This is a genomic window from Leptothoe sp. EHU-05/26/07-4, assembly GCF_043421015.1.
Classification (GTDB): Bacteria; Cyanobacteriota; Cyanobacteriia; order Phormidesmidales; family Phormidesmidaceae; genus Leptothoe; species Leptothoe turfae.
Genome location: NZ_JAXSQV010000002.1, coordinates 1,211,104 through 1,268,774 on the forward strand (window position 1 = coordinate 1,211,104; position 57,671 = coordinate 1,268,774).

Annotated in this window: 48 protein-coding genes (1 of these 48 running past the window's edge); 31 read left to right on the forward strand and 17 right to left on the reverse strand. The window is 48.4% G+C overall.

Annotated features, from left to right (window positions below; genetic code table 11):
* Positions 1-49 precede the first annotated feature (49 nt).
* A complete protein-coding gene (locus U2F10_RS06960) occupies positions 50-1,183 on the reverse strand; it encodes a YhaZ family DNA alkylation repair protein (protein WP_163700492.1) in 1,134 nt (377 codons plus the stop codon).
* A gap of 227 nt (positions 1,184-1,410) precedes the next feature.
* Here U2F10_RS06960 and U2F10_RS06965 point away from each other — a divergent pair, with 227 nt between their 5' ends.
* From U2F10_RS06965 to U2F10_RS07015, 11 genes are all read left to right on the forward strand, one after another.
* The gene (locus U2F10_RS06965) at positions 1,411-1,716 is read left to right on the forward strand and encodes a hypothetical protein (protein WP_163671459.1); all 306 of its coding nucleotides are present in this window, start codon (positions 1,411-1,413) and stop codon (positions 1,714-1,716) included.
* 9 nt (positions 1,717-1,725) lie between these two features.
* On the forward strand, positions 1,726-2,037 hold the full coding sequence (locus U2F10_RS06970) for a winged helix-turn-helix transcriptional regulator (RefSeq protein ID WP_499871617.1): 312 nt from the start codon (positions 1,726-1,728) through the stop codon (positions 2,035-2,037).
* A gap of 280 nt (positions 2,038-2,317) precedes the next feature.
* Positions 2,318-2,659, forward strand: coding sequence for an IS66 family transposase (locus tag U2F10_RS06975; RefSeq protein ID WP_499871447.1), 342 nt, complete (start codon positions 2,318-2,320; stop codon positions 2,657-2,659).
* Positions 2,660-2,768: 109 nt separating this feature from the next.
* Complete coding sequence (locus tag U2F10_RS06980) at positions 2,769-3,098, forward strand: DUF433 domain-containing protein (protein WP_163671456.1); 330 nt, start codon at positions 2,769-2,771, stop codon at positions 3,096-3,098.
* An 8-nt stretch (positions 3,099-3,106) separates the two neighbouring features.
* A complete protein-coding gene (locus U2F10_RS06985) occupies positions 3,107-3,457 on the forward strand; it encodes a DUF5615 family PIN-like protein (protein ID WP_163671455.1) in 351 nt (116 codons plus the stop codon).
* A 147-nt stretch (positions 3,458-3,604) separates the two neighbouring features.
* Positions 3,605-4,525, forward strand: coding sequence for an alpha/beta fold hydrolase (locus U2F10_RS06990; RefSeq protein ID WP_499871450.1), 921 nt, complete (start codon positions 3,605-3,607; stop codon positions 4,523-4,525).
* A gap of 198 nt (positions 4,526-4,723) precedes the next feature.
* Positions 4,724-5,371: a GNAT family N-acetyltransferase gene (locus tag U2F10_RS06995; RefSeq protein WP_499871452.1), complete on the forward strand. Its 648-nt coding sequence runs from the start codon at positions 4,724-4,726 to the stop codon at positions 5,369-5,371.
* A 270-nt stretch (positions 5,372-5,641) separates the two neighbouring features.
* The gene (locus U2F10_RS07000; RefSeq protein WP_250565244.1) at positions 5,642-5,881 is read left to right on the forward strand and encodes a hypothetical protein; all 240 of its coding nucleotides are present in this window, start codon (positions 5,642-5,644) and stop codon (positions 5,879-5,881) included.
* Positions 5,878-6,162: a type II toxin-antitoxin system PemK/MazF family toxin gene (locus U2F10_RS07005; RefSeq protein WP_499057460.1), complete on the forward strand. Its 285-nt coding sequence runs from the start codon at positions 5,878-5,880 to the stop codon at positions 6,160-6,162. Before U2F10_RS07000 ends, U2F10_RS07005 begins: the two co-directional genes overlap by 4 nt.
* Positions 6,163-6,288: 126 nt before the next feature.
* A complete protein-coding gene (locus U2F10_RS07010; RefSeq protein ID WP_499865411.1) occupies positions 6,289-6,747 on the forward strand; it encodes a hypothetical protein in 459 nt (152 codons plus the stop codon).
* Positions 6,748-6,912: 165 nt separating this feature from the next.
* Entirely contained in the window at positions 6,913-8,859 is a 1,947-nt protein-coding gene (locus U2F10_RS07015) for a sugar phosphate nucleotidyltransferase (protein ID WP_499871453.1), read from the forward strand.
* On the opposite strand, the gene U2F10_RS07020 is transcribed toward U2F10_RS07015, so the two are convergent.
* On the reverse strand, positions 8,816-10,201 hold the full coding sequence (locus U2F10_RS07020; RefSeq protein ID WP_499871455.1) for a hypothetical protein: 1,386 nt from the start codon (positions 10,199-10,201) through the stop codon (positions 8,816-8,818). The two genes, U2F10_RS07015 and U2F10_RS07020, sit on opposite strands and share 44 nt — an antisense overlap.
* Before the next feature lie 317 nt (positions 10,202-10,518).
* Here U2F10_RS07020 and U2F10_RS07025 point away from each other — a divergent pair, with 317 nt between their 5' ends.
* The 3 genes from U2F10_RS07025 (at position 10,519) to U2F10_RS07035 (ending at position 14,426) form a co-directional block, all read left to right on the forward strand.
* Positions 10,519-11,553, forward strand: a complete 1,035-nt coding sequence (locus U2F10_RS07025) for an alpha/beta fold hydrolase (RefSeq protein WP_499057454.1) — start codon at positions 10,519-10,521, stop codon at positions 11,551-11,553.
* 127 nt (positions 11,554-11,680) lie between these two features.
* On the forward strand, positions 11,681-12,925 hold the full coding sequence (locus tag U2F10_RS07030; RefSeq protein ID WP_499871457.1) for an aminoglycoside phosphotransferase family protein: 1,245 nt from the start codon (positions 11,681-11,683) through the stop codon (positions 12,923-12,925).
* A gap of 442 nt (positions 12,926-13,367) precedes the next feature.
* Positions 13,368-14,426, forward strand: coding sequence for an aldo/keto reductase (locus U2F10_RS07035; RefSeq protein WP_163671447.1), 1,059 nt, complete (start codon positions 13,368-13,370; stop codon positions 14,424-14,426).
* A gap of 6 nt (positions 14,427-14,432) precedes the next feature.
* Here U2F10_RS07035 and U2F10_RS07040 read toward each other — a convergent pair whose 3' ends face one another.
* On the reverse strand, positions 14,433-15,245 hold the full coding sequence (locus U2F10_RS07040; protein ID WP_499871458.1) for a peroxiredoxin-like family protein: 813 nt from the start codon (positions 15,243-15,245) through the stop codon (positions 14,433-14,435).
* A 317-nt stretch (positions 15,246-15,562) separates the two neighbouring features.
* Here U2F10_RS07040 and U2F10_RS07045 point away from each other — a divergent pair, with 317 nt between their 5' ends.
* Positions 15,563-19,591 carry a PAS domain S-box protein gene (locus U2F10_RS07045; RefSeq protein ID WP_499871460.1) on the forward strand — a complete coding sequence of 1,343 codons (4,029 nt, stop codon included), beginning with the start codon at positions 15,563-15,565 and terminating at the stop codon, positions 19,589-19,591.
* A 13-nt stretch (positions 19,592-19,604) separates the two neighbouring features.
* On the opposite strand, the gene U2F10_RS07050 is transcribed toward U2F10_RS07045, so the two are convergent.
* The 4 genes from U2F10_RS07050 to U2F10_RS07065 form a co-directional block, all read right to left on the reverse strand.
* Entirely contained in the window at positions 19,605-20,546 is a 942-nt protein-coding gene (locus U2F10_RS07050) for an aldo/keto reductase (protein ID WP_499871462.1), read from the reverse strand.
* 136 nt (positions 20,547-20,682) lie between these two features.
* On the reverse strand, positions 20,683-21,639 hold the full coding sequence (locus U2F10_RS07055) for an RNA polymerase sigma factor, RpoD/SigA family (RefSeq protein ID WP_499871464.1): 957 nt from the start codon (positions 21,637-21,639) through the stop codon (positions 20,683-20,685).
* 852 nt (positions 21,640-22,491) lie between these two features.
* Entirely contained in the window at positions 22,492-23,277 is a 786-nt protein-coding gene (locus U2F10_RS07060; protein ID WP_499871466.1) for an ABC transporter ATP-binding protein, read from the reverse strand.
* Positions 23,278-23,367: 90 nt separating this feature from the next.
* Positions 23,368-24,237 carry an ABC transporter permease gene (locus U2F10_RS07065; protein ID WP_499871468.1) on the reverse strand — a complete coding sequence of 290 codons (870 nt, stop codon included), beginning with the start codon at positions 24,235-24,237 and terminating at the stop codon, positions 23,368-23,370.
* 90 nt (positions 24,238-24,327) lie between these two features.
* On the opposite strand from U2F10_RS07065, the gene U2F10_RS07070 reads away from it, so the two are divergent.
* Complete coding sequence (locus U2F10_RS07070) at positions 24,328-24,639, forward strand: hypothetical protein (RefSeq protein ID WP_250565243.1); 312 nt, start codon at positions 24,328-24,330, stop codon at positions 24,637-24,639.
* Here U2F10_RS07070 and U2F10_RS07075 read toward each other — a convergent pair.
* Positions 24,608-25,627, reverse strand: a complete 1,020-nt coding sequence (locus tag U2F10_RS07075; protein ID WP_163671440.1) for an ABC transporter substrate-binding protein — start codon at positions 25,625-25,627, stop codon at positions 24,608-24,610. The genes U2F10_RS07070 and U2F10_RS07075 overlap by 32 nt on opposite strands.
* 121 nt (positions 25,628-25,748) lie before the next feature.
* A complete protein-coding gene (gene metG, locus U2F10_RS07080; RefSeq protein ID WP_499871469.1) occupies positions 25,749-27,425 on the reverse strand; it encodes a methionine--tRNA ligase in 1,677 nt (558 codons plus the stop codon).
* A gap of 248 nt (positions 27,426-27,673) precedes the next feature.
* Between metG and U2F10_RS07085 the strand changes: the two genes are divergently transcribed.
* A complete protein-coding gene (locus U2F10_RS07085; protein WP_499871471.1) occupies positions 27,674-28,975 on the forward strand; it encodes a hypothetical protein in 1,302 nt (433 codons plus the stop codon).
* A 128-nt stretch (positions 28,976-29,103) separates the two neighbouring features.
* On the opposite strand, the gene U2F10_RS07090 is transcribed toward U2F10_RS07085, so the two are convergent.
* A complete protein-coding gene (locus tag U2F10_RS07090; RefSeq protein WP_499871472.1) occupies positions 29,104-33,657 on the reverse strand; it encodes a caspase family protein in 4,554 nt (1,517 codons plus the stop codon).
* Positions 33,658-33,858: 201 nt separating this feature from the next.
* On the opposite strand from U2F10_RS07090, the gene blaOXA reads away from it, so the two are divergent.
* Positions 33,859-34,707 (forward strand): class D beta-lactamase, encoded by an 849-nt coding sequence (gene blaOXA, locus U2F10_RS07095; protein WP_499871474.1) that lies wholly within the window; start codon positions 33,859-33,861, stop codon positions 34,705-34,707.
* A gap of 59 nt (positions 34,708-34,766) precedes the next feature.
* On the opposite strand, the gene U2F10_RS07100 is transcribed toward blaOXA, so the two are convergent.
* The 6 genes from U2F10_RS07100 to U2F10_RS07125 all read right to left on the reverse strand — a co-directional run bounded on the left by U2F10_RS07100 (position 34,767) and on the right by U2F10_RS07125 (position 39,375).
* Positions 34,767-35,186, reverse strand: a complete 420-nt coding sequence (locus U2F10_RS07100; RefSeq protein WP_499057434.1) for a nuclear transport factor 2 family protein — start codon at positions 35,184-35,186, stop codon at positions 34,767-34,769.
* 119 nt (positions 35,187-35,305) lie between these two features.
* Positions 35,306-35,704 (reverse strand): hypothetical protein, encoded by a 399-nt coding sequence (locus tag U2F10_RS07105; RefSeq protein ID WP_499057433.1) that lies wholly within the window; start codon positions 35,702-35,704, stop codon positions 35,306-35,308.
* A 98-nt stretch (positions 35,705-35,802) separates the two neighbouring features.
* A complete protein-coding gene (locus U2F10_RS07110; protein WP_163669155.1) occupies positions 35,803-36,054 on the reverse strand; it encodes a hypothetical protein in 252 nt (83 codons plus the stop codon).
* 28 nt (positions 36,055-36,082) lie between these two features.
* The gene (locus tag U2F10_RS07115; RefSeq protein ID WP_163669153.1) at positions 36,083-37,228 is read right to left on the reverse strand and encodes an acyltransferase family protein; all 1,146 of its coding nucleotides are present in this window, start codon (positions 37,226-37,228) and stop codon (positions 36,083-36,085) included.
* 60 nt (positions 37,229-37,288) lie between these two features.
* On the reverse strand, positions 37,289-38,575 hold the full coding sequence (locus tag U2F10_RS07120; RefSeq protein ID WP_499871476.1) for a S41 family peptidase: 1,287 nt from the start codon (positions 38,573-38,575) through the stop codon (positions 37,289-37,291).
* Positions 38,576-38,640: 65 nt separating this feature from the next.
* Positions 38,641-39,375: a DUF5673 domain-containing protein gene (locus U2F10_RS07125; protein ID WP_499871478.1), complete on the reverse strand. Its 735-nt coding sequence runs from the start codon at positions 39,373-39,375 to the stop codon at positions 38,641-38,643.
* A gap of 139 nt (positions 39,376-39,514) precedes the next feature.
* Between U2F10_RS07125 and U2F10_RS07130 the strand changes: the two genes are divergently transcribed.
* Genes U2F10_RS07130 through U2F10_RS07145 form a run of 4 tightly spaced genes read left to right on the forward strand, consistent with a single transcriptional unit; the run spans position 39,515 to position 41,973 of the window.
* Positions 39,515-39,646: a hypothetical protein gene (locus U2F10_RS07130; protein ID WP_499871480.1), complete on the forward strand. Its 132-nt coding sequence runs from the start codon at positions 39,515-39,517 to the stop codon at positions 39,644-39,646.
* 58 nt (positions 39,647-39,704) lie between these two features.
* A complete protein-coding gene (locus U2F10_RS07135; RefSeq protein WP_163669150.1) occupies positions 39,705-40,544 on the forward strand; it encodes an alpha/beta fold hydrolase in 840 nt (279 codons plus the stop codon).
* Between the two features lie 44 nt (positions 40,545-40,588).
* On the forward strand, positions 40,589-41,245 hold the full coding sequence (locus U2F10_RS07140; RefSeq protein ID WP_163669149.1) for a hypothetical protein: 657 nt from the start codon (positions 40,589-40,591) through the stop codon (positions 41,243-41,245).
* Between the two features lie 23 nt (positions 41,246-41,268).
* Complete coding sequence (locus tag U2F10_RS07145; RefSeq protein ID WP_163669148.1) at positions 41,269-41,973, forward strand: carbonic anhydrase; 705 nt, start codon at positions 41,269-41,271, stop codon at positions 41,971-41,973.
* On the opposite strand, the gene U2F10_RS07150 is transcribed toward U2F10_RS07145, so the two are convergent.
* Positions 41,955-43,943: a protein kinase domain-containing protein gene (locus U2F10_RS07150; RefSeq protein ID WP_499057420.1), complete on the reverse strand. Its 1,989-nt coding sequence runs from the start codon at positions 43,941-43,943 to the stop codon at positions 41,955-41,957. The two genes, U2F10_RS07145 and U2F10_RS07150, sit on opposite strands and share 19 nt — an antisense overlap.
* A 297-nt stretch (positions 43,944-44,240) precedes the next feature.
* Here U2F10_RS07150 and U2F10_RS07155 point away from each other — a divergent pair, with 297 nt between their 5' ends.
* The 9 genes from U2F10_RS07155 to U2F10_RS07195 form a co-directional block, all read left to right on the forward strand.
* Positions 44,241-44,840, forward strand: a complete 600-nt coding sequence (locus U2F10_RS07155) for an FHA domain-containing protein (protein WP_163669146.1) — start codon at positions 44,241-44,243, stop codon at positions 44,838-44,840.
* Positions 44,818-46,989, forward strand: coding sequence for a mechanosensitive ion channel domain-containing protein (locus tag U2F10_RS07160; RefSeq protein WP_499871482.1), 2,172 nt, complete (start codon positions 44,818-44,820; stop codon positions 46,987-46,989). The genes U2F10_RS07155 and U2F10_RS07160 overlap by 23 nt, the downstream gene beginning before the upstream one ends.
* A gap of 53 nt (positions 46,990-47,042) precedes the next feature.
* Positions 47,043-48,761, forward strand: a complete 1,719-nt coding sequence (locus U2F10_RS07165) for a protein kinase domain-containing protein (protein WP_499871483.1) — start codon at positions 47,043-47,045, stop codon at positions 48,759-48,761.
* An 87-nt stretch (positions 48,762-48,848) separates the two neighbouring features.
* Positions 48,849-49,376 carry a hypothetical protein gene (locus U2F10_RS07170; RefSeq protein ID WP_163702800.1) on the forward strand — a complete coding sequence of 176 codons (528 nt, stop codon included), beginning with the start codon at positions 48,849-48,851 and terminating at the stop codon, positions 49,374-49,376.
* Positions 49,377-49,558: 182 nt separating this feature from the next.
* Positions 49,559-50,590, forward strand: coding sequence for an endonuclease/exonuclease/phosphatase family protein (locus U2F10_RS07175; RefSeq protein ID WP_499871485.1), 1,032 nt, complete (start codon positions 49,559-49,561; stop codon positions 50,588-50,590).
* 226 nt (positions 50,591-50,816) lie between these two features.
* Positions 50,817-51,791 carry a hypothetical protein gene (locus U2F10_RS07180; RefSeq protein ID WP_499871486.1) on the forward strand — a complete coding sequence of 325 codons (975 nt, stop codon included), beginning with the start codon at positions 50,817-50,819 and terminating at the stop codon, positions 51,789-51,791.
* Positions 51,792-51,855: 64 nt separating this feature from the next.
* Positions 51,856-53,298: a carotenoid oxygenase family protein gene (locus U2F10_RS07185; RefSeq protein ID WP_499871619.1), complete on the forward strand. Its 1,443-nt coding sequence runs from the start codon at positions 51,856-51,858 to the stop codon at positions 53,296-53,298.
* A 356-nt stretch (positions 53,299-53,654) separates the two neighbouring features.
* Positions 53,655-55,853 (forward strand): AAA-like domain-containing protein, encoded by a 2,199-nt coding sequence (locus U2F10_RS07190; protein WP_499871488.1) that lies wholly within the window; start codon positions 53,655-53,657, stop codon positions 55,851-55,853.
* 3 nt (positions 55,854-55,856) lie between these two features.
* Positions 55,857-57,671: the 5' portion of an AAA-like domain-containing protein gene (locus tag U2F10_RS07195; protein WP_499871489.1), read on the forward strand. It continues 2,592 nt past the right edge of the window; only the first 1,815 of its 4,407 coding nucleotides appear in the window; its start codon is at positions 55,857-55,859; the stop codon falls past the right edge of the window.

Below are 57,671 nucleotides of genomic sequence, written 5' to 3' on the forward strand. Positions count from 1 at the left end.
ATATCGTTTGAAGGTCAGTAAATCTCGTGATTTTTGCACTTATGAACGTTTAAGCCTCAATGAGTTCAAATGTCAGCGATCCACAGGCTTGACCATTAACCTGTAAAATAATTTGGTGCTCGCCAAGCATTAAACGTCTTGTCGTCATCAAACGCATAGGATGTTTCTTTTTGAGGGCAACGACCTCACCCTTCTTAAGGTCAACTTGCTTAATCTTAAAAACTTTTTGGGTCCTCTTTTTGCCATCATTGGCAAAGTACATCAAATAATCAACCAAAAGCTTTTGGGACTTATGAGCACGAATATCGAACGAAAATTCAAATGCATCACCGACCTTCACTTGGGGAGTGCTGGTAGAAAAATTGGTAATAGTAATATCTGGTTTACTGCCAAATCCAATGAGCTTTAAGGCATCTTTATGCCCCTGTTTAGTCAATGTCCGCAGAGCATGTTTTGTTATAAAAGAGATCTCTTTCTCTGTTTGTCGTTTGCTTTTTATCCAGCTTTTCAGAAGATCAATCACCAAGTTTGGATCAACCTTACTAATATCATTCAGGTGATTAGCCACTGAACGCGTCACATAGCGAGTCTTATCTGCATAAAGGCTTTCCAAAATAGGTAAAGGCTTTTGGTAATCAATCGTTAGCTTTTGCGCCCAAGGAAGCTTGGGTCTTGTACCTTCACTGGCCCAGCGGCGCACATGATAATTGTCGTCATCCGCACAATCCGATAAAAAACCAAGCGTTTCGTCAGGAAACGCATTAATAAAATAACGGATAGCGTATTCCGCCGAGAATCGTTTCGTAATCTCCTTCAGACCACTTAGGGATACGTCTAAATACTCTGAGCTACAGCCATGGAGGGCAACATACAGAGAGAACGGCGCAAAAATAAAATCACCAAAGTCATCATCTGTTTTAGTAGGATCAAGCTCTGATGGCAGCGACTTTAAGATAATTGCCAACGACTCCCCATAGTCATCTGGCAAATACCTATGCAAGCAGGTTGAAATGTGGGCAATACGCTCCTTTAGTTCCAGCTTAGGAAAGGCTTTAACAACATCCTGATGAAATTTTTCTTGAGCAAAATCAGGAAATGCCTGAACCATCAAAGTCGCTAAATATTCAACCTTATCTGAGTTAAAGAGCTGGTCTTTTAGGGAAAAGGAAGATTTTGCTTTCACGAATACAATTTCTCCTGGCACATCAAGGAAGACGGTTTTCAAGATATCAGTTGTTTTTGTAGGGACACACCGATGTGTACCCTTCGAGATACAGACAAATTACCGATGTCCTGCATTGGGCGCATGGCCATGCGCCCCTACAATGGCATACCTAATTTTGCATAAATTATTCATGATCAGAACTCTCAGACCATACCATTGAAAATAGCCAGTATTGAATAGGTAGCATGACCTTCCTTGTAGCTGTCCCTTGGATATTTTCCTTAATCATAGGCGTTATTGTCGGATGGTTTATCCGCCGCAAATCCATTTATATTCGGTTGCTATGTGCTGGGCTAAATGCCATCGTTCTGGGGGTATTTTCCGCTGCATTTTATGCTCAGTTTGCTGACATCGTTTTTGGCTGTTCGGGTTGGGGCTGCATAGGTGTAGTCCCTATCGCCAGACAGGTAACGATAGTGAGTATGATTCTAGCCGCATTATCTGTCTTAATCGTCAGATGGGTGACACATTTATCGAGAAATCACCCTTAAATCAAGCATATTTCTCTCTCTACACATTGGACGCTGATTATTCTCCGCGATATGTTGAATGGCAAAAATCGTTTTTCAGAGTTTCTGGACTCCCCAGAGCGGATCACAACCAATGTACTCACGGATAGGCTGGTGCTGATGGAAGAGACTGGTCTGGTGAATAAAATCCCCTATCAGCTACGGCCAAAGCGGTTTGAATATGAGCTTACGGAAAAAGGATTAGGACTACTACCTTTACTACAAGAGATGTGTCGTTGGGCCAATCATTTCATGTCAGAAACATGGACAGCACTGTCAAGTTTTATGAATCGTAAAATATAGCAATCAGCCGCAGACAGTGATATGGCACTTAGATAGCAAGCCTGGACCATAAATAAATCTTAAACAGCTCAATTTCCATCTAGGGCGGATGTTTATACTGAAACTTTCAGCCTAATCACCCATATTGGCAGATTAGACTGACATATTTCCACCTAATCATCTATATAGGGATCTTAGGCAGAAATATTTCTACCTAATCCGCCATGTAGGATAGATAGGTGGAAAGTTTCCCTCTAAGTAATTGTTATGTCGCCCCAGCAGGAAAAATTGAGATATTGCCATGAGCGAAATCCCAATTATCACATCTGAAATATTTGTTGCATATTCACAATGTCCCCGAAGAGCTTTGAGTTTGTTTACATTTCTTGAATATGACTCCATCCCATGGCATAACAATACAGCGGAAAGGGCTCTTCGTCATATCGCTATTCAAAGAATGATATCAGGCTATTTTTTTGAAACTGGTGCTAATTCATATCTGACTCTACTTGGAATTATGCAAACTTGTAAGTTTCAAGAGAAATCATTTTTGAAGTTTCTAGTTTCAGGTGAGAAAGATGTTGATGCTTTTAAATCACCCAAGGTAAAGAAAAGAACCCAAACTGCAAAAAGTCATACTTAAATCGATGAGTAATGCTATACCTTAAGGCTATTTTAAGTTTCTTGAAATAGTGATAAGACCTTGAATTTAAGTTACGATCATTATGCAGATGATGAATAGGATTTAACTGATGAGTCTTGTTTTAGAGCGTGAGGCTCCTCCTCTTCACGAGGATGAAACTGGAGCAGTTAGAGTTGGCAATTCAAGAGTCTTGCTGGAAATTGTAATCAGGGCGTTCCAAGATGGGGCATCCCCGGAATCCATTGTCAATCGTTACGATACATTGTCCTTATCTGATGTCTATAACACGATTGGCTATTACCTTAGACATATGGATACTGTCGAAGCCTATTTGAATCGACGAGCAAAGCTGGCTGAGTCCGTACAGCAGCGTTTGTCTGCAATTCAACCTGATCTGAGTCTCATTCGCTCACGTTTGCTGTCTCAACAGAACCCCTAATAGCGAATATGTTGAGTTTATTGAGTGATGAAAACTTTAATGGCGACATTGTTCGAGGCTTACGACTTCGTCAACCTAGCCTTGACTTACTTCGAGTTCAAGATGTTGGTTTGAGGGAAATAGACGATCCAGCAATTTTAGCCTGGGCTGCAGATAATGAACGTATCCTACTCACCCATGATCGTGCGACGATGCCAGATTTTGCTTACGAGCGTCTAGTTCGAAAAGAACCCATGCCAGGGATGTTTGTGATTAATGATCGAATGCCTATTCGTCAGGCGATTGATGAGCTGCTACTGCTGGTAGATTGTAGCGAACAGGCAGAATGGAAAGATGTAGTATTGTATTTGCCCCTGTAAAGGAAAAGTTGACATCAAGCACAACGTACATAACGTTGCCCATGCACACCGACCGCCAAAAATGGGTCGATGTAATGCAAAAGTTATCTGCGGCGGGTGATGGGCAACGTTATGCGTCGAAATCATCCCTCTCATGCATAGAAGCGTATGATTGATCGTCAACTCCCTTACATCGATTTCCAGGCCATCAACACGCAATGCCACACGCTTGCTGATGGGCGAATATTAGCTTTCGCCCGCTATGGAAAAGAAGGCGGAACGCCCATTTATTACTTTCACGGGTGTCCGGGATCCCGATTTGAGGCAGCGCCGATTCACCCATGGGCACTCGCATCCGGTTTTGAGATTTTCGCCCTCGATAGACCGGGTTGCGGTCGCTCCTCTCACGCAATGAACTATCATGTGCTCGACTGGCCGAAAGACGTCATCGACTTTGCTGATTATAGGTCGCACGAACGATTCGGTCTCATCGGCTTGTCTGGGGGTGGCACGTACATCAATGCCTGTGCCTATGCAATCCCTAATCGGCTGCTTTTTGCCTACGATGTGGCGGGCTGGGCACCTGTGGCTCAAGTCGAAGACCTGCGAAGCTCACTGGCACCCCTGGATCTCTTCTTCTTGAGGATCGCGCTAAGCTTCAAATTCTTGTTTCAGATTCCCTTTGCGCTCATAGGGCTGGCTGCCCGACATTTAAGCGACCGAGGCTTCGCAAGCTTGTTACGCTCGTCAATGAGTGACGACGATAAAGCGTTCATTCTTGGTTCCGACAATAATGCGCACTTTTTCCGCAGCATAGTCAAAGAGAGCTTTGCCCAAGGGAGTCGTGGTCCTGCAGACGATGCGACCCGATGTTATCGAGATTGGGGATTTCGCCTAGAGGAGATAAGCTACCCGGTGGAGATCTGGCACGGAACGGATGACTTTTTTGCGAGCTTTTGCTTTGCTCAGTATAAGCATCAGGCCATTAGGGGCAGTGTGCTGCGAGTCTTCAAGGGACGGGGCCATCTTCATCCGGTAACAGAGTATGAGGCTTTGTTTAAAGACATTAGACTTAATCAGAAATTGTAGACCCCCTGCACAGCAAGGGTTTCAAAAAGCACTTGATTTGATAACAACCCAACGTCAAAGATTGTTCAAATTTTGAGAGATAACTTTGCCGCCATCAGGCAGTTTGGAGATAGAGAATCGGAAAGTATTTTAGTGTTGATATAGTATGAAGCCGCCGCATAACGTTAGCTGCAAGCTTTACTCTGAAAAAGGAATACTGTGAATATTAATATTCGTTTAGAAACTAAAGATGATTATTTCAAAGTCGAAGAACTGACACGAGAAGCGTTCTGGAATTTATATACGCCAGGATGTGATGAGCACTATTTGTGTCATATACTGCGCGATCACAAAGACTTTATTAAAGAACTTGATTATGTCGCAGAAATCGATGGAAATGTAATAGCTTCAATCATGTATACAGATTCGTACCTTTTTAGTAATGACCTAGAGAAGGTGCAAATCGTTTCATTTGGCCCTTTCTGTGTTCATCCTGACTATCAGAGGAAAGGCATAGGTACAGCATTAATTGAAAAGACAAAATCGCTAGTAGAAAGAAGGAATATTCCAGCAATTGTTATTTATGGAGATCCTCATAACTACTGTAAGTATGGGTTTAAAAATGGTATTGACTATCAGGTCAGCAATATGGATGGAGAATATCCTTTAGGTTTACTAGTTTTAGAGCTTCAGCCTGGATTCTTTGGAAATAAAGAATGGAAGGCGAAGCAAAGCGATGTATTTGTTTTTGACCATAAGAAAGTCATAGAGTTTGACAAAAAGTTTAAGGAAAAAGAAAAGAAAATCCAATACAGTCAAGAGATATTTAAAATGCAGATTAGGTCTTTCTTGAAAAAAAACAGCTAACAATCATTTCAACCTGACGTTTTTCGCCGCTACGCTCTGAAAAACGCAGGTTAAATGGGCGGTTATGCGTCACTCGGGAGCTGCTAGACATGTGCCTTCAAGATTCTTGGAACCTAACCAGAAGATATCTAGATGCAGCAACGGCATTACTACCTGCTGCCTTAGTACCTGGTGAGGATGTTCGAATCGATTCATACAGTTCCTAATGTTGTACTTAGTACAGGTTATTTATAATAGGTTTGCAACTGAAAACCGATAGATGCCTATATTATGCTGCTAGCCACTAGTGAATCCCTCAAACAGGATATTGAAAAGCTCACTAACGAGCAGCTTCAGCAAGTTGCTGAGTTTATTGCCTTTCTTCAATTTCAAGAAAAACGGCAACGTATAACCCTTGATCCGGTCCTTTTAGCTCCCCTTGCAACTGAGTTTGCAGAGGAAGACCGTGTGCTTGCAGAATCAGGTATGGACGACTACGCGGACATGCTGGCTAAGGAAGACCAATTATGACCCAGCAGTTGAATCGTGGAGAAGTCTGGCTGGCAAATCTCGATCCTACTCAAGGTTCTGAACAAGCAGGTATTCGCCCTGTCATAATCTTCCAAAATGACATGGTTTCAAAGTTTTCTACGACAACAATTACTATTCCTCTTACAACAAATAGTACGTCTGGCCAATCCCAGGCGATCGCACCAGGTCACAGAGGCCAGAGTGTAGCCCAACCGGGGCTCCCATTACCGCCAAGGGCCCCTGTCAAGGTGGGTACGAGCAGCGCAATATCTAAAGGTTAGCCTGTTATTGACGATCTAGTTAACTCTACCTTTAGATTAGGTTGACATGTTGATGCATCAGCTGTGCAAAATAGATAAATAAAAAATCTCCTTTCATAAAAACTCTGGCTATTAAGGAAGCGACCGATGGGCTATTACATGCGCTACATCGTTAATGAAGACAAAGAGATCAGCCTTGGTATGATCGAAACTGCCCTCAGGCGTAAAGACCCAAACTATAGTCTTGCTAATCAGGCTCCTACGCAAGAATATGCAGAACTCTTATTAGGAACAGATGTCTATGGAGCATTAGCAATTAATCGTCGTGGCTCAGAGCTAATGGATGAAGAGCTTGAAGAATTACTTGAGGATATAGATAACGAAGAGGTTGGAGATCGCCAAAGAGTCCAGCATTTGCTACAGAATGCTCATTTCACCGTTATACTACAGGTGCTCTGGCAAGGCAGGGGATTGGAAGCAACCCTTGAGAAAATTGATCCTCTTTGGGAGTGGCTTTTTGAGCAATATCAAGGGCTATTGCAAGCAGATGGTGAAGGCTACTATGACATAAACGGGCAGATTCTCGAAGTAGGAGAAAGTAATTAACACTCTCTATAAAATGACAGGGATAGAGTCTCGATGTCTACCTGGCATGATGGGCACAATACTGCACTTTATAACCAATTTGCCCGTCGGTATAGGCTGTATAGGGATAAAGGAAACAGCCACGGAACTCGGAGCATTGTCAATTAAGTTAATTCACAATCCCTTATGACTTCTTTGTTTGTACCGGGTCGCCTTTGTCTGTTTGGTGAACATAGCGACTGGGCCGGAACGTATCGCACAATTAACCCTGACATTGAAAAAGGTTATGCCTTGGTTGTCGGCACCAATCAAGGCATTTACGCCAGCATCAAACACCATCCTCAAGATTTAATTTTCCAAGCCACCCTCAACGATGGCAGTCAATGCGCACCGATTCGATTACCTATGCAGCCTGATGTACTTTTAGAAGAAGCCAAACAAGGAGGATTCGCCAGCTACATGGCTGGTACCGCTTATCAAATTTTGAGCCGCTACGGGGTCCAGGGCTTGGCAGTCAATAACTATCGGACCGATTTGCCCATCCAAAAAGGATTGTCATCCAGTGCTGCCATCTGTGTGCTGATTGCGCGAGCATTTAATCAGCTGTATGACCTACAGCTGACCATTCAAGACGAAATGGAACTGGCCTACCTGGGCGAAAGAACCACACCAAGCCTATGTGGCCGTATGGATCAGGTTTGTGCCTTTGGCAATAAACCGATCTTGATGACCTTTGATGGCAAGCGGGTAAACCTGGAGGCACTGCCCATACAAAAGACATTATTTTTAGTGATTGTCGATTTGGGCGGCTCTAAACATACCCAAAAAATCCTGAGCGATTTAAATAATTGTTATCCATATCCTAAAAATCAAATTCACCAACAGGTTCAGCAATATCTAGGGACTATCAATGCTAAATTTGTTCAGCAAGCGGCTAGCGCTATCAGGCAAGGAGATGCAAAACGTCTAGGCACTTTAATGACCCAGGTTCAAGCTGACTTTGATCGCCATGTGACACCAGCTTGCCCCGACCAGTTAACGGCTCCCAAGCTCCATTGTTTACTCACCCATCCAGCCTTGCAACCCTTTATCTATGGCGGTAAGGGGGTTGGCTCTCAAGGCGATGGTACAGCTCAGTTAGTGGCCAAAGACCAAGAGAGTCAACTGGGTGCGATCGCAATTATCCAACGAGATTTTCCAGAAATGCAAGCCCTAAGTTCCACCATTGCTCCCCAGTCAACCATCAAGAAAGCCGTTATTCCAGCAGCTGGTTTTGGCACAAGAATGTTTCCTGCCACCAAAGTTGTCAAAAAGGAACTGTTGCCGATTATTGATCACGATGGCCGAGCAAAACCAATTATCCTCAAAATTGTAGAAGAGGCTGTTGCAGCAGGCATTGAAGAAATTGGTATCGTTGTCCAAAAAGGGGATCTGGAAACTTTTCAAGCATTTTTCCAAAATCCACCCAAGCCAGAACTATTGGCCAAACTTTCTCCAGAAAATCAAAAATATAGCCAATATCTCCAGAGCCTGGGTGACCGCATTACGTTTCTCATTCAAGACCAGCAAGAGGGCTTTGGCCATGCGGTGTACTGTGCCAAAACCTGGGTTAATAATGCCCCCTTTCTGCTGTTGTTGGGAGATCACATCTATCAAACCCAAGAACAACGCTCCTGCGCACAACAGGTGTTAGCAGCCTTTACCCAAACCAATAGCAGCGTTGTTGGGGTAACAGTGATGTCTGGAGACATTATCCACAAAGCAGGCTGTGTCACCGGCACCTGGCGAGAGTCAGATACTATTCTAGACATTACCCAACTCTACGAAAAACCTGACCTGGACTATGCTACGACCCATCTCCATGTGCCCGGCATGCCAGAGTCAGACTTTCTAGGAATTTTTGGCATGTATGTGCTCAAGCCAGAAATTTTTGATGCTCTACAAACAGAAATAGAGAATAACCTGCGGTCTAAAGGAGAATTTCAGCTAACCACTTGCCTGGAGCGATTGCGGGCGGAATCTGGCATGGTGGGTTATCTAGTTAAGGGGCAATATTTTGACGTGGGCATGCCTCAGTTTTATCGGCAGACTATGTACGATTACGCGATGTCTCAGACTCCCAAAAATATCTAACGATGAGCCATCCGACTGAGATTAAACCAGCGATGCCCAGGGTTAACCCTGTATAGGGTACTAACATAGCCGCAACAGGTAAAACGGCACCACTCAGCGTAATGGTGAGCACGCCCCAGCGCTTTCTTTGCTGGGCTCCTAGGCCAATGCTGAAGAGCAAGAAGAGGGGGAGTAACAGCCCCCAGGCTACGCGGGCATCAAACAGGCGGCTGGCATAGGTGAGGCTTAATAGACAGGCAAAGAAGATGGCGGCTGCGATCGCAACATCCTGCAACCGCATCGGCACCGTCAAATAAAGCAGCAGCAACCACCACAAAAAGAGACCGGGAGCCAACAATAACAATCGCGGTAATATCCCCGTCTGACGAATGCCCTGCGTTGCCGTAAATACCCCAAACGGATTACGCACCGAAACATTCTCATCAAACTGCCAGGTAAATCTCGTACCCTGGCCTTCTAAACTCGCCTCTGTTGGCACAATGCCGCTGGCAAAGTCAGCATTGGGAAAATCAGCTAGTACCGTTAACCTAAACTGAGAAAGTAGTCGCCCGTAGGCGCTATAGACCCAACGGGGTGCCCCCTGGGCCTGATAAGAAACCGTATACTGGGTGGACTCTCCTGGGGCCAGCTGCAACGGAAACTGATACTCTCCCTGGTTTACAGGTTCTAACCGCTGGCCTTCCCGTTCTATCCGGTAGTCTTGCAATAGACTGTATCCATCTGGTGGAGGCACTTCAAAGAAGAAGTCTTGGGTAACATCCAGGGTATTGGTCACCTGATACTGGCTGGTAAAATCAGATTGATAAATCAAACGCTCGGTGGCGGGGTCTACGACCTGAGTCAGAGTGACCTCAACATTAGAGGCACTGGGCGATAAAAAGCGATCGATCTCCTGTAGCCTTTCAACTTCGGTGGGTTGCCCATCAATGTAAGTGATGGTGGTGTAAGGTTCTTCAATGATATAGCGCACGTAGGGAGCGCGTTGTTCTACCCTGGCCCCAGCGACACTACTGGCAACCTGTTCAATTTTGGCTTGTTCCCAATGATGATACCGATTAGCTAGGGTGGCGCAGAGAAAATAGCCCCCGACGAGTATGGTCACCACAAGTAAGCTATGCAGGGCCACCGTCAGCAAGCGATCATAGCCGAACATGACTGGAGTGAGCCAGCCAGTGCGATCGCTCCGGTGTGCAAATCTTAAAGCCGCCAGTACGATACCAAAACTGGCTAATATCCAGAGCAGCCACCGTCCCACCAGCAACAGTTGTTGACCAAACGCCTGTAACTCTTGGGGGTGGGTAAGATCAGGGATGGTCGGGATGCCATTGATGCTGAGCAACATATTGCTAATAAGGAACGTACCATACATCCATTGCTAGCACACCAAGATTTAAAGAATGCAAATCGGTATATTTTGTTAGAGTTGCCGACTCAACGTTGACCATTCAATAACCTGAACAAGCAATACTCAGCTAACTAAAGCACTGACCACCAACTAGTAGCCGATGGCAGAAAACCTGACAATGTCCCTGAGGTATCATATGCATACTAAAAACTTAGACCACACCATCACGTTTTCTAACTTGTAAGATAGGATAGTTGTTCCAAGCGATGGAATAAAAGATAAGTAGACAAGGCAACTCAGCTCAAAATATTTCTATGATCAAATGGCTAAGACGTCTCACCCTTGTTGTCGCTGCAATACTTTTTCTGACCCTAATAACAGGGTTTGTTTATGAACAATGGTCCCGCCATGCGGTCGCTCAAGCGTTTTCTCCCCCTGGGGAACTTGTGGCAGTCAACGGAAAACTATCCCACCTTTATTGTACGGGTGAAGGCAGCCCCACCATCGTTTTAGAATCTGGCATTAACGAAGGTGGATCACTAGTTTGGGAAGCCGTGCGACCGGCCATTAGCCAGGTGAGTCGTGTGTGCGCATACGACCAGTCTGGAATTATGTGGAGTGAGCGTCGAGAACAGCCAAGAGACGCAGACCATATTGCGGAAGACCTGCATAACTTATTGATGGCCGCCCATGAATCTCCCCCCTATGTGATGGTGGGCCACTCCCTGGGGGGGCTGCTAATCAGAGTCTTTACCGACCATTTCAGTGATGAAGTTGAGGGTCTTATTTTTGTTGACTCATCTCACCCAGAACAAAATCAACGGTTTCCTGAAGATCTCATGGAAATAATGGCCTATCCTCCAACACTGCTGCTCAGAACTATTTCGACACTGGGCATCTTACGTCTACAGTCTCCTCCTGCTCCCAGCGCGCTCCCCAAAGAAGCTGGTAAGGCAATTCATGATTACCTACCAGAGAGCATGACAGGCATTGCTGATGAGATTGCAGCCATGGATAGCATTTTTGCTCAGGCACAATCCACTGGTCCATTTGGAGATATGCCAATGGTTGTGCTTACAGCAGGCCATTTTCCAGATGAGTTACCCTATCAACTTGATGAGGATGGGATGGCTAAACTCCGGAAAACATGGTCCGAAATATGGCCTACCCTACAGACAGAAATTGCAACCTTATCCACTAACTCAGATCATCGCACTATCCCAGAATCATCACACAACATTCCCTATGAGGCTCCGGAGGCTATCGTAGAAGCCATCAAAGATGTTGTTATGGCTCAGCGTGAAGGTAAACCTGTGGATCATGGTACTGGAAATAATGAGGCTCTTTAGAGGTTGGAAGTCTTACATTTATCTCCTACTCATTGATGTTAAAGACTCTAAAGTCTTACTTCAGTCAAATAGAGATAACTATTCCCTACCCTGCATTAAGCTGAATCAAGGCCTCTCATTTGATGATGTGGCATCTGTTAAAAATGCAGTCAATAAAGATTTTGGCATCTCTACTAATGTCTTATACTATGCCAGCTATGAAGTTGATCAAAACAAGCACACTGTTCAAGCCATATATGTATTAGAACAACATCCACCTGGTGAAACAATACAGATCGGTACCTGGTTTGATGTATCAAGCCTGGCAGGGGTTGCGCTTGATCATCCTGAACACAAAACAATGATCGAACAATGTTTGACTGAGCTTACAACAGGTCAAACGCCAACGCTTCGCCCTCCTTGGGCAAAACCTGGTTGCCTACAGCAGGCTAGCAACTGGGTTGATGCGCAACTAGAAGACTTGGGGTATTCATCAATCACAGCCATAGAATGTGTCAGAAACTGGTCAATATCATGGGTTTTAAGCATTAAAACTGCAGAAGGGACTCTATACCTAAAAGCAGCCTCTCCAAACGTGCCGCTATTTTGTGATGAGCCCGTTGTCACTCAAACACTGGCATGTTTATTCCTCGATCAAATACCCACTGTGCTTGCTATTCATCCACAACATCATTGGATGTTGCTAACTGATTTTGGTAAGCCCATCGGCCATCGGATTCCTCTTAGAACAAAGGAACATATTTATCGTTCATTTGCTAATCTTCAAATTCAGGCAACCCAGCATTGCGATCGCATGCTAGCTGCAGGTTGTTTAGATCGAAGGCTACATGTTTTGCATACACAGATTGAGCCCTTCATCAACGACGAAGAGACCCTATCAGCATTATCAGCGGCTGAGGTTGAAATTGAACAGCTCCATGCCGTCGCACCAAAACTCAAAGATTTATGCTCGCAACTAGCTAGCTATAATATCCCTGAAACATTGGTACATGGTGATTTACACCTAAACAACGTCGCCTTCCATCAGGAGCATTATTTGTATTTTGATTGGACAGATGCCTGCATATCCCATCCCTTTTTTGATTTGCTGAAGTTCTCTCTTGCGGATAAACAAATATCTCTACTCAGCGACGTGACAAGGTTATGGCAACAGCGAAGCATGACGCGTCTACGACATGAATATCTAAAACAATGGCAACAATATGAATCACCTGAACGTTTATCAGCGGCCTGGAATATCGCAAAACCTTTATGTATATTGCACCATGCCATCACCTATCAAACTATGATTAAGGCTCTAGAAGCAAGGACAAGGCCTGAGGTTAGCCATGTTCTACCTTACCTTTTACGGGAGCTCATCAGCATGTGCTGATACTCAAGCTAGCGGGTATAAAAGGCATGTATACAAAACATTTTATACTCTCACCATAGTCGCAGGCTATACCAAACGACAACAGGATATTTTTCTTGAACTTAATCTAAATCAAATCAGATACGCAAACGAATAAAAATTCTTTGAATTGAATTTGGGATTTTCCAGATTTTATGGGCCATAGGATACCAAATCTGAATTCATCAAACCCGATGAACAACGGACCATCTTGTAGACGTACTCCTTTGGGGACGTACTCCCTTGGGGACGTACTCCTTTGGGGACGTACTCCCTTGGGGATGTCCTTCGATACGGGGCACTATCAATCACGCTTTCTGTAAGTTCTTTATTTTGTTTATTTAAATTCTCTACTGATTTTTCGGAAAATTCTCTTTAGAGGTGACCAAAACCTGTAGTTTTAAATATCTATTATTGTTTAATTATGCAGGCACTACTCGATAAAGTTAAGACTAAAATTGCAGATAAGCGATATAAGCCTGACCCTTTAGAAATCTCCCGTGAGTCACCGGATATGCCCATGGCATATACCATTCTGGGCAATACCAACTTAAAGGTGAGTGTGGCCGGTTTAGGTGGCGGAGGATACAGCCGCTTAGGTCAAGGCTATAATCGCCCTGTGGATGAGTCTATTGCCATAGTTCATAGGGCTTTAGATTGGGGTATTAACTTATTGGATACAGCAGAATCCTATGGAACAGAGCACATTATAGGTGAGGCCATTGCCTATCGAGGGCGCTCTAATTTAGTGTTATCGACCCAGAAAAAGATTTCTGTCGGTGGTCGTTTTAGGCCAAGAACCTTGATTCGTGCCAATGAACTTGAAGCGGGGTTAAACAATAGTCTTAAAAAGTTAAATACAGATTACATCGATATCTATCATCTGCATGGGGTTCGCCCTAGTGACTATGACTATGTGAAGGCTGAATTTTTACCAGCCCTATTGAAATTTAAAGACGCTGGAAAAGTAAGATTTATTGGCATCACGGAGGGGTTTGCTTCGGATCCTGAGCATAAAATGCTGAGTCGTGCGGTTGAAGATGACTGCTGGGATGTTTTTATGCTTGGGTTTAATATCCTGAATCAATCTGCCCGTGAACGAGTTTTACGGAAAGCATTAGCAAAAAATATCGGCATTCTAAGCATATTTGCAGTTCGGCGCGTCCTCGCCAGCCCAGCAACCTTAAAGCCGTTAATCGATGAGATGATCGAAAAGTCTCTCATTGACCCCCATAAGATAGATCTCAATGAGCCCCTTGGGTTTCTGATGAAAAGTGGAGAAGCTGAAAGTCTTGCTGATGCCTCGTATCGCTTCTGTCGCCATGAACCGGGCGTTCATTCTGTGCTGTTTGGCACCGGCGATGGCCAACATTTAGAAGAGAACATTCGCTCGTTGTTACGGGGGCCGTTATCCCAGGCCAGCAAAGAAATGCTCAACCATGTGTTTGGCCACATCGATCAAATTTCTGGCCAAACGGATTAGAGGGACCTACACTGATGTCGGAAAATTTACGTCCTCTAGAAACGAAAGCGGGTTGCCCATGTTGGTGGCAAAGCCGAGGATATTGCGATCGCAATGTTGATAAATTACCCCACCATCAGCAATTACGTAGGTTGCTCCCCGCTGGGTAATGTGGCTCACATCCGGCACATAGGTAGTCCATTTACCCAGCACCTCTGCCATATTTCGTAACCGCAGGGTAGCCAACTCAAAAGGCCGCTGAAACCCTTTACCGCCAGCCCGTTTAAAAAACTCTCCTTTGATGGGTGGCAGGGGTGTTGCTTGCACCACGTCATCGTCTGCAATCAGCTGGGGGGCGTTGCGATCGCCCAGATAGCCACGAAATACTTCCGATAAGGTGCCAGGGCTGCCAATCCCAGCGCACATCAGCAATAGGTTCAGCCAAGCATTCTGGCGCTGATTAAAGCCGGGAACCGATAATGTTAGCCCTGGGTAAAGGCCTAACTCTTGGTGAAGCGTACCGTCTGGGTCTAGCAGTAGAGACTCTTCGGGGAAACCAGTGTAGGCACAGAATGCCTTGCCTGAGTTGCGATCGCCAATGCCCACCGCCCGGACCACCACTCCTTTTTGGATCAGCTGCTCAGCGCCGCGCCGCAGCCACCAGGCATACTCCAAACTATCAAAGTCGCCTAGCTGGGGCCATACCAACACCAACTGCTTGGTAGCATTTATTAACAATGCAGTGTCTGCACCATCACTGACCCGTTGTCGTCGAGTCTGATGTAAAACCTCATAAACAGCTGCTGGGGTTTTATTGTTTGTAAATGTATCTACAGCCATTGTAATAATTGCTCCAACATCGCTGATCGGTAACGCAACCCATTGAAAAGGAACTCAATACCTGGCTTATAGATTCGGAAACTGAATAAGCGCAGTTTGCCGTTGATGACTTAGAGTATGAATCGATCAACCTCATAAGTTACTAACTTATGACTTGAAAGATAAAACCATACGGAGAAAGATAAAACCATACGGAGAATTAGCAACAACGACGAGTTGAAGTTCAAACTCAATTTTACAATAGGGAAAAATTTATCAGGTGTTACATTTGCCTATTCGCTAACAAGCAAAACGCCCTGCTCCCATTCAAAACACTGATGGATAAAGATCTGGAAACTTATCAGCAACGAATGGCTGAGCTAGAAGCAGCTAACCAAACCCTTCGAGCTCAACTAGCTGCAGAGCACCAGGCACATCAGCACACCACCCAGGAGCTTCAGCAAGTGCGCCATGAGCTGCAAAGTTTGCAGACACAGCCATCGGCACAGGCGCTATATTGGGTCCTGGATAACCTTCCAGCCGCCGCTTTCTGGAAGGATCACAATTCTGTTTATCTTGGTTGTAATCAGCAGTTTAGTAAGGCGGCAGGTTTAGCATCTCCCGCCGAGATTGTTGGCAAAACTGATTTTGATCTGCCCTGGAAGCGGGAAGAAGCTGAATGGTTTCGAGCCTGCGATCGCCAGGTCATGGAGTCAAATACACCTGAGTTGAACCTTATCGAACCTCAACGGCAGGCAGATGGTAATCAATACTGGCTGGAAACCAATAAAATTCCACTGCATGATTCCCAGGGTGTCGTTGTTGGCATTTTAGGAACCTATATGGAAATTACAGCCCGAATTGAGGCTGAAAACCAGCTAAAACAGCTCAATGAAGCATTGGAACAACGGGTTGATGAACGCACCCAGGAGCTCCAAAGTAGTGAAGCCCGCTTGCAAAAGTTGGCGGCCAACCTACCGGGGCTGATTTTTCAATTTCGGCTGGAGGCGGATGGCACCCGGTCATTTCCCTATGTGTCTGAGGGCTGCCGTGATATCCATGAGCTGGAACCGGACGATTTTGTGCGGTGTTTTGATTTAGTGCACAGTTGCGATCGCGATGCCCTAGAACAGGCACTTCAGGTGTCGGCCCTAACGCTTTCTGGTTTTCACCACGAGCATCGGATCATGACTCCCAGTGGCAAACTTAAGTGGGTACAAACCATCGCCCGTCCTGAACAGATGGCAGATGACTCGATTTTGTGGGATGGATTGATCATTGAGGTTAGCGATCGCAAGCGCGCCGAAAAAGAACAACAGCGGCTACTATCCATTCTCGAAGCCACCCCTGATATTGTGGGCATTTGTGACGCCCAGGGTAACCACCTCTACCTGAATCAGGCGGGCCAAACAGCCTTAGAAATTACCGCCGAGGAACTTGGGCAGGTCAAAATCCAGGCCTGTCATCCGCCAGAAATTCTGGAAAAGATCGAAACTGAAGCGATTCCAACCGCAATCCAAACAGGCATGTGGCAAGGAGAATCGTATCTACGTAGTCAGAGTAGACAAGATTTTCCAGTCTCCCAGGTTATCCTGGCCCATCGCGATGAGGATGGCAACCTGGAGTTTTTATCTTCAGTCATGCGAGACATCAGTGCTCTTAAAGCCGCAGAACAGGCTCTAAAGGAAAGTGAAGCCAAATATCAGCAGATTCTCGATTCCATTACCGATATGGTACTGGTGAAGCGTGAGAAATCTCATATTGTCTGGGCCAATCAGGCATTTCGGGATTATTACGGCATGAACAATGACGAACTCCAAGATCTGATTGATGCTGATTTCAACCAGCCTGCTTACACTCAACAGTACATCCGTGACGATACCTATGTGTTTACATCGGGGAAATCCCTTGAAGTAGAAGAACTCGTCACTCGCCATGATGGAGAAGTGCGTCAGTTCAATACGATTAAATCCGCTATTCGGAATTCACAAGGGACGATCATTTTGACCGTAGGCGTATCCCGGGATATCACCGATCGCAAACAGACTGAAGAACGTATACGTCAGAAAGAGGCTCAATATCGTCAAATTTTTGAAACTGTTATCGATGGCCTCGCCATTGTCAATTTGGAAACAGGAGAAATATTAGAGGCTAATCCCGCCTACTATCAAATGCATGGCTATGCCGATCAAGCATCTATCCCCTCACACCCTGGAGCCTATATCCATCCAGATTCCCAACCTATCTACCAAGAATTCCTGACCACCGTACAAGCAGGCCATACCTTTAGCGGCCAAGCAACCAATATTCATCGAGATGGGAGTTTGATTGGGCTTGAGGTTAAAGGCCTCCCCTATAATTATCAAGGACAACCCCATGCCCTATGTGTTCTGCGGGACATTAGTCAGCGTGTCAAGCTGGAAGCCGAACGACAACATCAGGAACAGGCCCTGCGTTGGATTGTAGAAGGAACCGCCACCCAGACAGGTGAAGCCTTCTTCAAAACCTGCGTTAAACATTTAGCGTTAGCCCTCAATATGCAATATGCCTTAATTGCTGAGCTGATTGAGGATGGAGATCAACAGATTGGTAAAACCTTAGCTTTCTGGAATGGTTCAGATTTTGGCGAGAATTTTCAATACAACCTGGCAGGCACCCCTTGCTATAACGTGGCCCACACCCACGCAATCTGTTGCCATGATCACTCTATTCAAGAACAATTTCCTGAAGACAATGTCCTCCTTACCCTCAATGCAGAGAGTTATGTTGGCATTCCAGTTTTAAACCCTGGTGGCAAGTTCTTGGGATACATTTCTGTAATCAATACCGAGCCCATGGAACAAGATGTGGAGCTACAGGTATTTATTTTAGAGATTTTTGCTGCCCGGGTTGGAGCAGAGATGGAACGGATGCAGTTCGAGCAAGCATTACTGGCCTCCACTGAGCAAATTCAACAACAGGCTCAACGAGAACAGCTGCTTAACCAGATTGCCAACCAGATTCGTATATCCCTCAATCTTGATAATATTCTGGACACAGCAGTTCAAGAGATCCAACGGTTTCTTGAGGTAGATCGATGTCACTTTGCATGGTATATCGAGGCTAATCATAACCATGATGGTTACTGGCACATTACGTCTGAAGTGCAGGTGGCGGGACTGTCCAGCTTTATTGGCAAACATGCTGCCAGCAGTTTTGGTGCCCTCACAGACAGATTGTTGCAACAGGAAATTTTACAGTTAGATGACATCTCCACCGTAGACGATGATGAGGTGAAGGCGGTTTTAACGACCTTAGGCAACAAGTCTATGTTAGTGCTGCCTGTGTACGCAGAATCTGGAAAGTTTGGCGTTATCTCCTGTATCCACAGCCAAGCTGTGCGCCCCTGGCAAGATCACGAGGTAGACCTGCTTAAGTCAGTGGTAGCTCAGCTCAAAATTGCCCTAAACCAGGCAGATTTACTGGCCCAAAGTCGTGCCCGTGCCGAGGAACTAGAAACGATCCTGACTCAGCTCCAAAAAACCCAGTCTCAATTGGTACAAAGTGAAAAAATGTCCAGCCTTGGGCAGATGGTGGCTGGCGTCGCCCATGAGATTAATAACCCGGTTAGCTTTATCTATGGCAACCTCACCCATGCCAAGAACTACACTCAAGATTTAGTCACGCTAATCGAAAGCTATCAGCAGCATTATCCCAACGTCCCCCCTGAGATTGTAAACATCATTGATGAAATCGAACTGGATTTTCTCAAAGATGACTTGCCTAAATTATTTCAATCCATGGAAGTGGGTACTGAACGCATCCGCGAAATTATTAAATCTCTGCGCTTATTTTCCCGTCTGGATGAGGCAGAAATTAAGCAAGTGGATTTACACGACGGCATCGATAGTACACTGACTATTTTGCAAACCCGCCTGCGGGCGCAGAGCTGGCGGCCCAAAATTCAAGTCATAAAAGAGTATGACGATTTGCCGCAGATCGAATGCTATGCTGGGCAGCTAAACCAGGTGTTTATGAACCTGTTGAGCAATGCGGTAGACGCCCTGGAAGAACTGGATCAAACACGCACCTGGCAACAGATGGAAAATGAGCCGAGCATCATTCGGATTCAGACCCAATTACTGGGGCAGTTGAAGTATCCGGCGGTTGCGATCGCAATCACCGATAACGGCCCAGGCATCCGCAAAAATGCCATCGAACACCTGTTTAATCCCTTCTTCACCACTAAGCCAGTGGGCAAAGGCACGGGTCTGGGTCTCTCCATCAGCTATCAAATTATTACCGAAACCCATGGCGGTACGATCACCTACAACACTGAACCGGGTCAGGGAACGACCTTTACGATTACATTACCCATCAAGCAGTAAGTAACGCAAAACGCTACAACCACGGTGTAGTCACCGCACTAATCTTTTCCTGCTCTTCGCGCGGCATCGACCACCCCAATGCCCCAGCATTTTGTTCTGCCTGTTTAGCATTCTTGGCCCCTGGAATTGGCACCACATCCCCCTGGCCCATTAGCCAATTAAGAGCAACCTGGGCAGGTGTTTTATCATGGCACTGGCCCACCTCCTTCAAAACAGAAATCACCGGCTCAATTTTACGCAAACCGTTCTGATTAAATCGTGGGTCAATTCGCCGTGCTCCAGTGGGTGGCTGATAGGTCTCCACTCTATACTTGCCAGTCACCAGCCCTTGAGCTAAAGGACTGTAGGCCAAAATTGTCATGCCGAGTTCCTTGGCTGCACTAAGCACACCATTGGACTCAATCTTGCGGTGCAAAAGAGAATATTGCACCTGGTTCACGGCCAGAGGAATGCCGCGCTCGGCTAGATAACTATGGGCCTGATGCATCTGGCTGGCAGAATAATTACTCACCCCAATGGACTGAATGCGTCCTTGTTTAACTTCGTCCGCCAGAGCATTCATAAGAGTTTTTTGACCCATCAAAAAGTCAAAGGGCCAATGGACTTGATAGAGAGCCACCATGGGCAGTTGTAGTCGCTTCAAACTAGCCGTCAACGCATCGGCCACCGCCTGGGCATTAAACCGCCAGGGCAATGGAAAGTACTTGGTTGCTACAACCACGGGAGTAGCTGTCCCCTGGATAAACTGGCCCAACAGCTCCTCTGACTTACCCAAGCCATACACTTCCGCCGTATCAAAGAAGCTCACTCCTGCGGCCAGGGATGCATCAAATGCTTGCTGCACATCACTGGCACCATAGTCTTTGCCATACTGCCAAAACAAAGAATCTCCCCAGGACCAGGTGCCCACTCCTAAAGGGGCAATTTCAGGACCATTGGGAACAAGTTTCACCATTTGATATTTACCGATTGAAACAACGTTGCCACTTTACCCATTCTCGTCTCCATCCTGATCAAAAACAAAGGATGCGCCAACAACGCATCCTCCGATAAATCCCAGATGTACAGACGTTGCACGCAACATCTCCACTTTAGCTAGCCAAATACTCACGCATATCAGCCTGACGCTTCCGCAAACGTGTCAGCGCTTCTCGCTCAATTTGACGTACGCGCTCGCGGCTAATGCTCAACATCTCACCAATCTTGGCCAACGTCATATTCTTACCATCATCCAAGCCAAAGCGCAGATTCAGAACACGCTGTTGTTGGGGGGTTAATTCTGACATTAGGCGATCTAGATCTTTACGCAATAATGACTGAGTCGCATAGTCTTCAGGAGACTGACCAGGGTCCTCAAGCAAATCACCAAGATTAGTATCTTGATTATCGCCAATGCGCAAATCTAGAGATAGCGGAGAGCGAGACTTTTCTAAATAATCCCTGACCTGCTTTGGAGTCAGCTTAACTTCTTCAGCTAACTCAATCACCGTAGCCGCCCGACCCAGCTTCTGAGACAGCTGACGCTGGGCTTTCTTAATCTTATTTAGCTTCTCAGTAATGTGAATTGGTAAACGAATTGTTCGGCTTTTCTCAGCAATTGCACGGGTAATGGCCTGACGAATCCACCAATAGGCATAGGTAGAAAAACGGTATCCCTTGAGCGGGTCAAATTTTTCCACACCACGCTGCATACCAATGGTGCCTTCCTGAATTAAATCCAGTAGGTCCACATTGCGCTTGATATACTTTTTAGCAACGGACACCACCAAGCGGAGATTTGCTTCCACCATACGGCGCTTCGCAAGGTCACCAGCATCGATGGCCTGAGTCAGCGCATCCACTGATATACCGGCAGCCTCAGCCCATTCCAACTTGCTGGGCTCACGATCTAAGCTGGCCTCAAGCTCAGTCCTGTAGGCCTGCAGAGCAACAAAGCGCTGAACCTGTTTTCCATAAACAACTTCTTGCTCATGGGTTAACAGTGGCACTCGCCCAATTTCCTTAAGATATGTGCGAACTAAATCGCTGGATGTTTGAGCAGCTTTCATAAATACGAGAAGTCACGGACTACAGAGAGAAATCAAAGGGCCCTTTCAAGAAGAGCAACGGCAGACATAATTAACAAATGCAACGCAAACAAAGACGTATGGGTAACCAAAATATCTGAGAACTCTTGAAACATCAGTCGTATCGATCCGCAGGATGTTTCGCAGCGAAAAAAACGCTTACAGATATGGATAAAACTACATAGACGACAGTAATAACAACTTAGATTGTTACATTAGGGGTAAAACCATACGTGCTGTTCAACTGAAGTAGTGATGCTGCTTTGTAGTAAGCCTAGGTTAGCATAATTTAAGTAATGTAACTTTTATTAGAAATATTTTTTTATTCCTCTGTTGTAATTTCGACACTTGAACGTCAAGTCTTGCTTAAGTGAGTCCTAAGATAATTGATCTATATGGGCTAGGCTGCATCAATCGTGACAAAAGCGGCATTAAGTCATTGAGCATTTTCTAAGGAATTTCAATGGAATTTGAGGCAGCGCATCAGCCCTATAGACATCCGTCAGATGATTTTGAGCCAACCTATCAGGAAATTAGTCAGCAATGTGTGTTAAGGGCGTTTTAGCTTATGGGCGTTCTGTCGACTGTTTCAATGAGGTTTGAATTTTTAGTTTTGAATAATTGATATAGATAAGGTCAAGGTTAGCTGGTCTTGAAATATGGAGCCTCCGCAAGAATAGGGTTAATGCCCACGGTTTGTGTCTCCTGGGATCAGGTGTTTTTCAGGAATGAGTACTCTGTGGTGTAAGTTTGCTCACTATCAAATGTGGGGGAATGGGGGGATGGGTGAGCGGGGGGATGGGTGAGTGGGTGAAGGCAATAGCTGTTAATGCTTTAGCTTAGCAATAGGCTATCGTCGCTGAGGTCATCACTGGCAAAGCGGTTTAGCAAGTCGTTCACTGATAGGTGAGCTTTCTCAGAGGCACTGGCATCATAGACAACGCGGCCTTCGTGCAACATCAGCAGACGATTGCCTACGGCCAGGGCCTGGCGCATGCTATGGGTCACCATCAGAGTGGTGAGGTTATGTTCAGTGACCAGTTGCTCGGTCAGCGTCATGATGAAGTGGGCTGTTTTGGGATCGAGGGCAGCGGTGTGTTCATCCAGCAACAGGATAGTGGCTGGGGCCAGGGTGGCCATGACCAAACTCAGGGCCTGACGTTGGCCGCCGGAGAGGAGGCCGATGCGATCGCAAAGTCGATTTTCCAATCCCAGGTCTAAACTGGCTAGCCGCGCCCGAAACTGGTCTCGCAGACGATTGTTTAGCGCCGGTCGCATGCCCCGCAGCTTTCCCCGCCGAAAGGCCAATACTAGATTCTCCTCGATGGTTAGCTCAGCACAGGAGCCGACCAGGGGATTCTGAAATACCCGTGATACTAGTGTGGCTCGACGTGCTGTGGACCAAGCTGTCACGTCGTCGGCACCCACGGTAATGCGTCCGCGATCGCAGCTAATGTCACCGCTAATAATATTCAGCAGGGTGGATTTCCCCGCCCCATTACTGCCAATAACCGTAATAAACTCCCCAGCGGCAATATCCAAATTAATCCCCAACAGTGCCGGTTTCGCCAGGGGAGTACCAGGGTTAAAGGTGACGTGGATATCGTTCAGGGAAATCATGGGGCAGGGGGCAGAGGGCAGAGGGCAGAGGGAAGAGGGAAGAGGGCAGAGGGAAGAGGGAAGAGGGAAGGGGGTGGCTCACTAGAAAATCTAGCGCTTAAACTTGGCTAACAGATTTGCCTGAGGCAATACCAGGGCCAACACGACAATTATGGCCGTCACCAGATTAAGGTCCTGGGCTCGTAAACCGAGGAAATCTGCATTGAGCGCCATGGCAATCACCAGGCGATAAATCAGACAACCTAAGATCACCGCCAGCGTTGCCCAGCGTACGGTACGGCTAGGGAAAATTGCCTCACCTAAAATCACTGTGGCTAGGCCGACCACGACCGTGCCCACGCCCAGGGCTACATCCGCAAAGCCATTCACCTGGGCAAACAGGGCACCGGACAGGGCCGCTAACGCATTACTCATGGCCATTCCCAATAAGATCAGCCGGTTGGTATAAATTCCCTGGGCACTGGCCATAATCGGGTTCATGCCAGTGGCCCGCATTGCCAGGCCAATATCTGAGGTCAAGAAAAAGTCGATGGCCAATTTGGTTAACCCTAAACCAATGAGCAAAATTGCCCAGATGGGTAGCACTGTTTCCAGCCCATCAAACAGTGTGGGCTGGTTTAGCAAGGGCACATTGGGTCGCCCCATAACGCGCAGATTAATGGAATACAGCGCAATCATGGTGAGAATACTGGCCAGGAGATTAAGGATGTTGAACCGTACGCTCAGAATGGCAGTGCATAAACCAGCCAAAGCCCCAGCCACCATGGCCACTACTGTCGCGACCCACGGGTTTACTCCCTGGGTAATCAGGGTGGCCACTACGGCAGCTCCCAGGGGAAAACTACCGTCCACCGTCAGGTCTGGAAACTTCAGCACCCGAAAGGAGAGGTATACGCCCAGGCTGAGAAAGCCATAGAGTAAACCCGTTTCAATAGCTCCAAGGAATGCGACAAGGGACATGGAAAGACAATCGGTATAACGTAGATGGGCTGGGGCGTAACATTTTGAACCCCTAGGATAGACTAGATTATCGAAGGATGTCGTAGTCCCATGGCCTACAGTGACTTTACACTACGTAAAGTAAAAACTGATTTTGCGCTCAAGTTAGTTGAGACGGGTTCATGTTTGCGAGGATTTCCGCCGGTACAGCCCAGTGATTACCTGCATCAGACACTGGAGCGCAATCTATCAATGGCCATTGCTGTCGGTACAGAAAAGGCCAGGTCTGAACTGTTGATTAGCCCTATTTTTGTTGGGAATTTTGAAGGATATACGGAGCGTGTAGGGCCATTGTGCCGGGGTACACCATGGTGTACCCCGGCACAATGCGTTATTCAAATACCTGGTTGGCGCTGTCTTTGATGGCGTCAGATACGGTGACACCCATGGCTTCTGCAGCGGCTAGATTTATGGCTAAATCTATGGTGTTGGCCAGCTCGACAGGGATATCGCCAGGACTCTCGCCCCCCAGAATGCGGGCAACCATATCACCGGTTTGGCGACCAACTTCGTAGTAGTCAAAGCTGGCAGTTGCGATCGCCCCCCGCTCCACCGAGTCTGTATCGCCAGCAAACACCGGTAGCTGGTTGTCATTGCCCACCTGAATCACCGATTCCAACGCCGACACCACCGTATTGTCAGTGGGAATATAAATCGCATCCACCTTACCCACCAGGCTTTCTGCTGCGGTCGCCACATCGGCAGAGCTCGATACCGTTGCTGCTTCAACCGTGAACCCCTGCTCATCTGCTTCTGTGTTTAGCACATTCACCAGGCTGACAGAGTTGGATTCTCCCGCGTTATAAATCACACCTACGCTTTTTGCACCGGGCACCATATCGGCAATCAGTGCTAAATGTTCATCAACCGGGGACAAGTCGCTGACGCCAGTTACCGTACCACCGGATGCTTCTAGACTGGGCACCAATTCCGCTGCGACGGGATCGGTTACGGCTGAAAAGACCACGGGAATAGTATCGGTGTTACCCACAACCGCCTGGGCTGAGGGGGTGGCAATGGCCACAATCACATTGGGACTATCGCCTACAAATTTCTGGGCAATCTGGGCTGCATTAGATGCCTGACCCTGGGCACTTTCCCACGCCCACTTAAGAGAACTATCAGCTTCGTCGTAGCCTTCTTCTTTGAGTTTGTCCTGCAGACCATCCCGCACCGCATCAAGGGCCGGGTGTTCCACAATTTGGGTAACAGCGACATAGGGGACATCAGCCGTGGCAACCGGATCGCCGTATTCGTTTTGTTGAACGGTGATGGTGCCGCAGCCGAGCAGTGTCGCTGAAAGCAAGCCAGGGGCGATTAGGGTTTTGGTTAAAAAGCGGGTGCTTGTCATGGTTAATCTGGTCTTTTAAGGAAAAGAATTTTTAAGGATATCCTCCCATTACCAAGGGGAGGTGCCGTAGGCGGAGGGGTCTGCTCTCCCAGGCGGGGATGGATGGTGTGGGGCCTTGTCCCTACTCTCCACCGTATTGGGCCTTAAGCTCAGCTACGCGATCATCATCGAGCTTTTGAAACAGGGGTGCAGGCACATCAAATGGACGGCCAGCGGCCAGAATGGTCAGGTCCACCGCATCGGCCATGGTGCTATGGCGCTCGTCGTCGGTGAGCTGGAGGGCATCGTACAGGGCCTCGGCGGTGTGGGGAATGAAGGGGGCACTTGCGATCGCATACAGCCGAATCAAATTAATACAGGTGCGAATCACCACAGCAGCGTCTGCTTTATCGGTCTTAAACAGCGCCCAGGGTGCACGCACATCAATATACTGATTGCCCGCTGTCCATAGGGCATTTAAGGTTTCGGTAGCACGGCGGAATTCTTGCTTACGCAGATGGCCCCGCAGTTTTTCCACCAGCTCACCACAGGTCTTTTGCAGCTCAGCTTCCGCTTCGCCAGGGGTGCCACCGTCAGGCAATTCTTTACTAAATCGAGACGCCGTGAACTTGAGAATGCGGTTGACAAAGTTGCCCAGGTTATCCGCCAGTTCTTTATTGACACGATTCTGAAACTGCTCCCAAGTAAACGCAGAATCAGACGACTCGGGGGCACTGGCCATCAGCATATAGCGCCAGTAATCAGCCGGGGCAATCTCCAGGGCCTGGTCTAAAAAGACACCACGCTTTGAACTGGTGGAAAATTTGCCACCATAATAATTGAGCCAGTTAAAGCCTTTGATATAGTCCGCCAGCTTCCAAGGCTCACGGCTACCAAGGATAGTTGCGGGCCACATAATGGTGTGGAACGGCAGGTTGTCCTTAGCCATAAACTGGGTGTAGTGGATATCATCGCCACCCTTCCACCAGCTTTCCCAATCGTTGCCAGTGGCATTACCCCAGGCTTTTGTGGCCGACACGTAGCCGATGGGGGCATCAAACCACACATAAAAGACTTTGCCTTCAAAGCCGTCAGCGGGTACGGGCACACCCCAGCTGAGGTCGCGGGTGATGCCTCGACTCTGTAGACCTTCATTAAGCCACTTGAGGGCAATAGATTTAGTTAGCGTGGGCCACTGTTCTTGCTTTTCGACCCAGGCACGCACTTCGTCACTAAGTTTATCCAGCAGCAAAAATAGATGCTTAGAGCTGCGGACTTCCAGATTAGTGCTACCAGAAATGGTGGAGCGGGGGTCAATCAGTTCAGTCGGCGTCAGCACCTTGGTGCAGTTTTCGCACTGATCGCCTCGGGCTTTATCATAGCCGCAGTGGGGGCAGGTACCGGTAACGTAGCGATCGGGTAGAAAGCGTTCGTCGTCTAGGGAGTAAATCTGGCTGATTTCCCGTTCTTCAATAAAGCCGTGTTCGGCCAGCTGACGATAGAAGTGCTGGGTGAGCTCATGATTCTCTGGGGCGGAGGTACGGCCAAAGTAGTCAAAAGATAGGCCAAAGCGTTCGTAGATGTCTTTTTGCTTTTCGTACTGGCGGGTGCAAAATTCGGCTACGTCTAGCTCTGCTTCCAGGGCGGCAATTTCGGCTGGGGTGCCATGTTCATCGGTGGCACATATATATAGGACGTCTTCGCCTTCTTGACGTAGAAATCGAGCATACACATCGGCGGGCAGCATCGATCCCACCAGGTTGCCCAAGTGCTTAATTCCATTGATATAGGGAAGTGCGCTGGTGATCAGGTATCGCATTCTAGGTTTGCTTTATCGTAAGCCGGTGTGCCCTATACACCCTAGCGGTTTAATCGCTTTGGCTCAATAGTAGCGAGCCTTTTTAAGACCGGCCAATCCAGATCTCCCTCTAATGACGATTTCTCAGAAAATTGCGCATGGGTAATGAAAAGTACCCGTCAGGGGCATGACGAAGCTTTATGGCGAATTTCATACTGAAATTATTAATCACTCCATGACAACACCCGCTATATGAGGCAGGAATAACCATGTCAGACAATATTTTTCAAGAAATCTGGGATGCGGACCAGGGTGGAAATGGGGTGCCTGCCCTCAGACCTGGTGAAGCCAGGGATGAAACTCAGGGGTATGTAGTTGTGGATGAACGCGCCACTGAGGTTGATGCTGAGCACCGGGTGCTCAAGGAAGTGGTTATCCCTGCCGATAAGTTGGAAACCTATCAGCTGTGTGAGCGAATTTTTGATAACTATGCCCTTGAGCGCGCCGTCCGTGAACAGGTTAGCACAGCCGAAACCCAGGAAGAACTGGACTTTATTGATGCGATTCTGCCGACTCCACCGATTAAAAAGGCGCAACAGTTTTTAGAATCTTCTCTGGATTTAACCATTTCCCAAAGCTTGATGGCGGCGATGATCAAAGAGACCTGGTTTGACATGGGCACCTCGGGTGATCAACAAGATGCATCAGGCTTTGAGCATGTTTTTGTGGGGGAACAATCCAGTAAAGCGAGTCAAGCTGGCGGGTATCATTTTTGGTATAAGTACCACCTAGATGATGCTGGCCAGAGTGTTATACCTGGCAATGATGGTCAAGATAGAATCCAGTATCTGGGTACTCGATATGAAAAAGCCAAGGAACCTGAAAAGGGAGTGCTGGTTCCTGAGGTTGTTACCTTAGAGTTAACGTGGCATGCTCCACTAGGTGATGGCAGTCACAATACTAAGCGTTTGCATAAGCCCATTGGCGGCTTTTTTGTTGGCTGTAGCCCTGAGGGGTTAATTGCCCTAGGCTTGGTCAGGTGTCGTACCCAGAGTAATAAAATCACCCGAATCAATGGGGCTGAGTATCAGCTTGACTTGCACCGTCTGGACAATAACCGTAATGCCATCCGCACCTTTTTTCCTCGGTTTCGCCGCGCCGATGTGATTGATATTGGCAATGGCAATGGTGATGACAAGGACAAAGATAAGGATAAAGATCAACCACCTGGCAACACAGAGTCTAGTCCTTTCAGGGTTGTTGCTGCTATGGTCAATCCCCAGAATCCAGAAGGTGGTAGAGAATTTATTCAGATTATTAATGCATCTCAACAGACGGCTTCGTTACTGGGTTGGCAAGTTGTAGCACCTAATGGCACTCGCTTTGAGCTAGCAGATATTGAGGTGGCACCGGGGGATGTGTTTAAGTTTATTGTCCCGACAAACCAGGGTGTATTACGTAATAGGGCTGGCACAATCCGACTACGCAGTCCAGAGGGGGATATGGTACTGGATTATCCTTATTCTGGCGATCAGGCGCGGGAAGAAAATCAGCCGATTTTGTTTGGATAAGGGGACTGCAAAAAAAAAGACCCAGGTTGGGGCTGTGGATGGGTGATGGGGTAATGGGGTGATTATTTCAGCGCAAGCGTCTAAGCGGTTAAATAGCTATAGAAGGGTTCTGTGTAACACTGTGGGGTTCAGGGCCATTGTTGGCAAACGTCGCGGATGGCTTGCAAAATGTCAAAAAATGCTTGCTCGTTGCCAAGGCGAATAATTGTGGGTTTGCTCTTTGGCAATGCGTCAAAGAGCTCTTCACGATTTTGATAGGCCAAAATATTTAGGACATTAACCCAATCGGTAAAAGGAATGGATAGCTGTTCTAAATTGGGCAAAAATGCTTGTAAAGCATTGGAACAATAGTATTTATCTTTGATGGCCCAGACGATCTCAAGGGCTTTGAGCCAGAGGTTTTCAGGGAGGTGCTGAGCCATCGCACTCAGGGCACGAGATCGCGATGATTCATCTTTGATCTGTTGAGTAATCTCCAGGGCTTCCGGCCAGAAGACTTCCGGCAGATGCTGGGCCATCGCACTCAGGGCACTCGAGCACGATGATTCATCTTTGATCTGTCGCGTAATCTCCAATGCTTCCGGCCAGAGTTCGGGCAGATGCTGGGCCATCGCACTCAGGGCATTCGAGCGCGATGATTCATCTTTGATCTGCTGAGTAATCTCCAGGGCTTCTGACCAGAAGCTTTCCGGCAAATGCTGGGCCATCACACTCAGGGCACTCGAGCGCGATGATTCATCTTCTATTTGTTGAGTGATCTCGAGAGCTTCCGGCCAAAGTTCGGGCAGATGCTCCGCTATTGAACACATTGCTCTCAAGCGCGAAAATTCATCTTCTATTTGTCGAATAATCTTCAGTGCTTCCGGCCAGAAGACTTCCGGCAGGTGCTGTGCCATCACACTCAGGGCACTCGAGCGGAATAATTCATCTTCTATTTGTCGAGTGATCTTGAGAGCTTCCGGCCAAAGTTCGGGCAGATGCTCCGCTATTGAACACATGGCGCTCAAGCGCAAAAATTCATCTTCTATTTGTCGAGTGATCTCGAGAGCTTCCGGCCAGAGTTCGGGCAGGTGCTGCACCACCATACTCAGGGCACGCGAACGCGAAAACTCATCTTCTATTTGTCGAGTGATATCAAGGACTCCTAGCCAGAGCTTTTCGGGCAATTGCTGTGCCATCAAACTCAGGGCACCATAACGCGAAAACTCATCTTCTATTTGTCGCGTAATCTCGAGGGCTTCCAACCACAGTTCGGGCAGGTGCTGTGCCATTGCACTCAGGACCCTCGATCGCGAAAATTCATCTTTTATTTGTCGCGTAATCTCGAGGGCTTCCGACCACAGTTCGGGCAGGTGCTGTGCCATTGCACTCAGGACCCTCGATCGCGAAGACTTATCTTTCATTTGTCGCGTAATCTCCAGGACTTCCGGCCAAAATTCTTCCGGCAGGTGCTGTGCCATCACACTCAGGGCAGGCGATCGCGAAAATTTATCTTTCATTTGTCGCGTAACCTCGAGGGCTTCTAACCAGAGTTCGGGCAGATGTTGAGCCATCGCACTCAGAACCCTCGATCGCGAAGATTCATCTTTTATTTGTCGCGTAATCTCCAGGGCTTCCGGCCAGAATTCTTCCGGCAGATGTTGAGCCATCGCACTCAGAACCCTCGATCGCAAATATTCGGCTTTTATTTGTCGGATAATCTCGAAAACTCTCGACCAGAGATTTTTGGGCAGGTGCTGGGCCATCACACTTAGGGCACGCGATCGCAAAGATTCATCTTTTATTTGTCGCGTAATCTCCAAGGTTTCTAGCCAAAGTTCGGGCAGATGCTGTGCCATCGCACTTAGGGCACGCGATCGTGAAGATTCAGCTTTTATTTGTCGCGTAATCTCCAGGGCTTCCGACCAAAGTTTTTTGGGTAGATGCTGGGCCATCGTGTTCAGAGCAAGCGATTGTAAAGATTCAGCTTTTATTTGTCGCGTAATCTCCAGGGCCTCCGGCCAAAGTTTAGTGTTTTCTTTAGCCAGTTCAGTTATCACCATTACGCGATCCGAGGGATCTTGAATTTGATTTGTGATGTTAGTAACTTCAGCAAGGTAGGTTGAGGGTAAGTTGCCTATTATTTGACTGAGGGCTAATGCCCTATATGAAAACCCCTCTGTGTGTTGTCGATGCTCTCCATAGCGGTCTTGAATTTGTTGAATAGTTGCAAGCACATCAGGCCAAACGCTCGGAAACTGTTCCGCCAGCTTACTTAAAGCATAAGAACGATAAGCAGCATCGTTAATTTGTCCGACAGTTTTCAACACCTCGGGCAATAGTGCCTTGGGCATATACGGCACAATTGCCGAAATACATGCTGCCCTATGCCATGGGTCCTGGGCCTGCTGTGCATAGGCCAACCCCTGAGCCGCCTGCCAAAACCCGTGCTTCACTAATCCCCCCACCATCTCGGCTGGCACATTGCTCGCCAAACTATTCAACGATCCACGAATTAATGCATAGCGATACAGCAAGGTAACAGAGTTACCAGGAGATTTCTCATAAGCCTCCACCGCTAGCTGCCAAGCTCGCCCCAAATCATTTACAAACCCTGCTGGTTTACCAATTTCATCACAGGCTTCATACCAGCCATTACGTCCTTCTTTATTACTTACCTGCAACAGCTTATGAATCTCTTCGGTTTGTTCCGCCTGCTCCATATGCCAGGTGAGATGGGCATAAATATAACCATCATCTTTTAGCGTATACCACTCACCATTCTTCGCTTTCTCTCGATACTGTTCCAGCAATTTTCCATGGGCCTCAGATTTTGTTAATCCCAACCCTGGCAGTTCTCCTTCGCGTTCCGGCTCTTGCGGACTCCTCAACAACCGCTGTGCCAAATCATGCATCAGGTCATGCATCCGATAGCTGGGCGCATCATCTGCCCGCTGCGCCCCCTGCAACACCAATGCCTTCGCCCGAAAAGTACGCAAAATTGCTCTGGCCTGTCGTGATGTTACCTGCCATAGCGTTTCTGCCATCTCCTGGGTCAGGTTCACATCCTCGGGCACCACCCCTAACCAAGCAAACTGTTGCAGCTGCTCTGGCGACAGTTGTTTCAAACTCAGATTAAAACAAGCCAACAGACTATACTTCTTTCGCTTCGCATCATCAGGTATCTCTGCTTGACCATAGATATCCAACGTCTCCAGGCGAGCAACTTCATCCTGTAAGTCTTCTAACAGCTCTGACCAAGTCACCCCTTCTTCAATTTGAGACGCGGCTAACTCTAACGCCAGGGGTAAATATCCCACCCGCTCAGCAAAGGCAAATGCCTGCTGCCGATGCGCATCGCTCAAAGTCCCCGATAACTTCTGGGTCATTAGCTCCAGAGCCTGATTCGCGCTCATCACATCCAGGTCATATCGCTGGGCATCTGAGATTCTGGCCTCCCGCGTGGTCACTAAAACGCAACAGCCACCACCCCCCACCCGAAACGGATCTAAATGCGCAGGGTTCCAAACGTCATCCACCACAAGCAAAATATGCTTGTCGTACAGCAGTGTGCGTAAATGATTGGATGCGGATTCAATCGCAGTCGGTTTATAGTCATGGTCCCCCAAAGCCTGAATCCAGCCGCTTAGCAAGGGCAAGATATCTGGATTTTGACCCAGCGTTGCCCATAAAATGCCATCTGAAAACCGACACTGAATCTCTTTGTCATGGGCTAACTTTGAGGCTAACACTGACTTGCCAATGCCCCCCAGACCATAGATAGCGCTAACCACTAATGTGCCAACCTTAGTCTCCTCGCACAGAAGTTGTTGTTTTACCTCTCTTTGATGCTCTGGACGCTCAACAAAGTGATCCGGTAACGGGGGCATTTGCAATGGCATCCTAGGCAAACTAGATTGCCTGGCAGTCGGTTGCGATTCTGATGATGGTCCCCTATCCGGCAGCATGTCTGGCGGAAACTGCACAATGGATAGAGATCGTCCTGTCCCAAACCGCACAGGTTCTTGACGACCACCTTTGAGCGTTTGCCGCACCTCATCAAATAAACGGTCGCTACTAATTTTGCCATTGGCATCTGCATTTTCTGGCACTAACGCCTTGAGGATGGCTCCTGTAAACAGACTGTGATCATCATTCTTTTTTGCCAATGCCGCCTCAAAGCCTCGACAAGCCGTAATTAAATAATGGTCTTGCTTGGCTCCAAATGTAGAAAAGCTTTGCTTTACCAGAGTACGCTCAATAAAATCGCCACTGTGGCAGGCGTCGATCAGCATTACCAAATTACTCAGATTGGCTGCTTGGATCAGTTTATTGAGGCTATCGAAAGAAATCGCTTTCTTCTGATCAGTGACATGGCCATCACTATCGACGGTGACGTCGCAATCGGAGGTGGTTAAACAGCCTTCGGTATTACCTAAGGTGTCGACCACACTAATGCCGTGGCCTGTAAAATAAATGATGGCTTCACTGTTAGCAGCCTGTTGGGTTAAAAAAGTGCGCAGTGCTTTCCCCAACTGCTGCGTGGTGACGTTTCCCTTTAAGACGGTCGGCTCTTTGTCGCATTGCCCGTATTTCTGTAGTATTGTGGCAATCGATGCAGCATCTTCAGCTGGTTTACTCAAGTTTGCCAGATGTTTACTTTTATACTCAGAAATGCCAATAACCAATGCGTAACGAGCCATAGAGTCTAGACTTTTCCAGGGACAATGCACTAATAGCGCTAAGTTTTCCCTAACATAACCGATGTCAAAGCTACAACCCAGGCCATGTTACATGTAGAACGGCTGAGGTATGTTTCCGGTTAAGTTAAATGACCTTTGTCATGGAGGCGTTCCGGTAAATGGTCTAGTATGCAACAGCCCCTTTTAAGGCTAGACACATTTATGAAGCATATTTCTCACATTTCTCATTGGCTCGGCTGTTTAACCCTAGGTAGTTGCCTGATAGCCCTCCCCTCATTTGCTGCCACACCTTCCCCACCAACATCGACCATTGCCCAGGCTCGGCGCGAATTTGTGCAACCTGACTTTCAACAACATTTCGAGGACCTGGACATAGAAGGGTCAATTATTATTTATAGTCAAAATCAGGATGTGGCGTTTGAGTATAATCGCGATCGCAACACCACCCCTTTCTTACCAGCCTCCACCTTCAAAATTCTCAATTCTCTGATTTCATTAGAGACTGGTGTTATCGCCAACGATCTGGCAATTCTCACCTGGGATGGAGTAGAAAGAAGCTATTCCACATGGAACCGTGACCTGAACTTAAGAACAGCGTTTCAGATATCAGCCGTATGGTTTTATCAGGTGCTCGCCCGCCGGGTTGGCCATGAACGCATGCAACAGTGGGTGACCGACGCTAACTATGGCAATCAAACCATCGGCAGTGCAGAAGAGATTGACACGTTTTGGCTCACGGGCGATATCCGGATCACACCTCAACAACAGATTCAGTTTTTGCGTCGTCTGTACAACAACGACCTGCCATTCTCAGAAAGAACAGTGGCCATGGTCAAAGACATTATGATTGTTGAGCAAACGCCAGACTATACCATGCGTGCCAAAACAGGCTGGGCCCTGGCAGAAGAACTCGGCTGGTATGTCGGCTATGTGGAGCAAAATAACAACGTATATTTCTTTGCCACCAATATCGATATGCTTGATGGGGTAGATCCCAGCCTGAGGGCAGAAGTCACACGACGTTGCCTGGCCATGCTCAACTTATTATAGGCGTATCGTCGGGGCGCACATTGCTGCGCCCCGGAACAATTGCTTATACTTTCGACAATTTATGCCGCAGTCGCTATAGGTGGCTCGGGTGCATGAATCGTATGGATCGCTGGAATATCCCACGCTTCCGCAATGTAGCCATTGACAATTCGCCAGACAACAACGGCATCTAGCTTGATGGACTGACCGTCCAGAGTCATGGTGTCTTGCACATGGGTCACCACTAACTCATCGCCAATGGGAATAATGGCAACGGGCTCTACGTGAAACGTTCCCCCCGTCATCACAGCCAGCTTTTCAAAGAAGGCTTGCAGCCCCTCTACCCCAAGATAATCACCCTGCATGTCAGGCAGCTGAGAATTGAAAAAATGCCAGACAAATTCTTTTGAGAACAGACCTGATGCACCAGCAATGTTGCTATTGTCTAAATACTCGTCTAAGCGTTTTAAAAGAGTTACATTTGCATGTTCCTTAGCCATGGTTCTGACTCCTGAAGGGGACTTTTGTGCAGAATGCTCATACCCTAGCGAATCAAATAAGGACCACCCAGAGTCCATGGTCATATATTTCCATGACTTTTGTCATTGTTATTGGCCAATCAATCGAGGATGTACTGCCATAGGAGAAAAAATAAAGCGCCATACCAAGAAACAGAAAAGACTACAAGCCATACTCCACAGAGACCCACAGCCTTGAGAAAGACAGAAAGTGGGTTGCGATTTATCCAACTCAGGCCACTTCGATGGCCACGCCAGTGAGACCAGGTTAATAACGATATATTAGTGGCCAGGGCAATGGCTAAAATCCTTATTGTTGTGATCCAATATCGCTCAGGATTCAGCCAGCTAACTCTGGCACCAGCATTAGTCACCTGAGGTACAAAGCTGGGATCGCGTAGAGGAGATACCTGATACGCTACCAAAGCAAAGCCCACTGTAAATAACAGCAACACATTCAAACTGACGATTAACCCATGGTCAATGCGTTGTCCATGCATCTGTAAGGCTCCAACTATTTTAAGATTGAGTTGCTGAAAGTTAGCTAGCCTAGCCTTTAATTCTTACCCTACGGGGAGCATACTTTAGTTAAGCTTACTTAGGCGATGGGAGGTAGGGATTCTAAAAAATTCATCATAGGCTTCAAAAATCGTTTGCCAAATAGGGCCGACAACGTGCCACACAACGCCACAATGATGACGACTGCTGTAATGTTCCCAGTGGTTAGAGCGGGCCTAACGACTGCCAACGGCAATAGGGACACAACGAATCCCAGTAAAGCTCCTAATAAAAACTGATAGGCGAAATCAGTTAGAGTACGAGGCTCTGAGGGTTTTTCATTAGGGGTCATGGTGGAAAATCTAGCTCCAAACTAATAATTAGGGAAATACAAGTCTAGCGAACGAAAACCTGCGCAGGGTAGCGCTAACGAAAAAACACAGGGGAATACCGATCAGGGTGACCAGACCAAATTTAGCTAGGGGACCTATGGGCAAAGCAACCATCGCCACTTGCAGATAGATAATCAGTAACAGATGGATGAGATAAACCGCATAGGCATTGTCAGCAAGCATCTGTAAAAACTTGTTCTGACTATTAATCTTCTCACGAAATAAAACTAATAGTCCAATGCATAGGCCAACACAAATTGTGGCTTCCCAGGCACTCCAAACAACAGAGCGCCAGTCTAAACCACCGCCAGCAATGAGAGCAGGCAACATAAGCCCGTTGCGACTGATGCTATAGCCATAGCGCAGCAGGACAGCCCCCAATCCTATGGCAAGCCAGATAAAGCCCTGTCTTCTGGGCATTTGTTTAAGCCAGTTATAGCGATAGGCAACAACTCCTAATACAAAGAGACTGACGTACTGGGGAAAATGGGCAATCTCTGTGGGTAAAAATCCGCACAATTGCACCCATCGATCAATCGGATAGTCAATCCGCACTATGGCTGTTACCATCGTCAGGCTCAGCAGATAGGCGAGAATGGTTTGATGGCTGGGCACAGGCCAAGGTGCCCCCATAGCCTCTGACGCCGTGGCTCTGCGTCTCATTACCTGCTGCCATAGGATGTAGCCCAGGGCATATACCAGTAAGTGTAACAAAAACCAGAGGTGGGCCACTTCTATCTTGAGGGGGTGAATATAGGTTTGGCGGATAAAGGTCAAAAAAGAGTCTGACGGTGCTGTCAGGTGATGTAGCACAGGCGGAAAAACAACCAAGCTAAAAAATATTAAAGGTATCCCCAATCGTTGAAACCGGGTCAAAAGAAATCGCCGTGCCCCTTTACGTTCATACGCTATAGGGGTTAAGTATCCGGCAATAAAAAAGAACAGGCCCATAAAAAATGCCGCATTGATTGCAAAAAAAGATCCTAAAATCGCAGCATGTTCCGAATTAACTATGGGCCAGGCTCCTCCGGTTGGACCATAGGGCTGGGCAGCATGATGGGCTAGCACCAGCATGGTTAAAAAGACTCGCAAATTGTCGACAAACACTAGTCGGGCTGAAGGAAGTGTGTGCATGACTCACCCACGAGGGTTACGGCTGCTGACAGACAGTGATGATTCTCACTGCTATGGTTCTCACCGCTGTGACACAGGTGTATTCAGTACGGCGATGGCAGTTGCGATCGCACGTTCTTTCTGCGGATCGCTGCCCTGGGCATATTCAATGGGAAAGGGCACCACGTCATCCGGCGTGACGCCCACCCCTTCTAGACGAACGGTTTCATCCACATAGACATCGGCCACCGCCACATATAGCAAACTATCGTCGGGCATAATAAACGCTCGCCCGGCGGTCACAGCACCAGCGGTAGTCGTACCCACCACCGGACCGATATCATATTGCTGAAAGCCATAGGCCAAAACCTCTTTTGCACTTCGACTGCCCCCATTGACCAGCATGACCACCGGCTTTTTCCATTGGCTATGGTGAGTCACACGGGCGCGATCGCGACCAATACTGGTCAGACTAGGTCCCCTGGCCGTATACAAATTCAACGCCGTCAGGGGGGCACCCCCCCAACCATCTCTCAGGTCCAACACCAGCGCATCGGCCTTGCTGAGGCGACCGTACAACAGCTCCTGTTCTAGTTTTTCCTGATACTGGTCCCCCGCATAGGACCAAATATGAACATAGCCAATCTTTTTGCCCGCTTTTTCAATCACCTCCACACTGTCATCCATGACATCTAAGAACATGGTGATGCCGTCATACAGCTTGGGGGTGATGGTAATCTCTTTCTGGCTGCTAGCATTTAACGAGGACTGCACCTGCAAGCTAACGGGCTGTTCCGCTTTCCCTAAAAAGGACTGAATGGGATGAAACGGCTCACCGTCCACACCGAGAATCTGGTCGCCCACCTTTAACCCAGCCTGATCAGCAGGGCTACCCTTAAAAATTCCCGTGATAAAGGTTTTACCCGCTTTCTCACGGGTCACAATACCGATATCGGCATACTCCAGCTTGCCTTCAGGAAAGCGTTCTTCCAAGCGGGTTTGGAAGTCAGATACCCGCGGATAGAAAATCCCCAATAACTGATAATAGGCGGGTTCATCCGGCGTATAAAAATGGGTATGGGATGTGTCCAGCGCACCGAGCATTTCATTAATCAGAGTCGCCTTTTCTTGCTGAGACGAGGCCGCCGCCACCTGAGGGCGATACTCTTCCCCTGTGGCTGCCCAATCAATACCGTTAAACTCAGGATCATAAAAGTTGTCATTAACGGTTTCCCACACGGTATCAAATAGATCTGGTTGCTGCGACGCAGCCGGTATGGTCAACCGATGGAGCATGCCGATTAAAAGGCCAATCAAGGCGATAATCAGCAGGCCCCGAACCCAAATTTTATTTCGCCTAAGCATCATGAGTTCGCCCTCAAACATATCGTGGTATTAGACGCTACCAGCCCCAAAAACGTATCGATCAGGTCTTAAGAAAGTGCCAGCGTATCTGGCGGAGAAAAGGGAATATGAGTCTGGAGCACTCGATCCATGGCATCGCGATGTTCTTGAGGCACCCTAATGCTCATGGTGTGAGGCAAAAAGACTACCCGAGGTCGCACTCGAATGGTCAACGTATTAGGATGGGTTACCTCCCAGCAATAAGACTTCATTCGCTGCCAGGGGATAGCATTATACATAAAGCACAGGCCATTTTCTCTTAGTTCAAGTTTGTTCAGACCAAGAGAGATAATTAACATAGCCAACGTCCACCAAAAGGCTATCTTAAGAGGTATGTATACAACCACATTTGAAGTATCTGAAATCCCAGCTGGAGAGGTCACCATAATCCAGGTAATAACAAGGGCAACGACAACCTCTGCTAAGCCAATCCATAACAGCATCTTATTGTGCCAGGTGCGGCCAGCGTCAAGCAATAGGCTGCCAGCCTTACGTTTACGCACGGGCCAGCTAAATAGCCACACACCAATGCTAACGATATAGCTGATGTAGAAAAAGCTCCAAACCAACTGTCCGCCGATGGTTATTAGGAAGGGGGTGAATGCGATCGCAACCCCCACTAAAATCCAGGGCAGCGCGTAGCCCATATTACGATTGGCGGCTTCTTTACCAACAGCGTTTGCCAATAGAAAATAGCTACCCAGTAACGCCAGACTGACAACAACGATATACCCCAAAAAAGCCATAAACAGCTCCTTAATCATTGGCAATACCTTCAACCCTAAAAGCTTCTATTTCGAATTCCCATGACAAAAGTCATTCATACCAATGACCTTCTGACATGGACCTAACTTTCTTCATGAAGGACACTTAATATTTTCAGTCTCCCCATGCACGAGCACCATGGTTAAGCACCCCACTCTAGCAACCTTACCGGTTGCTAGCAGTAACGAACATCCACTTATGCATGAGTCACAACAGGTTTTGCATAGGACCCTGGCCGCAGCTCAATCCTACCCGGTGTCTAATACCTAGAGCTATCCCCAAGCCCAGCAATGTCGCTAAGATTCATCGTTCATCATTAAGCAGTATTGTGATAGTCCAAAACCCAGACAGTAGTACAACATATTATCTAGAACTAGGCGATCGTTCGTCGGAGACTCTGCTGTTGTTGCATGGGATTGGTGCCGATCATGGGATGTGGCAGCCACAAATGCAAACCTATGCAGATGCGGGATTTCATGTGCTTATCCCAGATCTATTTGGCCATGGCCAATCCTCTAAGTTAACAACTCCACAGCTATCTAGCTGGCATAATCAAATCAACTGGCTGTTAGCCCACCTTGCCATCGAAACATGTACCATCATTGGCGTGAGTATGGGGGGGGTCATTGCTCAATCATTTGTTGTTAACTACCCCAACGTGGTGACAAGGGTGATCGTTGCTGACTCATTTGGGGAACTGCGTACACCTCAAGAAAAACTATTAGGCTTTTCTCAAATCATTGGGTTTAACCTGTTCAAACTATTGGGCAAACAACTCCTGGCAAAAAGCATCTGCCAAACATATCGAGCTAGCTATGCCAGGCTAGCTCAAGACTATTTTGGCCAGGTTAGTTTAAAAGCAGATCTCCAACAGCTGATATTAGCAAGAAAGGCTATTAATCGCATTGATGTCTTGCAGAGGTTACAAACTATCACAGTTCCTGCTCTGATTATTGTTGGCAAAGACCTGGGAGAATCATTTATTAGCATCAACCAAAAGATTGCTAATGCTCTACCTAACAGTGAGTTGGTCATATTAGAACAGTCTATGGATCCTTCTAATTTGGTGAATCCATCTGGATTTGATCATCAAGTCTTAACGTTCTTGAACTCAGAAACTACAAGCAAAGAACAATCTCAACCCTCTACTCCCTACTCACCGTCTTAACCTAAATTTTGAACTTGACGCACTACATTAGGCGCAATCAACCCATGACCACCAGAACATTACCGAAAAAGAAAACACAATTATTCCTAGCCTGGATTTTTGCCAATGCAATCGGAGGATTTCTAATTGGTTTCTTAGAAAACAATGGTGCCCAGTTTATGGCAACACTTTTTTTGTCAGGAGCCATCATTGGCTCGTTGCAATGGTTAACCTTTAGATTGATGCATCTGCAAGGGGGACGCTGGACGCTGTGGCCCGTGGCTAGTGCCTTAGGGTGGATTGCCAGTACATTACTCAGCATATTACTCAGCATGCTGCTGGTGTCGCTAACATCAATAGTGACGTCTTCCACGGCTGAGGCAATTGCCTGGGAAGAGTTCTGGCAAAATCTGCTGATGAATCCGTCAATTTGGATATGGGGTATGGCCATCGCCCAGGGCATGATCCTGAGTTACCATGCGCGTCAACGTTGGCGCATACTGGGAGTTTGGCTATTGGCAAGTTGTTTAGGAGCCGCCTTGAATGGAGCGGTCAGTGCCATACTCTGTCGTAGTGTGTGCCAGGCCTTACCCAGTTCGCTGATCGGTCTTGTTGATGGAAAAGGGTGGGCTGTCTATGGGGTCGTCACTGGGTTTGCACTGTTGTGGGTCTTTAGGGATAATTCTGTTAGATTACAATCTCCTGTACACCGCCCAGATTAAGGCTATTGCGGCTTTAGTAGTTTATGTTCGGCCCCCTGCTAACGCGACGTGACTTTCTTCAGCTCAGTCTTGCAAGTATTCTCTGGGGCTATGACGGTGATCAAGGGCCTGCCCACTGGTCTACGCTATCTAGTGATTACCACATCTGCGGTGACGGTCAGCGGCAATCTCCCATCCAGATCGACAAAACTACGGCGACCGAAGAGACAGTCAGTTTTGACTATCGACCCATGCCCATTTCCCTGCTCAACAATGGTCGTACCATTCAGGAAACTGGTAATGACCGCTGCTCTCTCACCCTTGATGATCAGGTCTATAATCTGAGTCAATTTCACTTTCACACCCCCAGCGAACACACTGACGGTGGCGCGCCCTATCCGATGGAGTTGCACCTGGTGCACCGTCATGCCGAGACTCAAGCGTTAGTCGTTGTGGGGGTGTGGATCACGCCAGGCTTAGAACAGCCGGAACTCGCTGTTCTAGGCCAGCATCTGCCTAAACAATCGGGAGAACAGATTAGTGCTTCTGCCATGGTGAATCCGGGCAACCTGCTACCAACGGAGCGAACACTGGTGCGCTACAGCGGTTCTCTGACAACACCTCCCTGTTCTGAAGGGGTAACCTGGCTAATGATGGTGAACCCCATCGAAGCATCGGCCCAACAGATTGAAATGTTTCATCAAGTGTTGGGTAATAATGCTCGACCGCTTCAACGACCTAGTTTTTGACGAATTTGGGTTCGTAATGCCTGGGCCTCTGGATAATCTGGCTGTAGTTCAATGGCTTTTTCGATGGATGCGATCGCAGCATCAAACCGCCGCAGTCCCCACAGGGCTGCTCCCCGATTACTCCAGGCTTCTGCAAAATTCGGATCCAGTTCAAGGGCACGATCGTAGGCAGTTAGCGCATCCTGGAACCGTTGCTGTTGCAACATAATGCCGCCTCGATTGTTCCACGCTTCGGTGTAACTGGGGTCGATGTCCAAAGTCTGGTCATATAAAACCAATGCGGCCTGGGGTTGTCCCTGCTGTTCCAGGGCATAGCCTTTACTCCACAATGCTTGGATATTGTCAGGGGCGATCGCCAGGGCCAGCTCACAGGCTTCAACCGCCTGACCATAGTTCTGCAATTGATTCAGGCTATAGCACCGTCCCCAATGGGCTTCCACCTTGTCGGGGCTGCGTTCCACCAACTGGTCATACACCTGAAGCGCTTCTTTATAGTGGTTGCGATCGCGCAAATCACTGGCCTTGGCGAAAAGCTCATCTAAGGATGGTTGGGCAACGGGCTGGGCAGCGGGCTGGGCCGGTGCCGCCACTTTTGTGGGTGTCTTGGGTGCTGCGGTCGGTGCTGCGGTCGGCACTGCTGTAGCCCCTGGAGTAGCGGGTTCTACGGCGGCACTCCCAGGCTCAGAATCCGCCGATGGACTACCCTCTGCAGTCTGGGGAGACTCGGCTTCAGATGCCGGAGTCGCTTCAGCAGGAGCTACCGCTACCGTAGGCGCAGCTTCAGGCTGGGAGGTGAGGTTGGCAGAGGTTTGGCCATTACGTACCAACCCCAATGCCACGACGGCCACAATGCTTAATCCCAAAATTGACCAGCGGCTTTGGCGACTATTTAGCAGGGTGGGCAACGCCTCAACAGTGGCCTGGGTGGCATCTTGCAGAGAGCGAGTAACTGCTTGAAGCTTTTCAATGGGTAACGTTTGAGTTGGCGCTGATATGGAGACTGTTTCAATTTGGCCCTGGTCCGAGGCTGGTGTTATCCCTGGGCTATTAGAGGGCTTTGCGGGCGCAGCCATCTGGGTGGGTAATCCACTGACAGCACCAGTCGCAATGGGTTCACTCGCCATCGCCGGTAAAGACCGTAGGTCAGTCAAAACCTCCGTTGCCGTTGGATAGCGATCGCGATAGTCATAGCGCACCATGCGCGCCAAAACGGCCTGAAAGGCATCACTAATGTCTAAATCAGGACTCTGCCAGAGAACTTCGCTGGTGCGAGGGTCACGCTGTAGCAAGTGGGGTCGAGTCCCCGTCAACGCCTGCAAGCAGATCATACCTGCGGCATAAATATCGCTACTAAACCAGGGATTGCCAGCCAGTTGTTCATTAGGCATATACCCCTGGGTGCCAATGGAGATAGTGCGCGTAACTTCGCCGTTTTCCCGCCTTTCACTGACCTGTTTAACGGCCCCAAAGTCAATCAGCACCATATGACCATCGGCTCGACGGTGGATCAAGTTAGACGGTTTGAGATCGCGATGAATCACCCCTTGCCCATGGACAAAAGCCAGGGGGGTCATCATTTCTATCAGCAACTGACGTACCCTAGCTTCAGACCAGGGTTGCCCCGGTTGAATCAACGTAGACAGAGACTCTCCCTCAATCAGCTCCTGGGCTAGATAAAACTCTTGGCCATCTTCAAAGTGAGCCAGCAAACGCGGAATCTGAGAGTGCTCACCCAGCTGGTAAAGCACCCGGGCCTCCGTTTCAAACAGACGTCTAGCCGTCGTTAAGCTCTCAGCATCCTGTAGATGGGGCTTGAGCTGCTTAATGACACAGGTTGGATGATCGGGTAAATGTAAGTCGGTTGCTAAAAAGGTATGGCCAAACCCACCCTGACCAAGGGGTTGGATAAGTTTGTATCGGCCTCCGAGTGTTTCTTTAGATTTAACACCCAATAGTTGTATCAGGTTCATACGGCGATCCCAAGAGCAGTAATGCCTGAAGTGGATTTAATATAATTGCCCCCATACCCTCAGCAAACGCATGATGGGCAGTCGTTAATAGAGTTACTAAGTTAGGCAGATGTACGGTCCTAACCTAGCGATTTCACCTAGGAACTAGCCTGCGAAATAGACAGTCCTGCTGACCGACCACTGCCTCTGAAATTTCTGAACTGACTTTTCTGAACTGAATTTAAATACATCCCGTCTTTATAACGAGTAGAGTAAGATCGTCCTCGAAACCGTCGTATCGTTAGAACAAACGCCCCCATGTCAGGTGAACCGGTCGTTATCCAATTTAACTGGGAAGATCCGGTGACGGGAGAATCCCAGTATGCTTCGCGTCAACTGCCCGTTGCCATTGGCCGTGAAACTAGCAAAATGCCAACACAGCTAGAAAATCAACCGGTGTCTCATTTGGAATTGATCCACCAGCAGGTATCGCGATGCCATGCGGTGATTTCCATGACCAACCGGCAGCTATACCTTTCAGACAAAAGCGCCAATGGCACTTTTCTCAACGGTCGGCCCATTCAGAAAAATGGTCAAATCTTTAAACCTAAAGACACCATCCGCATTGGTCCGTTTAAGTTAACGGCCATGATTATCAACACCACCGATGCGAATTCTACTGAATTAAATCGTGAGTATAGCCACCTGGCTAAAAGTGAGATGGCAACCGCAGAGCCCAACGCTATTCTAGGATGGCTGATCGGGGGTGGCATTCTACTGTTAATGGGCATCGGTTTATGGCTGGGAGGCCAGGCGTTATTAAACCGAGCTCGCCCCACCCTTGACGACCCGGCAGAATCATCTTTAAACCTCTCCAATATGGAAATTGGTGCCCTTGAGATTCCCACAAAACCATAGCCCACAAGACCATAGAGTTACCCCCCTGGTGCGCCGCTGCAAATATTGGGTTTTGCTTTGTCTATCCCTGGTGGTTTTTACCTGGGGAAACTTGACACTACCGGCTCAGTCTCAGACAGTTGAGGTGGACGAGCCAATAGACAGATCGACAGCAGAAGTTGTGGTCAATGGACGGAGAGTTTTTGATGTCCGTGGAGTGGCTGATTTCACTCCCCTTGAACGAGCCAACAGCATTAATAAACGGTTAAGGGAAGAAGTACAGAAACCTGAACCACCCAATATTGAAGTTGTTGTTGATGAAGAGACGGGGTTAGTTTATCTCCAAAGCCAGGGTGAAGACGGTGAAGACCTGATAGCCACCGTCACCCAGGTGGATTTAAGTAGGCCTGGCTATCGTCTGGAACAGCAGGCTGAAGATTGGGCAAACGAGCTAGAAGCCGCTATCCGTAGAGGGCAGTTAGAACGACGGCCCAACTATTTACGCCGGGCATTACTTTACAGTCTAATGGTGTTGGGAATTGCGATGACAATTCACCTCTTCCTCCGCACCTTTGGTCGCATCAGTTCTCGCTTCCTAACCCAGTGGTTTACCACCACCACCGGCCCATTCACCGTATGGGAAAGACCCATTACGTTCTTCTGGCGGCTGGGGTTAATCAGCTTAAAAGGAGGCCTGTGGCTGACATTTGCCATTTACATCACCGATCTGTTTCCAGAGCTACGTAGATGGCGTCATACCATTGCCACCCTGCTGACTGCCGAAAGCATCACCCTGGGCGACAACCAATACTCTGCCTTAAGAATGGTGCTGCTGCTAGCCCTCACCATTGGACTTTGGTTTGCCGCCCGGTTAATCTCTAGACTCTTCCGCACCTATATCCTCCGCAGAGCCCAAGTCGAAGCCCGACTGCAAGATATTCTCAGCGCTCTAGTTCAATATGTTCTGCTGTTTTTGGGCATTATTGTTCTGCTACAGCTGTTGGGAATTGACGCCAGCTCCCTGACAATTTTAGCCAGTTTGTTGGGTCTAGGTATTGGTTTTGGTGTTCAGAACATTACCAACAACTTTATCAGCGGCTTTATCATCACCCTAGAGCGCCCGATTCAAGTGGGAGACTTTATTAAAATTGGCGACTTAGTTGGCATTGTCAAACAGGTGGGAGCCCGTAGCACAGAGATTAACACGTTAGATAAAGTCACCATTATTGTGCCAAACTCTCGTTTTCTAGAGAGTGAAGTCATTAACTGGAGTCACGGTGACTCGATCTCTCGTTTACGGGTGCCGGTCAGTGTTGCCTATGGTTCTAACATTTCCCAGGTAAAAACCGCCCTGTTAGAAGCCGTTAAACGTCATCCTGAAGTCTTGTTGCGACCTGAGCCAGAAGTCTGGTTTCAAAGTTTTGGCGATAGTGCCCTAAATTTTGACATTATGGTGTGGACGGGAGAACCCCGCAAACAATTTCGCGTTAAAAGCGACCTTAACTACGCCATCGAGGCCAGCCTGCGCCACTACGATATTGAGGTGCCATTTCCTCAGCAGGATCTACACTTGCGATCGCCCCAACTAGACGACATTCTAGAACTCCTTAAACAGCAGTCCATTGGTATTTCGGACGGCTACCGCAGTATCCCCTCCCCCTACATTCCCCCAGCCACCGACACGACAGCAGAAGTCCCCGAGGCCCCCATCGAGCCACCCGTTGAGCAAACGGTAGACCCCAAGTCACCACTGCCTGACTTTTTGGTAAATCTTGATCTAGAAGCCCTGGCCGATGCCCTGCAAGGACCACAGGGTATCACCCTGCAACCTCATCCAGAGGAACCGGACAGTGACCCCACATACTTTACCGGCACAGCGGCTGTAGAATGGCTAGAGCAAAAACGGGATTACACCCATGAAGGAGCCACATTAGTCGGCAAATGGTTACTGCATAAGGGGCTGATCGCCACCACCATCGAAGGTCAAGACTTCGAGGCCAGCCAGGCCCTCTATCAGTTTTATCAAGATTCACCAGCTGCCCTGGAGAAAGATATAGAATCACCCTCAGATCCAGTAATTTCAAACCAAGACATCACGGAGGGCGACACCGAAATTAAAACCGAAATCGTTGTCCCCAATCCCAATTACCGCCAGGACACCACCCATTGACCCCCCTTGTTTTCCTTTCCTGATTCTGCTGCTCACTCTGCCTGCTAATCCCCATGGACCTAAACTTCCTCCGATCCCGCCAATCCGGATCAGACCAACCCCTAGGTAGCCGGTACAAAATCGTCGAGCAGTTAGGCAGTGGCGGCTTTGGCCAAACCTTCCGAGCCCAGGATTTGCACCTGCCAGGGCATCCATTGTGTGTGGTCAAGCAGCTCAAACCCCAGGTAGAAGATGCCAAAGGATTACAGGTTGCTCGGCGGCTATTTGATACAGAAGCTAAAGTTCTTTACCAGCTGGGGTCCTATCCACAGATTCCTCACTTACTGGCCCACTTTGAAGAAAATCGAGAGTTTTACCTGGCCCAAGAATTGATTGAAGGCCATTCCCTGGAAGGCGAGTTCAAAACAGCCCCCTGGGACATTCCTAAAGTCATTGATTTCCTGGCCGATGTGCTAGAAACCCTGGCCTTTGTCCATGACAATCGGGTGATCCATCGAGACTTAAAACCATCCAACCTGATCCGCCGACAAAGCGATCATCGCATCGTTGTCATTGACTTTGGCGCGGTTAAGCAAGCCGGTACTCAACCGGCAGGGTCTGGCGTTAGCCACACCATTTCCATTGGCACCCAGGGCTACATGCCCAATGAGCAATTAATCGGTCAACCCCAGTTCAGCAGCGATGTGTATGCCGTTGGCATTATGGGCATTCAGGCCCTCACCGGCCAACCGCCTAGACAGTTAATGCCCAATGCCCAAACCGGAGAACTGGAATGGCATCGCTATGTGCCCCATAGTCCCCTGGAGCTGATCACGATTTTAGACACCATGGTGCGTTACGACTTCCGTACGCGTTATCCATCAGCCAAGGAAGCCCTCAGGGCCCTACAGTCTTTGCCGCAGGGCCTAGGGCAATATGCGACTGGCACCGGGGCAAGTGCCACATCCGGCGCACGCAGACCGGCTCCACCAGCTCAGCCCACCGCGCTGACGGTACCGGCAATGGCCCCCCAGCCCCAGCCGCCAAACCGGGCCAAAACCTCCATGGCTACAGAGGTCGTACCGCCGCCGTCCACGACTAATACGACTAACACGATTAAGAAGATACCAGCCATTATCATCGGTGTAGCCATCTTGGGCATCGGCCTCCTGATGGGGCGAGCCTGCACATCAGCCACCTCGAATACCGCTGAGGTTCCAGTCGCCAGTCAATCGCCCACGGCACCAATAGAACCAGCTCCGGTTGAGGCTCCGGTTGTTGAGCCTCCTGTTACAGAGGCAGCCCCCCTTGAGGACCTGGAGACCCCAGCTCTAGACACCTCAGAGAGTCCCCCCATGGAGGAACCAGTTGCCATTGAAGCAAGCGAGCCCCCTGGGGAACTAGACGCAGAAATAGTGCCGGATGAGGCTCCGACAACAGAGTCACCGGAGCCGCCAGCAGCAGCCCTGACGCCAGCCACGGCCCAAACCGTTGTCACGACTTTTTATGCCTATCTATCCAGTCAGGCCTGGGATCAGGCCAAGGCACAAACCAGTGGCAGCGTAGCCCAGAATTTTAACCCCGAATTCTTTCAACAGTTTCAGCAGGTCTCGGTTGAGAATTTGCGAATCAAAAACCAAACCCCCAAAGGCATCGAGTTTGAGGGCCAGAACACCTATGTGTATAGCGATGGCGCAATCCAGAGAGAAGCACGCACATTTACAGTGCAGCTGATCGACGGGCAGCCCCGCATCGTGGATTCATCGTTTGTGCGGGTCATACAGGCTCGTTAGTTTAGCCTGCACATAGGCTGAAACTATCAAGCCTACAGATGTATTTGGCGATGCCCCCCTTGCAAAACTGTCATTTAGCGCTAAGCTATGGCGCAAGACCAATGTGTTTCTACGTTAATGCCATCGTCCAGCCACAATGCAAAACCATCCCATGCCCTTGCACTCAAGCAAGCGGCAAATTGGCAATGCAGGACCTGTGGACGACACTGTCGGCGTCATGACGAATCCCTGGACGATTTTGCTGCACGCATTGGTAATGAAGTAGAGGCGATCGCAGCCCACCCACGCCGCTGGGCCCTCCACGTGACCAAACTGCAGAAGCATACCCCCACTGTTCAGCACAAGACTGCATCAAAACAAACGGGATCAGACCCGGTGGCTTTGCTTTGCGGCTCCTGTCATCGCAAATATCACAATTCTCACCGTTGGAAAAACCGACAACGGCAGTATCACCAGCACCTGGAACACATTGGCCAGCTCACCCTCAACGACATTCGCTTGCCCCTAACAGGTCTACAGCTATCGCTCAGTGAATGGAGTGATCCTTATGAAATTGTGAATCCTTTACAACCGCGCAAACGGACAAAAACGTCTAAAACGTCTGGTAGTCCGTGAATCGGGCCGTAGCAAGTCGTTTAATGCAGCATCTTTAATGCCTTTAATACAGTCAGAAATCTAACTCCTAAGAACCGTAGGAATTAGAGATTGTTTGCAAGGTTGTCTGCAAGATTGTCTGCAAGATTGTCTGCAAAACCGCTCAAATTGTCTTATTTTTAGCCCTATTCGTTAGCACTCCCATGGCCCGACGTACCCAGTTCACCATTGCGACATTTAATCTATACAACATTAACCGTCCAGGCCTAAGAATCTATTCTGATTTAGACGGCTGGGATAAAGGAGCCTACGAACGCAAGCTAGAGTGGAGCCGTCGTACCATTCTCAACAATGAGGCCGATGTTTGGGGATTCCAGGAACTCTGGCATACAGGCGCACTAGAAGATATTTTCGACCATAAAAAACTGGACGATTATCAGCTCTTAGTGCCTGAAGACCATCGTGGACAGCGGATTGTCTGTGCCGGGGCAGTACGCAAAGATATTCTGGTTGGCGAGCCCCAATGGATCGACGCATTTCCAGAGAAATTTATTTTGGAAAGCGGTGGCGATGACGCCCAAACATCAGGCATCTCTGTCAATGTCAACAGATTCTCCCGACCAGTCCTGCATTTTCAGGTGCAGGTGCGATCGCAATCGTCTCCCATCTCCATCTACGTCGCTCACTTTAAGTCCAAAGCCCCCACTAAGGTCTACCGCGAAGGCTGGTACCGGGATGAAGATGAATACTATAGACAGCATAGTGAAGCCCTAGGCTCAGCCATTTCCACCATTCGCCGTACAGCCGAAGCTACGGCCCTGCGGATGATTCTGACAGAACGCATGAAAAATACCCATGAGCCAGTGGTCGTTCTGGGGGATCTCAACGATGGGGAAAGCAGCAATACCCTAAATATTTTGACTGGACAGCCCAACTATATTTTGAGTGGATTAGAACAGGGCGGTAGCGATGTGGACCTTTATGCAGTGAGTCGGCTACAGCAGTACCGTAGCGATCGCAACGTGTACTACACCCACATCTACCAAAACTTCCGAGAGTCATTAGATCATATTCTGGTATCCCAAGAATTTTACGACAACTCACGCCAGCGTCTGTGGGCCTTTAAGGGCATGGATGTCAGCAACGACCACCTCAATTGGGACAACCACAAAGAAGACGGCTCCTCAGACCACGGCATTATCCGTGCCCAGTTCGAATACCGCCCCGCCAAGTAATCCCCATGCCCCCCTTCGACACGCTCAGGGTAAGCTCCCTCACCCAGTAAAGAATACCTAAAATATCCCGAAGCTCCCCATGAGCGCGGGTAAACTGAGGTAAGAGGCGATACTGTACCGTATTGCTCAATTTTTCAAAGGCTTGAGCTTTTATTGAGTATGGCTAACGCTCTCTAACCATGATGATGCGTTAGCCCTAAACGGTATAGAAATCGGCACTGAAAATATGCACCCCACTCCCCATTGGTTTATTCCCTTAAATGAGTTAGATGCAGCCACAGGAGCATCCCTCAGGCCCGCAGATGCCAAGCCATCTGCGACAGATCCTGTTGCCAAAGAAGGAGATTCATTTCTCGTCACCTTAGAGAGTCTGTTAATTGTAAAAACCTACGACAGTAGAAGCGATAACGATCTGCTGGTCCGTTCTCGTCTCAAGTATGGCAATGCTCCCATGGTAGAAGCCATTAACTTCTTCGAGAATGACGTTCCAGCCGGCATCGTCAGAGACAATCTGCTGTGTGAGTATATCTACTCGCAAGAAAAGTATTCCACCCTGGACCGAGTCCATCTGGAAGTGGAGATCATGGAACTCCCCGGGGAGATTAGCCTGAACAAAGACATTGGCCAGGGTCTTCAAACCATCAAAAATACCTTTGGTATGGTTCTCAGCTCCTTTTTACCCTTTGGTGGTGTTACCTTCGATGTTATGCAGAAAGTAAACACCGTCAGAAAAGAAAAACGCCGCATCTTTCTTAGTAGTCTCGATCTATATGGCGATGGGGGAGAAGGGGAAGCACGTCTACGGTATGGAGCCTATGTCTTTTTCAAAGAGACTGTAGATGGCTCTAAGTTTAAGCTGCATAAGCTACAGCTACAAACTCCCGAAGATGGCACCCAGCCATTTCCCCACGACTATATTGTTGTCAAAGTGGTGCCAGCCCCCATCCGGGTAGGCAGCAATGAAGCAATAGCCCTACGCCACCAGAAATTAGCCGCTGTCCTAGGCTCCACCAATGGGCAAATGGATAACACAGCCAGGCATCCAAACTTTGATCATAATTTAATTCCCGATGCCGATCAGCTACGTAACCTAGCCCTGTTTTATAGTCTCCAGAAACGCAAAGACGCCCGTGAAGCCCTGGGCGACGCTCAGAATCAGCTTTATCAGAGACTACTACAGGAACTGCAAGCGTTTATCTAACAACAGATTAGTTGCGATCATTTGCATCTCTATACTGGTAAATGTTGATGCCCCCAAAACCGTGATGCCAACCTCCATGCGAGACCAAACTCGCGACACCTTTAGCCAGGGTAAACCCCTCTGGTCGCGTGCGATCGCAAAACCTGCCGTCGAATTTGGTCCCGTTACCCTACCCGTTCTAGCGGGGCAAATCCCAGCAGACTTGAGAGGCAGCCTATACCGCAATGGAGCAGGCCGTCTACAGCGTGGCGGACAAACCACCCACCATTGGTTTGATGGCGATGGCGGCATCCTGGCCATCCATTTTACCGATGCAGGGGCAACCGGGCTGTATCGCTATGTTCAAACCCAGGGATTCCAGGCAGAAGCCGCCGCTGACGAATATTTATATGCGGGCTATGGGCAAATGGCCCCCGGCCCGTTTTGGAAACGCTGGGGCACTCAGCCCAAAAATGCAGCCAACACTTCTGTGTTAGCCCTACCCGATAAGCTCCTGGCCCTTTGGGAAGCGGGTAACCCTCACGCCTTAGATCTAGACACCCTAGACACCATCGGCTTAGATAACTTGGGCTACCTACAGCCAGGGCAGCCCTTTTCAGCTCACCCCAAACGGGACCCAAAAACCGGAGACATCTACAATTTTGGCGTTGTCCTCGGTCCTAAAAACTCCATTCAGCTATACCGCCTTGATGCCTCTGGCCAGATGCGCCAACAAAGCCAGATTCCACTGCCTCGGACTGCATTGGTTCATGACTTTGTCATAGCAGGCCCTTATCTGGTTTTTCTGATCCCACCCGTAGTTTTATCAGTATTGCCCATCCTGTTAGGAACCAAGGGTTTTAGCGATGCCATGGCGTGGAAACCCCAACATGGCACCCAAGTTATCATTGTCGACCGCAATACCCTCACAGAAGTCTCACGGTTTGCCACCGATCCCTGGTATCAATGGCACTTTGGCAACGGCTATCAAGCAGACGATGATTCCATTGTGATCGACTATGCCCGCTATTCAAATTTTGATACCAATCAGTGGCTCCAAGAATTTGTCACCGGATTTCCCAAAACCCAAGCCTCATCAAGACTTTTTCGATTACAGATTGATGCGATCGCAGGCAAAGTCCTATCCAACGAATCCCTATTTGATTTAGACAGCGAGTTTCCCATGACCTCTCCCCATGATGTGGGCCATCACCATAAATCTCTCTTTTTCTGTTACAAGTCCCATCCCCAAAACGAAGAATACTTCGACAGTATTGGCCGTTTAGCCCCTGACGATGGCCACACCAACCTAATGACATTTACCAAAGGCTGCTATCCCATCGAACCAATCTACGTTCCCAACTCTCAAGGTTCTGGCTGGATCTTCACCATCGTCTTCGACGGCAACCACGACCAAAGCACAGTCCAGATTTTACAAGCCGACAACCTAGAAGCAGGCCCAGTTTGTGTGTTGGAACTCCCCGAGATTATTCCCTTTGGATTTCATGGAACTTGGAAATCTCGATGATTATGACCTGTTTAATTCTGGTTAATAGCACATGATGTCACGGGGCAGGCACAAGGCACAGCCCCTACAGGAGGCCAATGCAGAACAAATACAAGCGACCTTGCCATAACCTCTGATCCAGGCAAATTAGGCTATCCCAATATGAGGTCAGAAAACTACAAAGCTAAGTGCAGCGATTGCAGAATTCATTAGAGCATCTGCCCAAATCTTCAAATAAAACCGCAAAACATCAAACAGCCGTCATAAGCAGGTGACCTATGTAAACAGATGTCTTCGGAGTAAGACATCAACTAAAATTTGTGTAATTTTAAGTAAAGGAATAAATTTCTGATTGGCCACTGCTAAGCTGTCTTACTATGCCCTTAAATGCCAAACTACCATTGCGCAAAATTTTGGTGCTGGCGGCCAATCCTAGTGATACAGCCAGGCTGAGTCTAGATGAAGAAGTGCGTAGTATTCAGCGCAGTATCCAGCTATCCAAAGAGCGGGATCAGTTTCAAATCGTTTCAGAATGGGCTGTCCGCACTGAGGATCTAATTCAGGCACTGATGTCCCACCAGCCTCACATTGTGCATTTTGTCGGGCATGGTGTTGGTGATCATGGCTTAGTCCTAGATGATAGTCGAGGTCGGAGTCAGCTGGTGCCGACGCGAGCCCTGGCACGCTTATTTCAGCAGGTCTCCAATGTGGAGTGTGTCTTGCTCAATGCCTGCTATTCCGATAGTCAGGCCCAAGCTATTAGCCAGTTTGTATCTTGTGTCATTGGCATGAATCAGCCCATTGGCGATGTAGCGGCCATTAGTTTTGCACGGGGATTTTACACTGCCCTGGGTCATAGCAGCTCCTATGAAGCCGCTTATGAAATGGGGCGTACAGCCATTGATTTAGAAGACATTGCTGAGGAAGTAGCCACACCCGTTCTACGGACCCGTGCTGGCAAGGTCATTGATGATCGGTTCGGCAGTAAAGCTAGCCCTTCAGACAGTCGAACTGCCACACGGCGGATTTTCATTAGCTATCGCGATGAGGCTCCGGATAAGGACCTCGCCCAGGACTTTTACGATGCGTTTCAGGCAGCTGGCCATGAAGCCTTTATGGCGGCAGAGAGCATCAAGCTGGGAGAAAATTGGCGTAAGCGCATTAGCACTGAGCTGCACCAATGTGACTATTTTTTACTGCTGCTGTCGCCTTTGTCAGCGACCAGTGAGATGGTGACTGAAGAGGTAAAGCGGGCGCGGAGTCTGCGGGATCAGCGAGAAAACAATCGCCCGGTGATTTTGCCCATTCGGGTGCAGTTTCCTCTAGATGACCCGCTAAATTATGAGCTGCGGGGGTATTTACAGCAAATTCAGCAGCGGGAATGGCGCTCAGCCGCAGATACGCCTGCCTTGTTGCAGGAATTGCGATCGCTGATGCAGGAGCACAAGGCGCAGCGGGACATTGCCCCGGCTGAGACTGAGTCTGTAGTCCCCATCCGACCGGTGGCCGATAGCATCGACCGACCGCCGCTACCGGTGGCTGAACCGGAGCTACAGCGAGAGCCAGGAGGTTCGGTACCGCTAAAATCTGGCCTTTATGTAGATCGTCCACCGATTGAAACTGATTGTTTTGCTGAGATTGAACAGCCAGGCTCGTTGATTCGCATTAAAGCACCGCGACAAATGGGTAAGACATCCCTGATGGCGCGAATTCTGAACCATGGCAGGGAGCTTGGGTATGCAACGGTGCCGGTGAGTTTTCAGCGGGCAGACAGTCGGTTATTCAATGACTTAGATTTGCTGCTGAAGTGGCTGTGCTCCCAGGTGGGCAGACGATTGAAAAAGCTTAAAGAACTAGAAGATTATTGGATGGGCTTTGGCAGTAAAGACAAATGCATTGCCTACTTTGAAGAGTGTTTGCTAGAGGATTTAGATACGCCCTTGATTCTGGCACTAGACGAAGTAGATATGGTGTTTCCCCATGCCACCGTGGCGGATGATTTCTTTGGGTTGTTGCGATCCTGGTATGAGTCGGCCCGCTATGGGGATTTTGGTAGCGAACTATGGGAGAAACTGCGGCTAGTAGTGGTACATTCCACAGAGGCCTATGTGCCGTTGAATATTAACCAGTCACCTTTCAATGTGGGCAAAAATGTAGAGTTAGAGGAGTTTTCGGCGGAGCAGGTGCAGGATCTGGCTCAGCGATATGGGTTGTCGGCCAGTGCCAGTCAGACTGAGGCGCTGATGGAGTTGGTGGGGGGACATCCCTATTTGATTCGTAAGGCGCTATATCATCTGCGGCGGGATGATTTGAGTATAAATGCATTAACTGAAACAGCGGCGACAGAGGCAGGGATTTACAGTGATCATCTGCGGCGACATCTCTATGTGCTACAGGATTATCCACAGTTGGCAGAAGCGTTTCGGCAGGTAGTAACCAAGCGTCGTCCGGTGGATATTGATGCGGAATCTTCGTTCAAGTTGGAGAGTATGGGGTTGGTGACGCTGTCGGGGAATCAGGCATCGCCACTATGTGAGATTTATCGCGAGTATTTTAGAGAGCACTTGGAGGGGTAAGCTATGGCTGCAGCGTATCAGTACACGGTGGGTGGTGCTCTCAGGCAAGATGCGCCTACCTATGTGACTCGGCAGGCAGATCAGGAGCTATACGACGCGCTGAAGGCTGGGGAGTATTGCTATGTGTTTAACTCGCGGCAGATGGGTAAGTCGAGTCTGCGAGTGCAGGTGATGCAGCGGTTGAAGACGGATGGAATTGCCTGTGGTGTAGTAGAAGTCAGCGGCATTGTTGGTGAGGGGGCTACATCTGAGCAGTGGTATTTGGGTCTGATCCGACGATTGAGTCGGAGTTTGGGGCTATCGATGAAGGTGTTGCCCTGGTGGCGAGAGCGGGATGGTCTATCACCTGTGCAGCGGTTTAGTGAGTTTGTTGAGGATGTGCTGCTAAACGAACTGCTTGGACCGATTGTTATTTTTATCGATGAAATTGACAGTCTGTTGAAGTTTGATTTTAACGATGACTTTTTTGCGCTGATTCGGTCGTTTTATCAGGAGCGCTCGGATCTAAATGTGTTTGATCGGCTGAGCTTTGTGCTGCTGGGGGTGACGACACCGAATGATTTGATTCGGGATAAGACGCGTACATCGTTTAACATTGGTGGTCGGTTGATCGATCTTAAAGGGTTTCAACCCAGAGAAATTACACCCTTAACCGCAGGGTTGGAAGGTGTCGCTGAGAATCCAGCAGCGGTGTTAAGTGAGATTTTGCACTGGACAAAGGGACAGCCGTTTTTGACCCAGCGGTTATGTCAGTTAATTGCAGCATCGAAGTTTACGATTGCTGCTGGCAGTGAGGCGGACCTGGTAGAGCAGCTGGTGCAGTCGCGGGTGATTGATGACTGGGAAGCTCAGGATGTATCGGTGCATTTAAAGACAATTCGGGATCGAATTCTTGCAGATGAGGAGAGAACCGGGCGGCTGTTGGGTCTGTATCAGCGGATCTTACAATCGGAAGAGATTGCGGCAGATGGTAGTGATGAACAGATTGAGCTGCGGCTGTCGGGGCTAATAAGAGAAGAACAAAACTATCTGCGGGTGGCTAATCCGATCTATAAGGCGGTATTTGATCAGGGGTGGATTGATGCTGGGTTGTTGAAGCTGCGGCCCTATGGGACGGCGATTGCGGCTTGGGTGGCGTCTGGGCGGCAGGATGAGGCGCTGTTATTGCAGGGGGATGCTTTGCAACAGGCACGGACTTGGGCAGCCGGAAAGCGTTTAAGCGATGATGATCGGTTGTTTTTGGATGCTAGCCAGGAGTTGGGGCGGCGAGAGCTGAGTAAGGTGTTAACTGCTGAGCAGCAGGCGAAGGCGATTTTGGCGGAGGCCAATGAGGAAGCTGAAGCGCGACTGAAAAAAGCGGATGAAGAACTGAAAGAGAAAGAACAACAGCTTTTGGAACAGAAAGGTCAGCTGAGGAAGACGGGACAACGGCTGCGGTGGGGAGGGTATTTGCTGGCGAGCAGCATTATTGGTGCGGTGATTGCGGGTGGGATAGCTGTTAACCGATTGGCTGTGGCAGAGGAGGCTCAGACAGAAGCTAAACTAGCTGCTACTGAGAATGCTCAACTATTGGTAGATAATGACACCTTAGAAAGAGACAAGAAAACTCTAGAAAAAGATGCGCAGACTCTAGAGAAAGATGCCGAGAAAGCTGAGAAGGACGCAAAGAAGTTTGAGGATGAGGCAGAGATTTCTAAACAAGAGGCTCAGCAAGCTAATGAAAATTTGTTAGTAGCACAGCAGAAAGAGCAAGTAGCTTTGCAAGATGTTCAGGCTGCCCAAGCAGTGGTAGAAGCTGCACAACGAGAACTGAATAAT

Coding starts and splice junctions, on each gene's coding strand:
- U2F10_RS07040 (WP_499871458.1), bottom strand. CDS start 15,245: ATGGCTGTAGATACATTTACAAACAATAAAACCCCAGCAGCTGTTTAT.
- U2F10_RS07050 (WP_499871462.1), bottom strand. CDS start 20,546: ATGGTGAAACTTGTTCCCAATGGTCCTGAAATTGCCCCTTTAGGAGTG.
- U2F10_RS07025 (WP_499057454.1), top strand. CDS start 10,519: ATGATCAAATGGCTAAGACGTCTCACCCTTGTTGTCGCTGCAATACTT.
- metG (WP_499871469.1), bottom strand. CDS start 27,425: ATGCGATACCTGATCACCAGCGCACTTCCCTATATCAATGGAATTAAG.
- U2F10_RS07165 (WP_499871483.1), top strand. CDS start 47,043: ATGGACCTAAACTTCCTCCGATCCCGCCAATCCGGATCAGACCAACCC.
- U2F10_RS07190 (WP_499871488.1), top strand. CDS start 53,655: ATGCCCTTAAATGCCAAACTACCATTGCGCAAAATTTTGGTGCTGGCG.
- U2F10_RS07035 (WP_163671447.1), top strand. CDS start 13,368: ATGCAGGCACTACTCGATAAAGTTAAGACTAAAATTGCAGATAAGCGA.
- U2F10_RS07110 (WP_163669155.1), bottom strand. CDS start 36,054: ATGACCCCTAATGAAAAACCCTCAGAGCCTCGTACTCTAACTGATTTC.
- U2F10_RS07145 (WP_163669148.1), top strand. CDS start 41,269: ATGTTCGGCCCCCTGCTAACGCGACGTGACTTTCTTCAGCTCAGTCTT.
- U2F10_RS07000 (WP_250565244.1), top strand. CDS start 5,642: ATGCTGCTAGCCACTAGTGAATCCCTCAAACAGGATATTGAAAAGCTC.
- U2F10_RS07085 (WP_499871471.1), top strand. CDS start 27,674: ATGTCAGACAATATTTTTCAAGAAATCTGGGATGCGGACCAGGGTGGA.
- U2F10_RS07150 (WP_499057420.1), bottom strand. CDS start 43,943: ATGAACCTGATACAACTATTGGGTGTTAAATCTAAAGAAACACTCGGA.
- U2F10_RS06965 (WP_163671459.1), top strand. CDS start 1,411: ATGACCTTCCTTGTAGCTGTCCCTTGGATATTTTCCTTAATCATAGGC.
- U2F10_RS07130 (WP_499871480.1), top strand. CDS start 39,515: ATGGTTAAGCACCCCACTCTAGCAACCTTACCGGTTGCTAGCAGTAAC.
- U2F10_RS06990 (WP_499871450.1), top strand. CDS start 3,605: ATGATTGATCGTCAACTCCCTTACATCGATTTCCAGGCCATCAACACG.
- U2F10_RS07055 (WP_499871464.1), bottom strand. CDS start 21,639: ATGAAAGCTGCTCAAACATCCAGCGATTTAGTTCGCACATATCTTAAG.
- U2F10_RS06980 (WP_163671456.1), top strand. CDS start 2,769: ATGAGTCTTGTTTTAGAGCGTGAGGCTCCTCCTCTTCACGAGGATGAA.
- U2F10_RS07090 (WP_499871472.1), bottom strand. CDS start 33,657: ATGGCTCGTTACGCATTGGTTATTGGCATTTCTGAGTATAAAAGTAAA.
- blaOXA (WP_499871474.1), top strand. CDS start 33,859: ATGAAGCATATTTCTCACATTTCTCATTGGCTCGGCTGTTTAACCCTA.
- U2F10_RS07125 (WP_499871478.1), bottom strand. CDS start 39,375: ATGATTAAGGAGCTGTTTATGGCTTTTTTGGGGTATATCGTTGTTGTC.
- U2F10_RS07155 (WP_163669146.1), top strand. CDS start 44,241: ATGTCAGGTGAACCGGTCGTTATCCAATTTAACTGGGAAGATCCGGTG.
- U2F10_RS07060 (WP_499871466.1), bottom strand. CDS start 23,277: ATGATTTCCCTGAACGATATCCACGTCACCTTTAACCCTGGTACTCCC.
- U2F10_RS07100 (WP_499057434.1), bottom strand. CDS start 35,186: ATGGCTAAGGAACATGCAAATGTAACTCTTTTAAAACGCTTAGACGAG.
- U2F10_RS07180 (WP_499871486.1), top strand. CDS start 50,817: ATGCACCCCACTCCCCATTGGTTTATTCCCTTAAATGAGTTAGATGCA.
- U2F10_RS07115 (WP_163669153.1), bottom strand. CDS start 37,228: ATGCACACACTTCCTTCAGCCCGACTAGTGTTTGTCGACAATTTGCGA.
- U2F10_RS06985 (WP_163671455.1), top strand. CDS start 3,107: ATGTTGAGTTTATTGAGTGATGAAAACTTTAATGGCGACATTGTTCGA.
- U2F10_RS07120 (WP_499871476.1), bottom strand. CDS start 38,575: ATGATGCTTAGGCGAAATAAAATTTGGGTTCGGGGCCTGCTGATTATC.
- U2F10_RS07065 (WP_499871468.1), bottom strand. CDS start 24,237: ATGTCCCTTGTCGCATTCCTTGGAGCTATTGAAACGGGTTTACTCTAT.
- U2F10_RS07105 (WP_499057433.1), bottom strand. CDS start 35,704: ATGCATGGACAACGCATTGACCATGGGTTAATCGTCAGTTTGAATGTG.
- U2F10_RS07075 (WP_163671440.1), bottom strand. CDS start 25,627: ATGACAAGCACCCGCTTTTTAACCAAAACCCTAATCGCCCCTGGCTTG.
- U2F10_RS07015 (WP_499871453.1), top strand. CDS start 6,913: ATGACTTCTTTGTTTGTACCGGGTCGCCTTTGTCTGTTTGGTGAACAT.
- U2F10_RS07175 (WP_499871485.1), top strand. CDS start 49,559: ATGGCCCGACGTACCCAGTTCACCATTGCGACATTTAATCTATACAAC.
- U2F10_RS07045 (WP_499871460.1), top strand. CDS start 15,563: ATGGATAAAGATCTGGAAACTTATCAGCAACGAATGGCTGAGCTAGAA.
- U2F10_RS06975 (WP_499871447.1), top strand. CDS start 2,318: ATGAGCGAAATCCCAATTATCACATCTGAAATATTTGTTGCATATTCA.
- U2F10_RS07005 (WP_499057460.1), top strand. CDS start 5,878: ATGACCCAGCAGTTGAATCGTGGAGAAGTCTGGCTGGCAAATCTCGAT.
- U2F10_RS07185 (WP_499871619.1), top strand. CDS start 51,856: ATGCCAACCTCCATGCGAGACCAAACTCGCGACACCTTTAGCCAGGGT.
- U2F10_RS07010 (WP_499865411.1), top strand. CDS start 6,289: ATGGGCTATTACATGCGCTACATCGTTAATGAAGACAAAGAGATCAGC.
- U2F10_RS07070 (WP_250565243.1), top strand. CDS start 24,328: ATGGCCTACAGTGACTTTACACTACGTAAAGTAAAAACTGATTTTGCG.
- U2F10_RS07170 (WP_163702800.1), top strand. CDS start 48,849: ATGGCGCAAGACCAATGTGTTTCTACGTTAATGCCATCGTCCAGCCAC.
- U2F10_RS07140 (WP_163669149.1), top strand. CDS start 40,589: ATGACCACCAGAACATTACCGAAAAAGAAAACACAATTATTCCTAGCC.
- U2F10_RS07020 (WP_499871455.1), bottom strand. CDS start 10,201: ATGTTGCTCAGCATCAATGGCATCCCGACCATCCCTGATCTTACCCAC.